The following is a 55,630-nucleotide window of genomic DNA, read 5'->3' on the forward strand; positions in this document are numbered from 1 at the left end:
AAAGCGAAACCTATGTCGTGCGGGTGATGCAAGGCGGCGCGGTGCTGCGCGAAGAGATGACCGGACAGGCCGAATGGACCTATGGCGCAGAAGCGCAGGCACTGGATGGGGTGAGCGGGGGCTTTACCTTGCAGGTGGCGCAGGTCTCGGCGCATTTCGGGGCGGGTGTGTTCGCGGCGCTGGACGTGCCGGGCTGAGGCTGGGCGGCGGCGCGGCCGATCAGCCGCGGGCGCAGTCCACGCAGCGCGTCGCCGCCGGGTCAAGCTCAAGGCGCCCCGGCGCGATGTCCTCGCCGCAGCTGTCGCAATAGCCGAACTCGCCCGCGTCGATGCGGGCGAGCGCGGCGCGCAGTCTTTTGCGCTCGGTCTGGCGCCGCGCATGGGTGGCCTTGGCCATCGCCTGATTTTGCAGCGCGTCCTGACGGCTGAGCCGCCCCACCGCCTGTTGGTCGAGCGTCACCGTGGCCTGACCAGAGCGGCCCAGCTGGTCCTCGCGATCCAGCGCATCGAGGCGGGTTTCGATCAATGCGCGGTAATGCGCGCCGGACGTGTCATTCATGCCCGTTATTCCTTCAATCACAGCTTTGCGTTTTGCTCGCTCTGCGGGTCTGCTATATTCAAGCACGGACTCAGGAGAATTCAAATGGCCGAAACCCGCGCGAAACTTGCCGAACTCGACCCGGTCTGGGGGCGTATCCGCACCGAGGCCGGAGAGGCGATCGACCATGAGCCGCTGCTGGGCGGGGTCATTCATTCGTCGATCCTGCACCACAAGACGCTGGAATCGGCGCTGGCCTACCGGATTTCGCTGAAGCTGGCCTCGAGCGAGATGCCCGAGCAGATCCTGCGGGAAATCTGCGATGTGGCCTATGCCGAGGACCGCAGCATTTCCATCGCCGCGCGCGCCGATATCGTCGCGGTCCATGACCGCGATCCGGCCTGCGACCGGTTCATCCAGCCGATGCTGTTCTTCAAGGGCTTTCAGGCCATTCAGGCTTATCGCGTGTCCCATTGGCTGTGGCGCGAGGGGCGGCGCGACATGGCGCGGTTTTTCCAGATGCGCGCATCGGAAGTGTTCGGAATCGACATTCACCCGGCGGCACGGATCGGCAAGGGGATCATGATCGACCACGCCCATTCCATCGTGATCGGCGAAACGGCGGTGGTGGGCGATAATGTGTCGATGCTGCATTCGGTCACCCTGGGCGGGACCGGCAAGGAAGAAGAGGACCGCCACCCCAAGATCGGCAACGGTGTTCTGATCGGCGCCGGGGCCAAGGTTCTGGGCAATATCCGGGTGGGAAACTGCTCGCGCATCGCGGCGGGTTCGGTGGTGCTGCAAGAGGTGCCGCCCTGCAAGACCGTGGCGGGCGTTCCGGCCAAGATCGTTGGCGAAGCGGGCTGCGATCAGCCCTCGGTCAGCATGGATCAGTTGTTGGGCACCAAAGGGTCAACGTCAGAGGACTGAAGCCGCAATGAAAAAGCCCCGCCGGGATGATCCCTGGCGGGGCTTTCGTGTCTGTCGGGATGCGGCAAGGCCCGCTTCAATCAGGCAAGCATCACCATCGGGTTTTCCAGGTTCTCGACGATATGCTGAAGCAATTCGGCCCCGAGCGCGCCGTCGATCACCCGGTGATCGACGCTGAGTGTCACCGACATCACCGTAGCCACGGACAATTCGTCATCCTTGCCGACGACTGGTTTCTTTACGCCGGCGCCGACCGCGAGGATTGCCCCATGAGGCGGGTTGATCACGGCGTCGAAATTGTCGATCCCGAACATGCCGAGATTGGAAACCGCGAAGGTGCCGCCCTGGTATTCACCCGGCGAGAGCTTGCGATCGCGCGCCCGCGCGGCAAGGTCTTTCATCTCGGTGGACAGGGCCGACAGCGATTTCGCGTCGGCGTCCTTGAGGACCGGGGTGAAGAGCCCGCCCTCGATGGCGACCGCCACGGCCACGTCCGACGGCGTGAGCTGCAACACGCGGTCCCCGGCCCAGACGGCATTGGCGGCGGGCACGGCCTGAAGCGCGAGGGCACAGGCCTTGATGATGAAATCGTTGACGCTGAGCTTCACGCCGCGCGATTCAAGCTGGGCGTTCAGCTCGCTGCGGAATTTCAGCAGCGCATCAAGGCGGATGTCGCGGCGCAGGTAGAAATGCGGCACGGTCTGCTTGGACTCGGTCAGGCGGGCGGCGATGGTCTTGCGCATCCCGTCCAGCTTGATTTCCTGATACTCGCGCCCCTCATACATGGCCGCGACCGCATCGGCGGAGGCACCGGCGGGCATCTGTGCGGCGGCTGCGGGCGCGCTGCCGGCGGGGGCCGCCTGATCCGCGTGGGCGGTGTCGGCGCGGGCAGGGGCGCTGGCGCCTTCCAGATCGGCCTTGACGATGCGCCCGCGCGGCCCTGAGCCTTCGACCTGCGTGAGGTCGATGCCCTTGTCGGCGGCGATGCGGCGCGCGAGGGGCGAGGCGAAGACGCGCTCGCCGCTGGAATCGCGGGGCGCGGCGGGTGCGGCGGTGGTTGAGTCCGCACCAGTGTCCGCGCCTGAGCCGGACCCTTTCGGGGCGGATGTGTCGGCCTGCTGCTCTGGGTCATCCTCGCCGCCCGAGGCCTTCGGGGCGGGCGATGCGCTGTCGATGTCGCTGGCGCTTTCGCCTTCTTCCAGCAGCACGGCGATGGGGGTGTTCACCTTCACGCCCTCGCTGCCCTCGGCGATCAGGATCTTGCCGATGGTGCCCTCGTCGACCGCTTCGAATTCCATCGTTGCCTTGTCGGTTTCGATCTCGGCCAGAAGGTCACCGGAATTGACGGTGTCGCCTTCCTTGACCAGCCATTTCGCCAGGGTGCCTTCTTCCATTGTCGGTGACAGGGCGGGCATCAGGATTTCGGTGGGCATCGCTCGTGTCTCCTTAACGGTAGGTCACAGCGCGCACGGCCTCGATCACCTCGTCGGTGGAGGTCAGCGCCAGCTTTTCGAGATTGGCGGCATAGGGCATTGGGACGTCCTTGCCGGTGCAGTTGATGACCGGCGCGTCGAGATGGTCGAAGGCGCGTTCCATCAGCACGGCGGAGATGTGGTTGCCGATCGAGGCGACGGGCCAGCCTTCTTCAACGGTGACGCAGCGGTTGGTCTTCATGACGCTGGCGATCACGCTGTCGTAATCCAGCGGGCGCAGGGTGCGCAGGTCGATCACTTCGGCCTCGATCCCGTCCTCGGCCAGCTTGTCGGCGGCTTCCATCGCGTAGGTCATGCCGATGCCGAAACTGACGATGGTGACATCGCCGCCCTCGCGCCAGATGCGGGCCTTGCCGAAGGGCACGGTGAAATCATCGAGCACCGGTACCTCGAAGCTTTTGCCATAGAGGATCTCGTTTTCGAGGAACACGACCGGGTTGGGGTCGCGGATGGCGCTTTTCAGAAGGCCCTTGGCGTCCGAAGCCGAGTAGGGCTGCACCACGCGAAGGCCGGGGATCTGCGCATACCATGCGGCGTAATCCTGGCTGTGCTGGGCGCCGACGCGGGCGGCCGCGCCGTTGGGGCCGCGGAACACGATGGGGCAGCCCATCTGTCCGCCGGACATGTAAAGTGTCTTGGCGGCGGAGTTGATGATCTGGTCGATCGCCTGCATGGCGAAGTTCCAGGTCATGAACTCGACGATCGGGCGCAAGCCGCCAAAGGCCGCGCCGACGCCGATACCGGCGAAACCGTGCTCGGTGATCGGCGTGTCGATCACGCGCTTGGCCCCGAATTCATCGAGCAGCCCCTGGGTGATCTTGTAGGCGCCTTCATATTCGGCGACCTCCTCACCCATCAGGAAGACGGTGGAATCGCTGCGCATTTCCTCGGCGATGGCGGCGTTGAGCGCCTCGCGCACGGTTTGCTTGCGGGTTTCGGTGCCTTCGGGCCAGTCGGGGCTGGTGTCGGGCCGGGGCGCGTCGGCGGTCTTGGGTTTCGCGGGCGCGCTGTCGGCCTTGGCGTCGCTGTCGCTCTTGTCGCCCGAGTCGTCATCCGATGCCTGCGGGGCAGGGGCGGGCGCATCGGTGTCGATGTCGTCGGCGCTTTCGCCCTCTTCCAGCAGCACGGCGATGGGGGTGTTCACCTTCACGCCCTCGCTGCCCTCGGCGATCAGGATCTTGCCGATGGTGCCTTCGTCCACCGCCTCGAATTCCATTGTCGCTTTATCGGTTTCGATCTCGGCGATGATGTCGCCGCTCGAGACGGTATCGCCTTCCTTGACCAGCCACCTGGCCAGCGTGCCTTCTTCCATCGTGGGGGAGAGGGCGGGCATGAGAATTTCGGTCGTCATGGTCGTCTACTCCTCCTCAGGCGTTCTGGGGCGCCACGTCGGCGTAAATATCTGTCCAGAGCTCGGCGGGGTCCGGCTCGGGGCTGTCCTTGGAGAATTCCGCGGCGTCGTTGACGATCGCCTTGATCTCCTTGTCGATCGCCTTGAGGTCCTCTTCGGTGGCATGTTTGCCCGAAAGAAGCAGGTCGCGCACATGTTCGATGGCGTCTTTCTCCTCGCGCATTTTCTGCACCTCTTCGCGGGTGCGATACTTGGCGGGGTCCGACATCGAGTGGCCGCGATAGCGATAGGTCTTGATTTCAAGGATATAGGGGCCTTTGCCCGACCGGCAGTGCGCGACGGCCTTGACGCCGGCCTCTTTCACGGCCAGCACATCCATCCCGTCCACCGCCTCGCCGGGGATGCCGAAGGCCTCGCCGCGGGTGTAGATATCGGGGGTTGAGGTGGAGCGTTTCTGCGAGGTGCCCATCGCATACTGGTTGTTCTCGATCACGAAGATCACGGGCAGTTCCCAGAGCGCGGCCATGTTGAAGGTTTCATAAACCTGGCCCTGGTTGGCCGCGCCATCGCCGAAATAGGTGTAGGTCACGCGCTCGTTTTCCAGATACTTGTCGGCAAAGGCCAGACCGGCACCCAGCGGCACATTGGCGCCGACGATGCCGTGGCCGCCGTAGAAGTGCTTTTCCTTGGAGAACATGTGCATCGAGCCGCCCTTGCCACGCGAATAGCCGCCCTCGCGGCCGGTCAATTCGGCCATGACGCCCTTGGGATCCATCCCGCAGGCCAGCATGTGGCCATGATCGCGATAGGTGGTAATGCGCTTGTCACCCTCTTCGGCGCTGGCTTCGAGCCCGACGACAACGGCCTCCTGCCCGATATAGAGGTGACAGAACCCACCGATCAGGCCCATGCCGTAAAGCTGGCCCGCCTTCTCCTCGAATCGGCGGATCAGCAACATGTCACGGTAATAGGATTTCAGCTCGTCGGCGGAAACGTTTGGTTTCCTTGCGCTTTTTCGAGTGGCCATCGTCTGCCGCCTCCTCCGTCTGAAAGATAGTTTAGCGTTAAACTAATTGATACAACAAAATGGCCCGCCTTGCGAGTGTGAATTTCGCGCATCCCAAGGCAGGCGCAGATGCGCGCGCAAGCGTTCGACAAGGGCGCCGCGCGATCATTCGGGATGAAGGATCCGAGGGTCGGTTAATCAGCGGATGACGATCTCGTCCGAACGCAGAAGGCCCAGAACGTCGCGCGCCTGCTGGTCCAGCAAGTCGATGTCGAGATACTTGTCGGACAGGCGCCGGGTCAGGTTCTCCATTCGTGCCACCTGCGAGGAGAGATCGTCAAGCTGCGCCTGAAGGGCGCGGGTCTCGGCCTTGACCTCGGCGGCGCGGAACAGGCCATAATCGCCCTGCACGGCGGCAAAGGTGAAATAGGCACCCAGCCCAAAGGCCACGAGCGAATATACGAACAGCCCCATCGGGGGGCGTTTGCGGATGGACATGACTTTGCTGCTCTGCCTAATTGGTCCGCCTCTGAAGGGCGGTCCTGAACACCATGCCACAGGTGATTCGCTTTGTGAATCCCCTTTTCAGTCCGGGGCCTCTGCGTGATAGGCTGATCCGGCAAGGAGACCGAGAATGCCACATCTGCCGCCGCGTGGCGATCTTGCCACGCATGACGTGACCAACCAGCCCGCGGCGCGCGGAGATATCGACCTTTGGGGCGGTGATCCGGCGCTCAGGGATCACGGCAAGGCGGCGGGGGCGCGGGCCGACCACCTCGAAAGCTATGGCGCCCTGATCGGATCGGCCGCGATGCAGGCGGCGGGGCGCGAGGCCAACCGCCATTCCCCAGAACCGGTCCTGTTCGACGCCGGCGGGCGGCGGCTGGACGAGGTGCGCTTTCATCCGGCCTATCACCGGTTGATGGAGGCCGGGATCGGTGCCGGATACGCCGCGATTCCATGGGAGGGCGGGGCGGATGGCCATGCCACCCACGCGGCGATGGTCTATCTGACCAGCCAGATCGAGCCGGGTGTCTGCTGTCCGATGACGATGACCTATGCCGCCGTGCCGGCGCTGCGCGCCGATGAGGCGCTGTTCGGCGAATGGGTGCCGAGGCTGACGGCACGCGCCTATGATGGCGCAGCATTGCCGCTGGCGCGCAAGCCGGGCGCGACGATGGGCATGGCGATGACCGAAAAGCAGGGTGGATCGGACCTGCGGACCAATGCCACCACCGCGCGTCGCAGCGGCGATGCCTATCGGCTGAACGGGCATAAATGGTTCTGCTCGGCGCCGATGTCGGACGGGTTCCTGACGCTGGCGCAGGCACCCGACGGGCTGACCTGTTTCCTGGTGCCGCGCTGGCTGGAGGAGGGGCGCAACGGCGTGCGTATCCAGCGGCTAAAGGACAAGCTGGGCAACCGGGCCAATGCTTCGGCGGAGATCGAATATGCCGATGCGCTGGCATGGCGTCTGGGCGACGAGGGCGCGGGGGTGCGAACGATCATCGAGATGGTGCATCACACGCGGCTCGATACGGCGATGGCGCCTGCCGGTCTGATGCGCGCGGCGCTGGATCATGCCGCATGGTGGGCGCAGCGCCGGAATGCGTTTCAGAAGCGGCTGATCGACCAGCCGCTGATGCGCGCCGTGCTGGCCGATCTGGCGCTGGACTGGGAGGGCGCGCTGGCGCTGGGGCTGCATGTGGCGCGCGCCTTTGACGGCACCGCAGAGCAGGAGCGCGACTTCGCGCGGCTGGCGGTGGCGCTGGCGAAATATCTTGGCAACAAGCTTTGTCCGGGGCTGGTCTATGAGGCGATGGAGGCGATGGGCGGCATGGGCTATGTGGAGGACACGCCGATGCCGCTGCTGTATCGCGAGGCGCCGCTGAATTCGATCTGGGAAGGATCGGGCAACGTGATCTGCCTCGATATCCTGCGCACGCTGCGCCGCGCGCCGCTGGCGGGCGAGGCGTTGAGTGCGGAACTCACGGTCGCAGCGGGGGTTGATCGCCGCTATGACGCGGCGCTCAAGGCGCATATGGAGCGATTCCCCCGGCTGCCAGAAGAGCGCGAGGCGCGCTGGTATGCCGAAAGCCTCGCCACGCTGCTGACCGCCTCGGTCCTGATCCGCAATGCGCCTCAGGCCGTGGCGGATGCTTACGTGGCCACAAGGCTGACCGGCGCGCGCGGGCGCAGCGCCGGGGCCATCGGCGCGGTGGATGAGGCCGCGATCCTGGCGCGGATCGGCGGTGCGCCCGCCTGAAAGGGATCAGGCGGGCAGGTGGATCGCAAAGCGGCTTCGGATCGCGGCATCGGTCATCGGGTCGAACCGGGCCACCGCGCGCTCGCCTAGGATGGCGTTCTTGCGCGCGATCGCCTTGTCCAGCAGGTCGGGCTGACCCGTTTCGACCCATTCCTTTGGCGAGCTGCGGTCGGCCAGCGCGGGATAGACATAGTCGCGCTGCATCAGGCGCAGCGTCTGGTCGCTGCCAAGGTAGTGCCCCGGCCCGCCAAGGCAGGTGGCGCGGATCACCTCGAGGCTGACACTGTCCTCGTCCACCTCGATGCCGCGCACGCAGCGCATGGCCTGACCGATCAGGTCATCCCCGAGGATCAGGGATTCATGGCAAAAGCCAAGCAGGGATGCATGCATCCCCGCGGCCTCATAAACGAGGTTCAGCCCCGAGAGTCCGGCCATCACGTTCGAGCACATCTGCTCCCATCCCGCCTGCATGTCGGGCAGCTTGGCATCGGCGAAACCCGCCGCCGCGCCGCCGGGCAGGTCGTAGAACGCGTGCATCTGCGCGCAACCGGCGCTGAGCAGCGCCTGTTCGCCCGAGCCACCCGACATCGCGCCGCTGCGCAGGTCCGACACGAAAGGCCATGTGCCGAAGATCGCCGGATGCCGCGGCGCGATGGCGTTCACATAGACCAGCCCGGCAAGGCATTCGGCGACCGATTGCACGATCGCCCCGGCGATCGAGGCCGGGGCGGTGGCGCCCGCCTGTCCGGCAGAGAGCAGCAGCACCGGCATGCCGCCCGCGATACAGGCCTCCATCACCTGACAGGATTCGGTGGCGAACTTCATCGGCGGCACGACGAAACAGTTGGAATTACTGACGAACGGGCGCGCGCGCCAGGCTTCCTCGCTGCCCGCGACCATATGCAGAAGCGCCAGCGCATCGGCGACGAAATCGGTTTCCGTGAAGCTGGTGCCTATATGCTTGGTTGTGCCCGCGCAGCAGGCATAAACGGTGTTGAGGTCCATCTCGCGGTTATCGGTCACGTCGCGCGCCACCATCGGGCGCTGCACGAAATGGATATTGTCGAGCCTGTCCGCGATGCGCGCGGCGTCATGCAGGTCTTGCAGGGTGGAGTCGCGGTAATGGCGGCTTTCGGGATCGACCAGATGCACCGCCGCACCGGCGGTGCCATAATGCACCCGCTGGCCCGACAGCGCGAGGTCATGGCGCGGATCGCGCCCGTGCAACGTGATCGCGCGGTTGGCACGCACCAGCATGTCTTCGACGAGTGCACGCGGGAAGCGCAGGCGTCCGTCATCCCCGAGGATCGCGCCCGCGCGCGTCATGTGGTCGATGCCGCTTGGTGGTGCGTCGGCAAGGCCGATTTGTTCCAGCGCATCGAGCGCCGCCTGGTGAATACGCGCCACCCCTTCGGGGCTGAGCGGGCGGTACTGGCCGCCGCCAAGGCCGGGGCGGATCGGGCGCAGCGTGTCTTCGAGCGGGGCGGAGCGGCGCGCATGACGGGCCGCGCGCCCGCCGGAGCGGCGAGAGGTCATTTCATTCATGTCGGATGTCCTGCTGATGCGAGGGGAGCGGGCTGGCGGGGCTCAGCCCTGCAGGGGCCGCCCCCGTGCCGCGCGTCCGCGCGCCGCGCCGATGGTCACGACCACCAGCTTGATCTTGCTGCTCGGCGTCATGGCCGGGCCCTCCTCCGTGGTAAGGAGGAGTGAAGCTGATTCTGCCGCGCGCGTCTGTCCCAATCGCGACCCGTGTCGCAAACAGGCCATGAAGCGGCGCAACGGAATCAGTCAGCCAGGCCCTGCGCCAGCGTAACGAGCCTGCCGACGGCCCCGGCAAGGCGCTCGTCATCGACCGTGAGGGCGACGCGGACATGGCCAGCCGCCGCCTGCCCGAAACTTTCGCCGGGCATCACGGCGACATGATGGGTGTCAAGCAGCCGGTTGGCGAAATCCTCGCCCGAAAGGCCGGTGGCGCGGATGTCGAGCATCACATACATCGCCCCGTCCGCCGGGATCGGGCGCACGGTGTTCTGCCCTTCGAGAAGGCGCAGCACGAGGTCGCGCCGCCGCCGGAAGGGCGCGGCGACCTCCGCCTCGAAGTCGGGGCCGCGATCCAGTGCGAAACAGGCCGCTTCCTGCACGAAACCGGCGACACCGTAGGTGGTGTGCGTGGCAAGGTTGCCCATATGCTCGATCGCTTCTTCGGGGCCGACGACCCAGCCGATCCGGCTGCCGGTCATGGCATGGGATTTCGAGAGCGAGCCGATCACCAGTGTCTGCGCCTCCATCCCCGGCAGGGTCCGCGGGCTGACATGCTGCCCGTGCCAGAGCTGGGTGTCATAGACCTCGTCCGAGATCAGCCAGAGCCCGTGATCCTGGCAAAGACGTGCAATGCTCATGAGCGTGTCGCGGCTGTAGTTCACGCCGGTCGGGTTGTTGGGCGAGTTGATCAGCAGGCTGGAGGCGCCCGCCGCATGGGGCGCGATATCGGCCGGGTCAGGCTGGAACATGCGTTCGGGCCGGGCCGGGATCGCCAGCGGGCGCGCGCCGACGCTGCGGATCGTGCCGGGATAGGTGGCATAATAGGGGTCGATATAGAGCGCGGTGTCGCCCTCGTCGCAGGCGGCGTGATGGGTGGCGAAAAGCCCCGCCTGACCGCCCGGCACCACGAGCACGTTATCGGGTGTCGTGGGCAGGCCGGTGCGTTCGCTGACGCGCCGTGCCACGCGTTCGCGCAGGTTCATCTTGCCGTTGAAGGCCGAATAGCCGGTATGGCCCGCCAGCGTCGCTGCGTGCATCGCGTCGAGAATGGAGCGGTCGGTGCCGATATCGTGCTCGCCGATGGTGAGATGGGTGATGTCGAGTCCTTCATCCGACAGGCGGTTGGCCCGGTAATAGACATCCCAGCCATCCGATCCGCCCTGGGTGATACCGGTGATCCTGCGTGACAGTTGCATGTGCCGCTCCTTGATGTCGGGTGTGCCGCCTTTTGGGGGTGATGGGTGGGTGAGGCGCCACATGGCCCGGGCGCCGCCACGCTGTCAAGCAGATCACCCCGGTCCGGCGCGCGCGCGCCCAACCCGCCGCGCTGCGGCCCACTTGCCAATCCGCGCCGCGCGGCGTAACGTCCCCGACATGACGACGAGCCGCTGCATCATCATCTGCTGCATTACCACCTGAGATATCTCGGGCGGGCCGTCATCTATTCCCTATCAAGACGTTAGTTGATAAGCCCGCCGCGGGATGCCTGCGCCTGCGAGGACTTTCATGACGACGATCAAGCTCTATAACACCAGGACCCGCGCCAAGGAGGTGCTGGAGCCGCTCGATCCGGGCAATGTGCGGATGTATGTCTGCGGGCCGACCGTCTATGACCGCGCCCATCTGGGCAATGCGCGCCCGGTGATCGTGTTTGATCTGCTCTACCGGTTGTTGCGTCATGTGCATGGCCCCGATCACGTGACCTATGTGCGCAACTTCACCGACGTGGATGACAAGATCAATGCCCGCGCCATCGAGAATGTGGGCAAGGGCGGCGACGTGAATGCCGAGATCGCACGTATCACCGCAGAGACGACGCAATGGTTCCTTGATGACATGGCCGCGCTGGGCGCGCTTGAGCCGGACGCGATGCCGCGCGCGACGCAATATATCCCGCAGATGATCGCCATGATCGAGGAGCTGATCGCCGGGGGGCATGCCTATGAAGCGGAGGGCCACGTGCTGTTCGCGGTCGAGAGCTTCAAGGATTACGGAAAGCTGTCGGGGCGGTCTGTCGATGACATGATCGCAGGCGCCCGCGTCGAGGTGGCGCCCTACAAGCGCAACCCGATGGATTTCGTGCTGTGGAAGCCCTCGAGCGATGATCTGCCGGGCTGGGACAGCCCATGGGGGCGGGGGCGGCCGGGCTGGCATATCGAATGCTCGGCGATGAGCCATGAATTGCTGGGCGAGAGTTTCGACATTCACGGCGGCGGCAATGACCTGATGTTCCCGCATCACGAGAACGAGATCGCCCAGAGCTGCTGCGCCCATCCCGAAGGCGATTTCGCGCGCATCTGGATGCATAACGAGATGCTTCAGGTCGAGGGAAAGAAGATGTCCAAGAGTCTTGGCAACTTCTTTACCGTGCATGATCTGCTGGAAGGCCATGACGATGCCCCGCCGGTGCCGGGTGAGGTGATCCGCTTCGTGTTCCTGTCGACCCATTACCGCAAGCCGATGGACTGGACGGCGCAAAAGGCGCGCGAGGGCGGCGCCACGTTACGCAAATGGTATGCGCAGGCGGCGCAGGGGCGGGACGATGCGGCGCCCTGCAAAGCGGTTGTCGATGCGCTTGCCGATGATCTGAACACCCCAAAGGCGATCACCTCGCTGCATCGGTTGTCACATGCGGATGACATCCCTGCCTTGCGGGCGAGCTTGCGGTTTCTCGGCCTGATGGGGGACAGCGTGCCGCGCTGGGCGGCTGCGCCCGAGGTCGATCTTTCCGAACATGAAAAGCGGCTTTTCGAGGCCCGCCAGATCGCGATGGAGAGCAAGGATTTCACCGAACTCGACCGGCTCAAGGCGGCGCTGGTCGCGGCCGGGGTCGAGGTGCGGATGAGCAAGGCCGGGGTGGAGCTGATCCCCGGTCCGGGGTTCGACCCCGCCCGACTCGAGGGTCTGTCATGAACATGTCGGGCGCGGGCATGGTTTGGCAATCTCCGGGTGAGGGGCCAGCCCCTCACACTCCCCGAGGTATTTTGCGCCAGATGAATGGGAGAGGGGCGGCATGACACGCGAACGTCTCTATCTTTACGACACGACTTTGCGCGATGGGCAGCAGACCCAGGGGGTGTCGTTCTCGACTCCCGAGAAACGTAAGATCGCCGAAACGCTGGATGCGCTGGGCGTGGATTACATCGAGGGCGGCTGGCCCGGCGCCAACCCCACTGACAGCGCGTTTTTCGAAGACGCGCCGCAGACGCGCGCGATGCTTACCGCTTTCGGCATGACCAAGCGGGCGGGGCGCTCGGCGCAGAATGACGAGGTTCTGGCGGCGGTGCTCAATGCCGGGACGCGGGCGGTGTGCCTGGTGGGCAAGACCTATGATTTCCACGTTGAGACGGCGCTGGGCATCACGCTGGAAGAGAACGTCACGAATATCGCGCAATCGGTCGCGCATGTTGTGGCCGAGGGGCGCGAGGGGCTGTTCGATGCGGAGCATTTCTTCGATGGCTGGAAGGCCAACCGCGCCTATGCGCTGGAGACGCTGCGCGCCGCCCATGAGGCGGGGGCGCGTTGGATCGTGCTGTGCGACACCAATGGCGGCACTTTGCCCGAGGAGATCGGGCGCATCACCGCCGAGGTGATCGCCGAGGGTATTCCCGGCGAGCGGTTGGGCATTCACACCCATAACGACACGGAAAACGCCGTGGCGGGCAGCCTTGCGGCGGTATCGGCGGGCGCGCGACAGGTGCAGGGCACGCTCAACGGGCTTGGCGAGCGTTGCGGCAATGCCAACCTGACCACGCTGATCGCGACGCTGTTGTTGAAGGAGCCCTATGCCAGTCGCTACAGTATCGGGGTGAGCCACGCGGCACTGAAGAAGCTGACACAGGCCAGCCGGATGCTTGACGAGATCCTGAACCGGGTGCCGATGAAGCAGGCGCCCTATGTGGGCGCCTCGGCCTTTGCGCACAAGGCGGGGCTGCATGCCAGCGCGATCCTCAAGGATCCCACGACATATGAGCATATCGACCCCGGCCTGGTGGGCAATGCACGCGTCATCCCGATGTCGAACCAGGCGGGCCAGTCGAACCTGCGCCGGCGTCTCGCCGAAGCCGGGATCACCGTGGACAAGGGCGATCCGGCGCTGGCGCGCATCCTCGAAGAAATCAAGCTGCGCGAGGATCGCGGCTATACCTATGACAGTGCGCAAGCCAGTTTCGAGCTGTTGGCGCGCCGCGAACTGGGGCAGCTGCCGCAATTCTTCGAGGTCAAGCGCTACAAGGTCACGGTCGAGCGGCGCAAGAACAAGTATGACCAGATGGTGTCGCTGTCCGAGGCGGTGGTCGTGGTCAAGGTGGATGGCGAGAAGAAGCTGTCGGTGTCGGAGTCGATGGACGGGCAGGGAAATGACCGTGGCCCGGTCAATGCGCTGGCCAAGGCGCTGGCCAAGGACCTGGGCAGTTACCAGCAGGCGATCGACGACATGCGGCTGGTGGATTTCAAGGTGCGTATCACCCAGGGCGGCACCGAGGCCGTGACCCGCGTCATCATCGACAGCGAGGACGGGCAGGGGCGGCGTTGGTCCACGGTGGGGGTGAGCGCCAACATAGTGGATGCCAGTTTCGAGGCGCTCCTCGATGCGATCACCTGGAAGCTGATGCGCGATGGTGGATCGACGGGGGGCGCGGCCTAGGTGCCGGGCATGGAGTTTGACGCCGATCTTGTGGCCTGTGCGCAGCTTGTGGAGCGGGGCGACCCGGACCGTTTCGCCGCCAGCATGGCTGCGCCAGTGGCGCCGCGCCGGGTGCTGTTCGCGTTCTATGCCTTCAACATCGAAGTGTCGCGCGCCCCTTGGGTCACCGAGGAGTCGATGATCGCCGAGATGCGGCTGCAATGGTGGCGCGATGCGCTGGAGGAAATCCGCAGCCGGGGTGTGGTGCGCCGTCACGAGGTGGTGACGCCGCTGGCGGATGTGCTGGATAGCGAGGGGGCGGCGTTGCTGGACCGGCTGGTCGCGGCGCGCCGCTGGGATATCTACCGTGACCCGTTCGAGGACATGGCGCATCTTCGCGCCTATATCGAAGATACCTCGTCCAACCTGATGCTGGCGATCGCCCGCGCACTGGGAAGGGTGCCCGAGGAGGCGCAAGCGCCGCTGCACGATGCCGGGCGCGCGCTTGGCATTGCCAACTGGCTGCGCGCGGTGCCTGCGCTGGAACAGGCGGGGCGCATCCCGCTGGTGGATGGCACGCCCGAGGGGGTGCGCGCGCTGGCGCAAGAGGGGCTTGAGGCCTTGAGCGCCGCGCGCGGCGCACGCGCGCAGGTGCCTGCCGCACTTGGCCCGGCGCTCTTGCCGCTCTGGCAGGTGGGGCCGGTGCTGAAGCGCGCGGCGAGCGATCCGCGTCGGGTGGCCGAGGGGCGGCTGGAACTGGCGCCGGTGCAGCGCCGCTTCGCCTTGATGGCGCGCGCGCTCACGGGGCGCTGGTAGTCTCCCGCGTCGGGGCGGCGGTTCAGGCGTCGTCGGGGCGCAGCATCAGCCAGATCAGCGCGCCGCCCGCCAGCGCCAGGAACGGCACCATCGCCAGATTGACCGAGATCCAGCCCGCCTGCGCGCCGTCTCCGGCGCAGTTCATGAGCCCCCCCGAGGCCAGCGAGGCCAGCGTCACGCCGCCGAACACCAGAAGGTCATTGAGCCCCTGCATCCGGCCGCGCTCATGGGCTTCATGTGCTCCGGCCAGCATCGTGGTGGCACCGATGAAGCCGAAATTCCAGCCGACACCCAGCAGGATGAGAGCGATGAAGAAATTCTCGAGCGAGACACCCTGAAGCGCCACGGCCCCGGCGCCCGCAAGGATCACGAGCCCCGCCGCAACCACCTTTTCGACGCCGAAACGCGCGATCAGGTGACCGGTAAAGAAGGACGGGGCAAACATGGCCAGCACATGGCCCGTGACGATGTCGGCTGCGTCACCTTCGGAGAGGCCGCAGCCGACCACCGCCAGCGGCGTCGAGGTCATGACAAGGTTCATCAGCGCATAGGAGACCATCGCGCAGATCACCGCGACAAGGATCCGCGGGGTCGTGATCAGCTCCCAGCGGCTGCGCCCCTTGGGGGCGTCATGCGCGGGAACGGGCGGCTTGGGAATGTCGAGGAACAGGAACAGGAACGCGCCAACGAGGTTCAGCGCGACCACGGCGAAATAGGTTCCCATGAACGGAATCACCATTGCCTGGCTGGTGACCTTGACCAGTTGCGGGCCGATGATCGCGCTCGCAAGGCCGCCCGCAAGGACATAGGAGATCGCCTTGGGGCGGAATTCATCGCTGGCGGTGTCAGCGGCGGCAAAGCGGTAGAACCCCTGCGCCGACATGTAGATACCGGTGATGAAGCTGCCGGCGAGAAACACCTCGAAGGACGCAATGTAAAGCCCGTAGGCGCCGATCGCCGCGCCTGTCGCACCTGCGCCCGCGCCCAGCATGAAGCCCGCCTTGCGCCCGGCGCGCTGCATGAACCAGGCCAGCGGGTTCGCCGCCAGCATCGAGCCCAGCACGATCAGCGAGATCGGCAGCGTCGCAAAGCAAATATTGCTGGCCAGCGTCTGACCGGCCAGCCCGCCGACCACGAACACCATCGCCATCTGCGCGCCAAGAAACGCCTGTGCCGCCGCAAGAACGATGACATTGCGTTTTGCGCGGCGGTCGCTGTGGATGAGGGCTGCATCGGTCATGCCGGCTCTGCTAGACCCAAACCGGACCGGGTGCAAGGCTCAGCCCGGACCCGAGGCGCGGTCGATTACATGGGCGAAGGACCCTTGCACGTTTCCGGCGACCAGCCCCATGTCGGGCAGCGCGGCGCCGCTGGCGTCACGGGCGGCGAAAAGCGCATCGCCCCGGGCGCTGAGGGTGGTCGCGTAGTGGAATTCGTGACCCGCAAGCTGCGCGCTGAACGGGCCGCGAAGTGGTTGCAGGTGGCGATAGCCAAGATGCATTCGGCGCGTGGCGAATGATGTCTCGAGCCGCAGCAGGCCGGCCATCGCGTGGCGGGCGCCATCAGCGTCGATCAACCCGTCACCCAGAACCATATAGCCGCCGCATTCGCCATAGATCGCAGTATGCCGCGCGGCTTCTCTGAGGCTCGACATGAACGTTTGCGCGGCGGCGATCCGCCCGCCATGAAGCTCTGGGTAGCCGCCGGGAAGATAGATGAAATCGGCCTGCGGGACGGGTGCGTCCGCCAGCGGCGAGAAGAACCGTAACTCGGCCCCCCCTGCGCGCCAGTCCTCAAGCAGGTGCGGATAGGAAAAGGCGAAGGCCGCATCACGCGCGACGGCGATCACCTGTCCCGGTGGGGCCATGCGCTGCGCTGTGCCTGCGCCCGCCAGCGGCGCGGCAAGCGACAGAAGCGCATCTTGCTTCAGCGTCGCTTCCAATGCGTCGGCGGCATGGTCGAGAAAACCTGCGAGATCGGCGCGTTCCTCGGCCTGCACCAGCCCCAGATGGCGCGAGGGCAAGGCAAGCCGCTTATCGCGCGGCAGGCTGGCCAGAACCGGCAGGCCCAGCGGCGCCAGCGCATCCTCGAGCATCAATGCATGGCGCGGCGAGCCGATGTTGTTGAGGATCACGCCGGCGATGCGTACCGATGGGTCATGCCCTGCAAAGCCCGCCACGAGCGGCGCGACCGATTGCGCCATGCGCCCCGCATCGACCACCAGCACCACCGGCAGATCGAGCGCCCGCGCGAGATCGGCGACCGCGCCGCGCCCGTCCGGGGGGGCGCCGTCAAATAGGCCCATTGCACCTTCGATCACCAAAAGCCCCGCGCCGGCGCCGGCCAGCGCGCGCAGTCGCGACGTGCTCATCGCCCAGGCATCGAGATTGCGGCAGGACGCGCCGGAGGCCGCCTCGTGAAAGCGGGGATCAATGAAGTCGGGGCCGGATTTGGCGCCGCGCACCGGCAATCCCTGACGCGCCAGCAGGCGCAACAGCGCCAGCGTGACGGTGGTCTTGCCGCTGCCCGATGCGGGGGCCGCAATGATCAGGCCGTTGTTCATGCCCGCTCGGCGGGGCGCCCCCGGCCCAGCGGGTCGAGGTCGCGCGGGGCCTCGCCCAACGCCATCGCCTGCCAGTCGAGCACCTGGCGCATCAGCACCGAGCGCCCGACGCAGAGGATTGCCGGGGGTTCGAGCCCGCTTTCCCTGATATCCGCAGGCATCCGTGACAGCGTGGTTTCAAGCACCGATTGATCGCCGGTGGTGGCCGAGCAGACGATGGCGCAGGGTTCGTCGGCAGGGCGACCGGCGGCAATGAGCGCATCGGCGATGCGTTCCACATGTTTCATGCCCATGTAGATCACGATCACCTGGCTGCCCTGGGCAATGGCGGCCCAGTTCAGCGACGAGGGCGTCTGCCCCGACTGGTCATAGCCGGTGACGAAGGTGACCGACTGGTTCACGTCCCGATGCGTCACCGGAATCCCGGCATATGCCAGCCCGCCGATCCCGGCGCTGATGCCCGGTATGATGCGGATCGGCACGCCGTGCTGCACCAAGGTCTGTGCCTCTTCGCCGCCGCGCCCGAAAACGAAGGGATCGCCACCCTTGAGGCGCAGCACGCGCTTGCCAGCGCGGGCAAGGTCGATGAGATGCAGGGAAATGTCGCGCTGCAACGCTGATGGCTTGCCCCCGCGCTTGCCGGCATAGACATGCTCGGCCTGCGGCGCCCAGTCGAGAATTGTCTTCTCGACCAGCGCGTCATAGATCACCACATCGGCCTGTCTCAGCGCATTGAGCCCATGCAGCGTCAGCAGCCCCGGATCGCCCGGGCCCGCACCACATAACCAGACCCAGCCGGGTTCAAGGATCGGCCAGTCGCGGCCGGGAAGGGTGATCGAGTCGCTCATGCCCTCCTGTATGCCCGGATCGCGTGGCGTGTGAAAGGCCGCAAACGACTTCAAGCACAGGTGCTTGCGACATCGGGGAGGGGCGAAAATTGTCGATTGGCGCGGCCGGAGCACGCGCCTATAGTCCGCCCGAGATGAGCCGCAAAGACCCCAAGCAACTGCGCCGTGGCTGGACCACGGGCGCATGCGCCACCGCCGCCACGCGCGCCGCGCTGATGATGCTGTGGGGCGAAGGGCAACCGCGCGCCGTGCGTATCGCGCTCCCCGGTGGCCAGACTCCGGAATTCGAGATCGCCCATGGCGATCAAGGCGCGGGCTGGGCCGAGGCGGGGGTTATCAAGGATGCAGGCGACGACCCGGATGTCACGCATGGCGCGATGATCGTGGCGCGCGTCGCACCGTCAGGCGGCGGCATCCATTTTCGCGCTGGCGAAGGCGTGGGCACCGTGACCATGGCGGGCCTGCCGATCCCGCCCGGAGACCCCGCCATCAACCCGGTCCCGCGCGAGATGATGCGCACGACCGTGCGCGACATGGCGGCGCGCCTCAGTGAGCGGGATGATATCGAGATCACCGTTTCGGTGCCGGGTGGACAGGCCTTGGCACAGCAGACATGGAACCCGCGCCTTGGCATCAAGGGCGGGCTGTCGATTCTTGGCACCACCGGAATAGTGCGCCCGTTTTCCTGCGCGGCCTGGATCGCATCGATCCATCGCGGCATCGACGTTGCGCGCGCGAGCGGCCTTGATCATGTGGCGGGCTGCACCGGCGCAACCAGTGAAAAGGCGGTTCAGGCGCTTTACGATCTGCCCGACGAGGCGATGCTGGACATGGGCGATTTCGCAGGTGGGTTGCTCAAGTACCTCGCCCGGCATCCGGTGAAGCGCATTACCATCGGCGGCGGCATCGCCAAGATGACCAAGCTGGCGCAGGGCGCGCGCGATCTGCATTCGGGGCGCAGCCAGGTGGATTTCGACCGGCTTGCCGACGCGCTCGGTACCGGCGAATTGCGTTACATGAATACCGCGTTGCAAGCCTATGAAATAGAGGGAGAAAGAATGGTGAGATGGGTGGCTGAAAATGCGCTTGCTGCGGTGCGTGCGATGCTGCCGGATGAAATCCGTGCCGATACAGCGGTGATCGACCGCGAGGGCCGGCTCGTGGCGCGGGCGGGCGCATGACGCTGCTGTTGCTTGCGGGTACCGGCGAAGCGGTGCTGATCGCGCGCCATCTGGCGGCGCGAGGGCAGGTTGCGGCGGTGGCTTCGCTGGCTGGGGTCACACGCGCGCCGCGTCCCGTTGGCCTGCCCACAAGGACCGGCGGTTTTGGCGGCGAGGCCGGGTTTCGCGCCTATCTGCAAGAGGCCGGGATCAGCGCCGTTCTGGATGCCACCCACCCCTTTGCGGACCGCATTTCGCATCGCAGCGCACGGGTCTGCCGGGAACTGGGTCTGCCCTATTGCCAGCTCCTGCGACCGCCCTGGACGCCTGGGCCGGGCGACCGCTGGACCATGATCACGCGCGAGGAAGAGGCCGCGCGCCATATCGCACCGGGCAGCACCGTCTTTCTGGCCACCGGGCGTCAGACCTTGACCCGCTTCGCGAACCTGGCGGAATGCCGCCTGATCTGTCGTCAGATCGACCCGCCTGATGGGCCGTTTCCCTTTCCGAATGGCGATTTTCTTGTGGGCAGCCCGCCGTTTTCCGTGGCCGACGAGATGGAGACCTTCACCCGGCTCGCCATCGACTGGCTTGTCGTCAAGGATGCCGGGGGCGAGGTGCCGCGCACCAAACTGGTGGCGGCGCGCGATCTGGGGGTCGGGGTCATCATGCTTGAGCGGCCCGCGCAGCCCGAGCGGGTGGAGCGGGTCGAGACCGTAGCGGGAGCGCTGGACTGGGTGGCAGGGCTGTGAGCGGGCGCATCATCGAAACCCTTGTCGATGTCGAGGAGGGCGCGGCCTATCTGAGCCATCGTTGCCCGCGTATGGCCCATGCTCATGAGCTGACCGCGCCGCTGCCGCTGCGCCGCCGGCCAGACGGGTTCGCGCAGCTTTTGAACGCGATCGTCAGCCAGCAGGTCAGCGTCGCCGCCGCCGATGCGATCTGGAGCCGGATGAAGGCCGCGCGGTTGACGGGCCCGCGCAAGATCATGTGGGCCAGCGATGACGCGCTGCGCGCCGCCGGGCTGAGCCGGCAGAAGATCCGCTATGCCCGCGCGCTGGCGAACGCACGGATCGACTATCGCGGCCTGCGCCATGCCCCGACCGACGAAGTCATCCGGCACTTGACCGAAGTGCCCGGGATCGGCGTCTGGACGGCGGAAATCTATGCGATGTTCAGCCTTGGGCGCGCGGATGTCTTTGCGCCGGGTGATCTGGCTTTGCAAGAAGGCGCGCGGCTGCTCTACGATCTGCCCGAACGCCCACGCGAACGGGCGCTGCGCGAGATGGCACGGGCCTGGGCGCCTTGGAGATCGGTTGCCGCGCGACTGCTGTGGGCCTACTACGCGCAAATGAAACAAAGGGAAGGGATCAGATGACACGCGTATTGCAAGCCGGCCGGAAGGAACCTCATTCCGGCACGACCCGCTCGATCGTGGTGTTCCTGCACGGCTATGGCGCGAATGGCGCGGACCTGTTGGGGCTGGCCGATGTGTTGGGAGAGCATCTGCCCGATACGCTGTTCGTCTCGCCCGATGCGCCCGAGACGATCCCGATGATGCCAAGCGGGCTGCAATGGTTCCCGATCCCTTGGATCGACGGTTCGAGCGAAGAGGAATCCGAACGCGGGTTGCTGGCGGCGGCGGATGATCTGGACGCCTTTCTCGATGCGCTGATGGTCGACGAGGACGTGCTGCCTGAACAGGTGGTCTTGTTCGGGTTCAGCCAAGGCACGATGATGGCGCTGCATGTGGCGCCGCGACGCGAAGATGAAGTGGCTGGTATTGTTGCATTTTCTGGCCGTTTGCTGCGTCCGGAACTGCTGGAGGACGAAGCCGTGAGCCGCCCGCCGGTGATCCTGATCCACGGCGATGCCGATGACGTAGTGCCGCCACAGTCGCTGCCCGAGGCCGCCGAGGCGCTGCAAGCGGCGGATTGGAAGGACGTGTATGCCCATGTCATGAAGGGCACGGCGCATGGTATCGCGCCCGACGGGTTGCAGGTGGCGCTGGCCTTCATGCGCGACAAGCTGGGGCTTTGAGGCGTCAGAACCAGAGGCGGGGTTCGGCGAATTCCAGAGAGTTGCCCGCCGGGTCGCGGAAATAGATCGAGTGGGCGCCGTTGGGCCAGTCGAAAGCGGCTTCGATGGGGTGGCCGGCGGCGGTCAGGCGCGCGCGCCAGGCATGAATATCCTCGCGACTGGCCGCAAAACACAGATGACCGGGGCCGTGCGCGCCATGCGCGGGCACCGGGAGCCTGTCGTCGGACGAACCTTTCGCCGTCGCATTCGGGTTGAATATCAACAAGATAGCCCCGCCAACCCGATAAAAGACATGACGTCCTTTGACGTGAATCACCTCCTTGAGCCCGAGCACGCCGCCATAGAAGGCGCGGGCGGCGGGAAGGTCCTCGACATAGAGGCCCGCTTCGAGGATGGCACCGGGAGAGGGTGCGAAGGGCAGGTCTGAATGGGTCATGGTGGGCAAGTTTGCGGGTCGGGGCGGCGGGCGTCAAGACCGCCGCAAGCCTGTGGATAAATGTCATGGCCGCGTTACGTAACCGGGTTAAGCCTGCGCTAGATATGCCGCATATGCAGGGCTTGTCTGGAAAGAAACACGAGATATAGTGATTTTCAATGAGGGGCGGGTTGGCCCGCTCCGGAACCGAGAACAGGGTGATCCGGGCGGGGAGATTTTCGCGAGATGGACGGTGATTTCAGGAGTGAATTCGTCAGGGAGCCGGCGGCGCTCAAGCAGCATCCCGCGCTGGTCCTGAATGCGGATTACAGGCCGTTATGTTACTACCCGTTATCGCTCTGGCCATGGCAGGAAGCGGTCAAGGCGGTTTACCTGGATCGTGTTGATATCGTTGCACAATATGACGAGGTGGTGCGCAGCCCCAGCATCGAGATCCGGATCCCGAGCGTGATCGTGCTGAAAGATTTCGTGAAGCCGCAGAAACGGGTGGCCTTCACGCGGTTCAACCTGTTTTTGCGCGATGAGTTCTGTTGCCAGTATTGCGGCGCGCGGGGTGATCTGACATTCGACCATGTGGTGCCACGGGCCGCGGGCGGGATCACCAGCTGGGAAAATGTGGTCGCCGCCTGTTCGCGCTGCAATTTACGCAAAGGTTCCAAGAGCTTGCACCGCGCGGGCATGAACCTCAAGAAGCCGCCGAGAATGCCTGGAGCCGAGCAGCTTCGCAATCTTGGGCGCAAGTTTCCGCCCAATCACCTGCATGAAAGCTGGGTGGATTTCCTTTACTGGGACGCCGAACTGGAGGCGTGACGCCCCGCCCGGTTCGGCGCGCCGAAATCGGTACGAAATGTCCGTTTTGTACGGCGCTTTTGTACCGAAAACGGCTGGTGGCGATTTGGTTTGGTACAGAACGCCTGTGAGGGGCGATTTGGGGGCGCTTTTTCTGGAATGAAACTGCGGTTGCCTTGCCGAGAACGCGGGCGCGCGGCGCCCGTCCGCCGGGTGGGCGCTGCGACGATCAAGGGGCGCGCCTTGAGTCGACTCATGGTTGACGAGGCCCACTCGCCAGTTGTTCCAATTGCCTTATGAAGCGCGAAGTGCGGCCTTGGCAGGTGCGAAGCGGTTTCATCCCAGAGTGGTGGCAGCGGTGAGCGCGGCGCATATTGTTCGCTGCAGGCAACGCGTATATCCCGGCTTCGGGAATAATAGTCAGTGAGGTAAGCGCATGTCTTCCGGAGATGAAATCGACGAGATCAAGGCTCGATTGCAAAAAGTCGAGAGGCAGGCGCGCAACGCTAAAGGCTGGCTGATTGTGCTCGGCATCGGTGTCTTGCTCTCGCTTTTCGGCGGCACGGCTTGGCGTATTTGGCAAGTAAGCACGGCCTGCGACACCATTGTCGCTCAGCATCCGGACCTCTCACATTCCGAGTGCATGAAACGCGTTCATGAAGCGTGAGCCAACGATCAGGAGACGATCCATCTGGATTAAGGAGCGCCGGTCTGGCGCACGCCTTGGCTTTAGCTCTGCGCCGAAGCGCATCATGCCGGGCCGCTATCAGAAGACTTCGATTGCCGCCTGCCAGTATTGAGCGAGTTGCCAGTAGGGCACGGGCTGGGAGAAGCCGCTCCAGTTCAGGGGATCGTTGACGAAGACCACGGGTTGACCGCTGGAGAAGTCCATGCCGCGGATCACCACGAAATGGCCGATTTGCGCGAAGGGCGAGTTCTTGACGAAGACAATTACCGCGACACCATTCTGGAGTTTCTGGAAAAGCGTCATCGGATTGGAAGGGAAGCTGATCTGCGAGTGGCTGGCCCCGAAATGCGCGATCAGCGCCTGAATCTGTTGCATGCTGCCGGGCACGTTGCATTGCGGGTTGCCATTGCAGCAGGTGTTGGGATGGGAATTATTGGCAATCGCCACCATTGCGCATTGTGCGGGCTTGTTGCCCGTCTTCCAGGCGATCACCTGCTGGGCGACTGTCGCCCAGCACCATTGGCTCATCTGCTGGGGAAAGTTGGGGATGCCCTGATCGATGAATTGCGCCTGCGCCTTTGGCGGGGATGCAATCATCAGGACGGCCAGAACCGCCAGGTAAATAAAGGGCCGCATCATGAACTCGTCTCCGCATATCCTGCTTAACACAACCATTGGTGGCATGAGGAGCATTGCGTGATCGCGCGACTCGATCAAGTCGTTTTCTAAGTATCCTGCGCCGCGATTGCGGCTTCATGGCGTCGCTGCTCTTTGCTATCAGGGCCGGAAAGCGGTGCGCTGCCGTGAGTGGAGACCTGTGGATGACGACCAATTCGCCCCCGCGCCTGAAGGACTGCCCGGACTGGCTTTATCTGTTGCGCGAGTTCGACATGCTTTATCGCTACGGGTCGGCCGGGGGCAGCCCGGCGATCAGGGCGCATCGCAAGGTCGTGCGCGATCGCCTGTCGGCGGCGATGGCGCGCAATCCCGAATTGATCGCGAGGGACAGCGAGCGAAAGCCGGTATCGGCGCATCTGCCGCGTGCGCTCGATCTGGGCGAGCGGGCGGCGATGCAGGGCATGGCGCGCGCGCTGCGCGAGGTGAAGGATACGCTGACCTGGGAATATGGTTACGAGCGGATTTCCAAATCACTGGCCCAGAAATACGCATATTGCGAGATCCTTGGCCCGCAAGGCCCGGTGCATTGCGAGAACCTGATCCTGGGGTTCGTGCTGTTTGCGCCCAACACCACCTATCCGCAGCACAGCCACAAGGAGATCGAGGAAAGCTATATCTCGATCTCGGGGGCGTGGTCGGAAAACAACGCGGCGGTGTTCGCGCCCGGATCGCTGATCCTGAACCGTTCGGGCGACGAGCACAGGATCACCACCGGCGATCATGATCCCTGCCTGCTGGCCTATGCATGGGCCGGTCCCGAAGCGCGGCTGGCGAACCCCGAGATGAAGCTGACGCGCGCGCGCAAGACCAGGCCGGCGGAGGGCTGAGGCCGGGCGCGCCCGTCAGCGCCGGATGCAGTAGCCCGCGCCGCGATAGAGCACGGGCGCGTTGCGCGGGCAGCCCCCGGCCGAGGCCTTGCGGCGGATTTCCATGACCGGCCCGGTCTTGCGGCCAAGCGCCTTGTCGGCGCAGGAATTGATCCAGGCGGCGTCATTGGCGCTGACATTGCGATAGGGCAGGATGCGCAGCGTCGTCTGCCCGCCCCAGGGGTATTCCACATAGCTGGCCTGAAAGCGCGGCCAGCCGCGCCGGCCCAGTTCGTCCTTGCAGGCGACGAGGGCGCTGCGCTGTTCGGTGACCGAGACATAGGGCGCCTGCCGTGACTGGCCGCCTGCATGGGCGGGGGCGTTGCCCTGGAGGGTCAGGACGAGGGCGGCGGCGGCCATCAGAAATCTTGCGGCATGGGACATGAATGAAACTCCTTCTCCGGACGACTTTGAAGTTCGGAACGGATGGCGCGGTCATGTCGGAGGGCACGGCATCCGGGGGACGTGAATCAGGCGCTTGACGCGTGGAAACAGGGAAACCGGGCAAACCGCGCCTGCGCCGCAAAATGCGCGGGGCAGGGCGGGAACACATGGTGCAAGGGGAAAGAGAAAAGGCGCCGCTGTCAAGCAGGGCGCCTTTACGTGCCGGACCTTCGGGTCGCGTTCAGCGGATCAGGAGCCGGACTTGGCGGCTGGCTGCTGCTGGGGTGCGCTGGCGCTGGAGCTGGCGCTGGCGCTGCTGCCGGAGGCGGCGGGTTGTTGGGCTGCCGCGGCTGGTTTCTGGGCGGCGCCCTTGGAATTCAGGGGGTCGTCCTGACGCTGCACCGAGCCTTCGAAATGGGCGCCGGATTCGATGGCGATGGTCTTGTGGATGATGTCGCCTTCGACCCGGGCGGTCGAGGTCAGGCGCACCTTGAGGCCACGCACGCGGCCGACGATGCGGCCATTGATCACCACGTCATCGGCGATGACTTCGCCCTTGATCGTGGCGCCTTCGCCGATGGTCAGAAGATGCGCGCGGATGTCGCCTTCGACGGTGCCTTCGACCTGGATGTCGCCGGTGGTCTTGAGATTGCCGGTGACATGGAGGTCCGAGGACAGGACCGATGCGGGGGGTTTGGCCTTGGGTGCGGATGCCTTGAATTCGGTGCCGCCCGAGTCGGAGCGGGCCGAGTCGCTGGCGCGCTCGGGGCTGGCGGGCTTGGCCGCGTCGTCAGCCTTGGGTGCGGGATCGTTGATTTTGCTCTTAGAAAACATCGTTAGCAGCCTTGATATATGTCATGGGGTTGACGGGTTTGCCGCCGACACGGACCTCGTAGTGTAGATGGGTGCCCGTGGAACGTCCAGTGTTGCCCATATCACCGATCTTGTCCCCGCGCGAGACCCTTTGGCCAACCTTCACGTGAAGTTTGGACAGGTGGGCATAGCGGGTTTCGATGCCGAACTCGTGGCGGATCTTGACCAGGTGGCCATAGCCCGAGAGCCAGCCTGCATGGGTGACGACACCATCGGCGGTGGAATGGATCGGCGTACCATGCGGTGCGGCGAAATCGGTGCCGTTATGCATCCGGCCCCAGCGCATGCCGAAACCCGATGTATAGCGGAATGAATTCTTGATCGGGATCGCGAAGGGCGCCTTTTGCGCGGCGATCCGGTAGAGGTTGAGCGTGTCCATCTGGTCGAGGATGCGATTGGCGCGCACGGTGTCGCCCGAAGGGTCCTGACCGCGGGTCGAGAAGCTGAGCGGGGTGAGCGGGCCGCCCTGACCGGAATAGCCGCTGCGCACCTTGTCCAGAAGCGTCTTGGGGTTCATCCCGGCGGCGCGGAACATCTTGTCGAGCGGTTCGACCGAGATCGTCATCGCCTCTTCGAGCTGGCTGAAGATCTGTTCGTTCTGGTCGCGCATCAGCTCGATCCGGAGCGCCATTTCATCGGCTTCCAGCAGGGCTTGCTGGGCATCGCTGCTGATCTGGTCGCGTTCGGTCGCGGTGTCGGCCAGCGCGGTGACGAGGAAATCAAGCGTGCCGTCGGCGGTGCCGTCTTCGCCATTGCCGAGCGTGCCGCCCTGATCGTCGAGCGTGCTGGCGAGTTCGAGCGCCTCGCCGCGGGCCTTCTCGCGTTCCTTGACGGCGCGGCGCAGGGTTTTCTGGATCACCTCGATTCCGGTTTCCAGTTCACGGCGGCGGGTTTCGGAGGCGAGCAGTTCACTTTGCATCGCCGAAATCTGCTGGAGCGCCGAGTTGAAGCGTTCCTGCGCGGCCAGGGCCTCGTCGGCGCGCATGTCGCGTTCATCGGACAGGGCGTTGAGGCGGTGTTCATAGGTGCGCTGATCGCGCTTGGCCTGTTCGCGGAAATTGCCCGAACCGATCGTGTCCATGAGCAGGATCGCGGTGGCGATGATCGCCCAGGCGACGATGGCGGATGCGCCGAAAAAAGCCAGAAGCTGAGAATGGGGGCGCAGCCGGATGAAGCGCGTATCAGTATCGGATTTGAGAAACACCCGGCGTTCCGGGAAATATTTCTCGAGCAGGGCATGAAGCCTGATGGCAAACCGTCTATGCAAGTCGTCCCGTCCCCTGTGACCCTTCCCAATCGTGGCACGCTTCGTAACGATTGGTCATCTTTCGTGACCAGGCGTGCTCGGAGGTGGCTTACCGAGTGGTTTTCGATGGGGCAAGGATTTTGGGCAACGACGGTCTGGAATTGAGCCGATTGTTGCCAGACCGGCGAAAAATCGCCGATCTGTAAGGGGTTGCCTAGCCTTTCGCAGGGGTTTGATCGGCCAGCGGCCAGTAGAAATCGGGTGGCAAACCGGCTTCGGCGCGCTTTTCCTCGTTGAACGGCGGTTTCAGCGGGCCGTGAAAATAGCGCCGCACAAGGTCGTGAAACACCTCCTTTGGATCAAGATCGTGACGACCGCACAGGAAATGAAACCATTTCGAGCCATAGGCGACGTGGTGGACCTCTTCGGCGTAGATGACCTGCATCGCCTCGACCGCGCGGGAATCCCCGGCCCTGGTGAAAATGTCGATCATGCCGGGCGTGACATCGAGCCCGCGCGCCTCGAGCACCATCGGCACCACGGCGAGCCGGCCCATCAGGTCGCTGGCGGTGTCCTCGGCGGCGCGCCACATGCCGGCATGAGCAGGCAGCGCGCCGTAATGGCTGTCATGCGCTTCAAGGCAGTCGCATATCAGGTTGAAATGCTTGGATTCCTCATCCGCCGATTTGACCCAGTCGTCATAGAACCCGACCGGCATCGGCACATGTCCGAACCGCGCGATGATGTCCCAGTGCAGATCGACGGCGTTGAGTTCGATATGCGCCACCGCATGAAGAATGGCGAGCCGCCCCTGCGGGCTGCCGGGGCGGCGGCGGGGCACGTCGCGCGGATCAAGAAGTTCGGGGCGGTCGGGGCGCGCGGGGCGCAGGGGCGGCTCGCCCCGGCCCACGGGAATGTCGCGCCCGGCGGCGCGCGCCGCAAACCAGGTTTCAGCGTGGCGGCGCGAGAGCGCGGTCTTTTCGCGCCCCGGCCCGGTCGAGAGCACCTCGACCGCCATTTGGGTCAGGGTTTGCGCGCTCACAGCGCGCGCACCGCTTCGAGCACCTCTTCGGCATGGCCGGGCACCTTGACCTTGCGCCAGGCGCGCGCGATGCGCCCTTCGCCGTCGATCAGGAAGGTGGAGCGCTCGATCCCCCAGAAGGTCTTGCCATACATGCTTTTCTGCTTCCAGACGCCGTATTGTTCGCAGATGTCTGAGTCCGCATCCGAGAGGAGCGGCACGCCGAGGTCGTGCTTGTCGCGGAATTTCTGATGTTTTTCAACGCTGTCCCTGGAAATGCCAAGCACCTGCGCGCCCGCTTCGCCGAAGGCGTCCTTGAGGGCGGTGAAGGCCAGCGCCTCCTTGGTGCAGCCCGAGGTGTCGTCGCGCGGGTAGAAGAACAGCACGACAGGCGCGGGGCGCAGCGCCGAAAGGGTGACGGAGCTGCCGCCATCGCGGGGCAGGGTGAAATCGGGGGCGATATTGCCGGGTTCGGGCATGGGCTTTCCTTGTTATGGGTTTGACTCGGGGTCATATTAGGGCAGGAGACGCCGGAATAAAGACATCAGGCAGGCGGCCGGTCAAACCGGGCCGAGCGAACAAGACGAATGAGCGAGTCCCAGGACATGAAGCCGCGCGGCGCGCGCGCCCGCAGGGTACTGCCCTGGGTGGTGTCGGCGCTGGTGGCGCTGGTCATCATGATGGCGGTGGCGGTGAGCCTGGCCGCGGGGCGCGAATTCGTCGCGCCCGAATGGCTGCGCGACAAGATCAGCCAGAAGATCAACGACGATCTGAGCGGCTTCTCGCTGCGGTTCGGCGAGGTGGCGCTGGTGGTCGAATCCGACTGGGTGCCAAGGCTGAGCCTGCATGACGTGACATTGCGCGATCCTTCCGGGGCGACGCTGGTCAGCCTGTCGCGGGCGCAGAGCCGGGTGGCGCTTGGGCCGCTTCTGAAGGGGGCGTTGCAACCGGCGGAGATCAACCTGTCGGGGGCGCGGGTGACATTGTGGCGCTCGAAGGATGGCGCGGTGGGGCTGAGCGTGGGCGATACCGCGCTGCCGCTGGAGGAGGCCGCCAATATGGGTGCGCTGGCGGCGCAGCTTGACGCGGTGCTGGAGCGGCCCCATTTCGCGGCGCTGCGCGAGGTGGAGGCCAGCAACCTGACGCTGCGCTATGAGGATGCGCGCGCCGACAGGGCCTGGAATGTCGATGACGGGCGCCTTGAGATGACGCGCGAGGGCGACCGGCTGACGCTTCGCGGCGATGTCGCGCTGCTGGGTGCGCGCGCCTATGCGACCACGCTGGCGATGAATTATACCCGCGAGATCGGCGAGACGGCGGCGGATTTCGGTGTCACCTTCGAGGACATGCCCGCGCGCGACATTGCCGGGCAATCCCCGGCGCTGACGTGGCTGGGGGCGCTGGATGCGCCGATATCGGGCTCGCTCCGGGCCTCGGTTGACGAGACCGGACGGTTGGGTCAGTTGAACGCGACCCTGCAGATCGCCGAGGGCGTGTTGCAGCCGACCGAGGCGACGGAGCCGGTGGCGTTTTCGCAGGCGCGGGTCTATTTCTCATACGATCCGGCGCAGCACGTCCTGCGGTTCGACGAGATATCGGTGGACAGCAAATGGGTTTCGGCGCTGGCCGAGGGGCGCGCCTATCTTGTGGGGATGGAATCGGGCTGGCCAAGCGAGTTGCTGGGCCAGTTTCAGTTTCGCCGCATCTCTGCCAATCCCGACGGCATGTATCCCGAGCCCATCGAGGTCGAGTCGGCGGTGATGGATATGCGCCTGAGGATCGACCCGTTCCTGTTGACGCTGGGCCAGCTGAGCCTGAGAGATGAGTCGAGCCGCCTTGTCATGAAGGGCGCGCTGGAGGCCGAGCCCGAGGGCTGGACGCTGGCATTGGATGCGACGCTGGATGCGCTTCAGCCTGATCGGCTGTTGACGCTCTGGCCCGAGGGGTTGGCCAAAGGGGCGCGCGCATGGATCGACAAGAACGTGACCCGCGCCGATCTGAGCAACCTGCAATTCGCTGCGCGGTTCCGGCCCGATCATGACCCGGATGTGTTCCTGGGTTTCGATTACGAGAATCTGGATACGGTCTTCATCAGGGACGTGCCGCCGATCGAGGCGGCGGCGGGGCATGCCTCGTTGATCGACAGCCGTTTCGTGATCACCACGGACCGGGGGCATGTGACGGCGGCGCAGGGCGGGCGGATCGACATTTCGGGCACCAGTTTCATGATCCCCGATGTCAATATCGACCGCGGCCCGGCCGGTGCGCGGCTGAAGACCGACAGCACGATCACGGCGGCCCTGTCGCTGCTGGATGAGGGGCCGTTCGGCTTCATGACCAAGGCGAACCTGCCGGTCACGCTGGCGGATGGGCGCGCGCAAATGTCGGGGCAGCTGGATTTCCTGCTCAAGAATGACCTGAGCCCCGACGAGGTGGCATTCAGCGTCAATGGGCGCCTGAGCGATCTGCGCAGCGAGACATTGGTGCCGGGCCGGGTGCTGGCGGCGTCGGGGCTGGATCTGCACGGCGACAATGCGGGGATCAGCGTCTCGGGTGAGGGGCGCATCGGCGGGGTGCCGGTGGAGGGGCAGTGGCGCACGGCGCTTGGCGAGGAGAGCGACGGCACCGGGCGGGTGACGGGTTCGGTCGAGCTGTCGGAGCGTTTCGCCGACGAGTTCCGGATCGGGCTGCCGCCGGGCAGCCTTTCCGGGGCGGGGCGGGCCAATATCGAGATCACCCTGCCGCCCGGAGAGCCGGGGCGTTTCGAGATGCGCTCGGACCTTTCGGGAGTCGGGCTGAGCGTGCCGCAGCTGAGCTGGGCACTGGGCACGCAGGCGACGGGGGATCTGCAGGTTGCGGGCACGCTGGGCGAGCCGCCCAAGATCGACTCGATCACGCTGGATGCCGCCGGGCTGGAGGCGCGCGGCGCGGTCACGCTGAACGATGACGGCACGCTGTCGCGGGCGGTGTTTTCGCGTGTGCGGCTGGGAACATGGCTGGATGCGCCGGTGGAATTGCAGGGGCGCGGCGCGGGGCGGGCGCCGCAGGTTCTGGTCTCGGGCGGGATGGTCGATCTGCGCCAGACATCGCTGGCGGGCGACGGGAGCGGCGGCGGCGGCGCGAACCGCGAGGGCGGGCCGGTATCGCTGGCGCTGGACCGGCTGATCATTTCGGACGGGATCGTGCTGAGGGATTTTCGCGCCGATCTGGACATGAGCGGCGGCGCGTCGGGGTCTTTCACCGGACAGGTGAATGGCGGCCCGCAGGTCACCGGCCGGGTCGCGCCCAAGGACGGGCGCAGCGCTTTTCAGATCCGCTCGCAGGATGCAGGCGCGGTGCTGGCGGCGGCGGGGATGCTCAGGCAGGCGCGCGACGGCGAGATGAACCTGGTGCTGGTGCCTGTCAGTGGCGCGGGGCGCTATGAAGGCTCGCTCGAGGTCAAGAACGTGCGCCTGACCGATGCCCCGGCGCTGGCGGCGCTGCTCAATACGGTGAGCGTGGTGGGCCTGCTGGATCAGCTGAGCGGCGAGGGTATCCATTTCAGCGAGGTGACATCGCGGTTCCTGCTGACGCCGAGGCGCGTGACGCTGATGTCGGGCAGCGCCGTTGGTGCGTCGATGGGCGTGTCGATGGAAGGCTATTACGACCTTGAAAGCACGATGATGGACATGCAGGGCGTGGTCTCGCCGTTTTACCTGGTGAATTCGGCTGGCGGCCTGTTTACACGGCGCGGCGAGGGGCTGGTGGGGATGACCTACACCATGCGCGGGCCGGTCGCGCAGCCAAGTGTCAGCGTCAATCCGTTGTCGGTGTTCACGCCGGGGATGTTTCGCAATCTGTTCCGCCGTCCGCCGCCGGGCGGCGGCGGTTCTGACGGGTTGGCGCCCGAGCGTCAGAGGCAGCAGAGAGGCGGGGGAGAAGCAGGACAGTGAAGCTGAGCGATTTCGATTTCGACCTGCCCGAGGAGCTGATCGCGACGCGCCCGGCGCGGCCGCGCAGTTCGGCGCGCCTGTTGGTGGCCGAGGGTGCGGCGATCCACGATGCCTGCGTGCGCGATCTGGGCGACTGGCTGCGCCCCGGCGACCGGCTGGTGCTGAACGATACGGCGGTGATCCCCGCCCGTCTGAGCGGTGCGCGGGTGCGCAGCGGTTCCGGGGGCGAGACCCGCGCGCGCATCGAGGTCACCTTGCTGGAGCCGGGACGCGAGGGGGATTGGGCGGCGCTGGTCAAACCCCTGAAGAAACTGCGCATCGGCGAGGTGGTGATGTTTGATGCCGGGCTGGAGGCGGAGCTGTTGGCCAAGGCGGAGGGGCAGGCAAGGCTGCGTTTCAACCTGGAGGGCGAGGCCTTCGACCGCGCGCTGGCAGAGGCCGGGGCGATGCCCTTGCCGCCCTATATCGCCGCGCGCCGGGCCGCTGACGAACAGGACAAGACCGATTACCAGACCGTCTGGGCGCGCGCGCCGGGCGCGGTCGCCGCCCCCACGGCGTCGCTGCATTTTGACGAGGCGCTGCTGGCGGATCTGCGCGCGCGCGGCATCGCCTTCAGCCATGTGACGCTGCATGTGGGCGCGGGTACATTCCTGCCGGTCAAGGTCGAGGACGTGACCACCCACCGGATGCATGCCGAATGGGGCGAGGTCAGCGAAAAGGCCGCCGCCGAGATCGCCGCCACGAAGGCGGCGGGCGGGCGGGTGATCCCGGTGGGCACGACGGCGCTGCGCCTGATCGAAAGTGCCGCGCGCGACAGCGGCCGGATCGCGCCCTGGAGGGGCGAGACCGATATTTTCATCTATCCCGGTTTCGATTTCCGCGTGACCGATGCGTTGATGACCAATTTTCACCTGCCGCGCTCGACCTTGTTGATGCTGGTCGCGGCGCTGATGGGGCAGGCGCGTATACGCGCGATCTATGATCATGCGCTTGGCGCGCGATACCGCTTCTTTTCCTATGGCGACGCGTCGCTGTTGATTCCGGGGTGAATTGCTGGCACGGCAGTTGTGAACGGGCCGAAAGGACAGGACGCGGGCGATGTTACAGGTGCTGAACGGCGCATGGGCGCTATTGCTGGGAATGATGCTGTTGCAGGTCGGCAATGGCATGCAGGGCACGCTTCTGGGTATCCGCGGCCAGATCGAGGGGTTCACGACCATCGAGATGTCGCTGGTCATGTCGGGCTATTTCGTGGGCTTCCTGTTCGGGTCGCGCATGGCGCCCGAGATGATCCGGCGCGTCGGCCATGTGCGGGTCTTTGCGGCGCTGGCCTCGATGATCTCGGCGGTGATGATCCTTTACCCGGCACTGACCCATCCCGTCGCCTGGGGCGCGGGGCGCATCCTGATCGGGTTCTGTTTCTCGGGCGTCTATGTCACGGCGGAAAGCTGGTTGAACAATTCGGCCACCAACGAGACGCGCGGCCAGTCGCTGTCGCTTTACATGATCGTGCAGATGGCGGGGATCGTGGCGGCGCAGTTCCTGTTGCTGGTGGCCGATCCGGGCGGGTTCATCCTGTTCATCATCCCGTCGGTTCTGGTGTCGCTGAGCTTTGCGCCGATCCTGCTGTCGATCAGCCCGACGCCGGCCTTCGGCTCGACCAAGCCGATGACATTGCGCGAGATCATGCGCATCTCGCCGCTGGGCTGTGTGGGCATGTTCCTGCTGGGCGGGGTCTTTGCCGCGCAGTTCGGCATGGCGGCGGTGTTCGGCGCCGAGGCGGGGCTGAACGTGGCGCAGATTTCCACCTTCGTCGCCACCTTCTATATCGGGGCGCTGGTGCTGCAATATCCCATTGGCTGGCTGTCGGACCGGATGGACCGGCGGGTGCTGATCTTTGCCGCGGCGCTTTTATGCGGCGTGGGCGCGGTGCTGGGCTTCGTGTTCAGCGGTTATTTCGTGATGCTGCTGGTGGTGGCCGCGATCATCGGTGGCACGTCGAACCCGCTTTATTCGCTGCTGATCGCCTACACGAATGACTTTCTGGACCATGACGACATGGCCGCCGCGTCGGGCGGCATGGTGTTCATCAACGGGCTCGGGGCGGTCGCGGGGCCGCTGGTCACGGGCTGGGCGATGGGGGCCATCGGGTCGCGCGGCTTTTTCGCGGTGATCGGCGTCTTGATGCTGGCGATGGCCGCATATGCCGCCTACCGGATGACGCAGCGCGCCGCGCCGTCGGTGGATGAAACCGAGAGCTATGCGCCGCTGGTGGCGTCCTCGTCACCTGTGGCGGTCGAGGCCGCACAGGAATACGCCATCGAGACCGCGCAGGAGGAGTCGGCCGGGTGATTGCGCTAACCTCACAGGGGTGTCGTGGCTGTAGCAATAAGTTACTGTCATTTCAGGTGAATGTGCGTTTAACATTTTTGTAACAGTCACTGGATGCATCTGGGGAAGACGAGGAGGGCTCCATGGTCGCGCCTGACGACATTTTAGGTTTCTGGCTGGACGAGGTCGGTCCGGCGGGTTGGTACGAGGTTTCGGACAAGCTGGATCAGACGATCCGCGACAGGTTCGAAGATGCATGGCGCAGCGCGCGTGAGGGCACCTATGCCTTGTGGCTGACCTATCCGGCCGGCACGCTGGCCTATATCATCCTGATGGATCAGTTTCCCCGCAACATGTTCCGCGAGAGCGGCGAGGCCTTTGCCAGCGATGGCGCGTCGCGCGCCGCCGCCAAGGCGGCGATCCACCGCAAATGGGATATGCGCATCGACGAACCGGCGCGCCAGTTCTTCTACCTGCCCTTGATGCATTCGGAAAACCTGTGCGACCAGGAGCATTGCGTGCGCCTGATCTGCGAGCGGATGCCCGAGACCGGCGCCAGCAACCTGCTGCATGCCCGCGCGCATCGCGATGTGATCCGCAAGTTCGGCCGCTTCCCATACCGCAACGCGGCGCTGGGGCGCAGCACCACCGCCAGCGAAAGCGAGTTCATGGCGCAGGGCGGTTACGGCGCCACGGTGAAGGCGTTGCAGGCCGCCAAGGCGGCGTGAGCGGGGAAATAATTTGTCGCCGCGTCAGGCATTTGGGCGCGCGCAGCGCAGGATTGCGCCGCGCGCAGCCGCTGCTGCGTTGTGATCGCGCCAGAGATAGTTTAATGTCAAACTAAATTCTGGAACGGAGTCGGCAATGGCGGCGAAAAGCTTTGACATGATCGTGATCGGTGCAGGGCCGGGTGGCTATGTGGCCGCAATCCGGGGCGCGCAACTGGGCCTCAAGGTGGCCGTGGTCGAGCGCGAGCACATGGGGGGTATCTGTCTGAACTGGGGCTGCATCCCGACCAAGGCGATGCTGCGCAGCTCGGAAGTGTTTCACCTGATGCACCGCGCCAAGGAGTTCGGCCTCAAGGCCGAGGGGCTGGGGTATGATCTGGAGGCGGTGGTCAAGCGCTCGCGCGCGATCGCCAAGCAGCTCAATTCCGGGGTCGGCCACCTGCTGAAGAAGAACAAGGTGACGGCGATCATGGGCGAGGCGAGCCTGCCCGCCAAGGGCCGTGTCAGCGTCAAGACCGACAAGGGCACCGAGGAGCTGGAGGCGAAACATATCGTGCTGGCCACCGGCGCGCGGGCGCGCGAATTGCCGGGGCTCGAGGCCGATGGCGAGCTGGTCTGGACCTACAAGCACGCGCTGGTGCCGCCGCATATGCCCAAGAAGCTGCTGGTCATCGGCTCGGGCGCGATCGGGATCGAATTCGCCAGTTTCTACAACACGCTGGGCGCCGAGACGACCGTGGTCGAGGTGATGGATCGCATCCTGCCGGTCGAGGATGCGGAGATCAGCGGCATGGCGAAGAAAGCCTTTCAGAAGCAGGGCATGACGATCATGGAGAAGGCCGCCGTCAAGAAGCTGGACCGCGCCAAGGGCAAGGTCACGGCGCATATCGAGAGCGGCGGCAAGACCGAAAAGCAGGATTTCGACGCGGTGATCTCGGCTGTCGGGATTGTCGGCAATACCGAGGGCCTGGGCCTTGAGGAACAGGGCGTGAAGGTCGAGCGCAGCCATGTGGTGACGGATCCGCTGTGCCGCACCGGGGTCGGGGGGATCTATGCCATCGGCGACCTTGCGGGCGCGCCCTGGCTGGCGCACAAGGCCAGCCATGAAGGCGTGATGGTGGCCGAGCTGATCGCGGGTGAAAAGCCGCATCCGGTCTCGCCCGACAGCATCGCGGGCTGCACCTATTGCCAGCCCCAGATCGCCAGCGTCGGGCTGACCGAGGCGCAGGCCAAGGAGAAGGGTCTTGATATCCGGGTCGGGCGCTTTCCATTCATCGGCAATGGCAAGGCCATCGCGCTTGGCGAGCCCGAGGGCATGATCAAGACGGTATTCGACGCCAGGACCGGCGAATTGCTGGGCGCGCATATGATCGGTGCCGAGGTGACGGAACTGATCCAGGGCTATGTGGTGGGCCGCCAGCTGGAGACCACCGAAGAGGATCTGATGCAGGCGGTGTTCCCGCATCCGACGTTGAGCGAAATGATGCATGAATCGGTGCTGGATGCCTTTGACCGGGTGATCCATATCTGAAGCCGGGCAGGATGGGGGCGCTGCCCCCGTCGCCGCGAGCGGCGACTCCCCCGAGGTATTTTCGGCCAGATGAAGCCGGGCAGGGCTTGCCGCGCGGCACGGCGCATGCAGAATGGCCGCTATCCGAATGTGAGGGGTGAGAGCCGGTGCCGAGTGTGAACAGGGTGGTGATGCAGCGCAGCTCGCGCCAGTGGCTGGAGGCGTTGCCGCTGGCCGAAATGGACGCGGCGGAGGTCTCGGGCAAGTTCGGGATGCGATTCACGTTCCGCAGCTACAATCGCTTCCGGTTTCCGAAATACGATATCTGCGAGGGGCCTTACCGGGGCAAGGATGGCGAGGTGGCGCGGTTCGATCTGGTGCTGGCCAACCAGGTCTGGGAGCATCTGGACCGCCCCTATGCGGCAACGCGCAACGTATTGGAGATGCTGCGGCCGGGGGGGTATTTCTGGGTCGCGGTGCCGTTCTACATCCCTTATCACGGCGATCCGGTCGATTGTTCGCGCTGGAGCGCGCGGGGTCTCAAGAACCTGCTGATCGAGGCGGGGTTCGAGGAAGACGCGATCCGCGCGCAGCAATGGGGCAATCGCAGCGCGGCCATGCGCAATTTCGAGACCCCCTGGCCGCCGCCCTATGAGCGCGGGCGCGACGTGCTGACCAACGAGCCCGACTTTCCGATCTGTTCCTGGGCGCTGGCGCAGAAGAAATAGGGGCGGCGTGTCGCGCGTTCACGTAATGTTCGCAAATTACCCTTGGAACCCGGCGCGTGCTCCTCTATCTGTTAACCACCGTTGACCGGGGGACGCCGATGGCCGAGCTGAAGCATATCGAGGTGCGTGGCGCGCGCGAGCACAACCTCAAATCCATAGATGTCGATATTCCGCGCAATAAGCTGGTGGTGATCACCGGGCTGAGCGGGTCGGGCAAGTCGAGCCTGGCGTTCGACACGATCTATGCAGAGGGGCAGCGGCGCTATGTCGAGAGCCTGAGCGCCTATGCGCGCCAGTTCCTCGACATGATGGAAAAGCCCGATGTGGATCATATCAGCGGGCTGAGCCCGGCGATTTCCATCGAGCAGAAGACCACCAGCAAGAACCCGCGTTCGACGGTCGGCACGGTCACCGAGATCTATGACTACCTGCGGCTCTTGTTCGCCCGCGTCGGCACGCCCTACAGCCCCGCCACCGGCCAGCCGATCGAGGCCCAGCAGGTGCAGGACATGGTCGACCGGATCATGACCATGGAAGAGGGCAGCCGCGCCTATCTGCTGGCGCCCATCGTGCGCGACCGCAAGGGCGAATACCGCAAGGAGATGCTGGAGCTGCGCAAGCAGGGGTTTCAGCGCGTCAAGGTGGACGGGACGTTTCATGACCTCGACGAGCCGCCCGTTCTGGACAAGAAGTTCCGCCACGATATCGACGTGGTGGTGGACCGGATCGTGGTGCGCGAGGGGTTGCAGACGCGGCTGGCGGACAGTCTGCGCACCTCGCTGGACCTGGCCGACGGGATCGCCGTGCTGGAGACCGCGCCGCGCGAGGGCGAGGGTGAGCCGGAGCGGCAGGTGTTCAGCGAGAATTTCGCCTGTCCGGTCAGTGGCTTCACCATTCCCGAGATCGAGCCGCGGCTGTTTTCCTTCAACGCGCCCTTCGGGGCCTGCCCCGATTGCGGGGGCCTCGGCGCCGAGCTTTATTTCGACGAGCGGCTGGTGGTACCGGATGCGACGCTGAAGGTGGGCGACGGGGCGATCGCGCCCTGGCGCAAGGGCAAGAGCCCTTATTTCGTGCAGACCATAGAGGCCATCGCCAAGCATTACGAATTCGACATGAATGCCCGCTGGAAGGACCTGCCGGCGCATGTGCAGCAGGTCTTTCTTTATGGGTCGGGCGAGGACGAGATCCCGTTCCGCTATGACGAGGGCGGACGGGTCTATCAGGTGACGCGCAGTTTCGAGGGGGTGATCCCCAACATGGAGCGGCGTTATCGCGAGACCGACAGCAACTGGGTGCGCGAGGAATTCGAGCGCTATCAGAACAACCGGGCCTGTGGCACCTGTGATGGCTACCGGCTGCGCGCGGAGGCGCTGGCGGTGAAGATCGCGGGGCTGCATATCGGGCAGGTGGTGCAGATGTCGATCCGCGAGGCGCATCAATGGTGCGCCGAAGTGCCCGAAAGCCTGAGCGCGCAGAAGAACGAGATCGCGCGCGCGATCCTCAAGGAGATCCGCGAGCGTCTGGGTTTTCTGAATAATGTGGGTCTGGATTACCTGACGCTGAGCCGCAATGCCGGCACCCTGTCGGGGGGCGAGAGCCAGCGAATCCGGCTGGCGAGCCAGATCGGCAGCGGGTTGACCGGGGTGCTTTACGTGCTGGATGAGCCGAGCATCGGCCTGCATCAGCGCGATAACGGGCGGCTGTTGCAGACGCTGCGCAACCTGCGCGATCAGGGCAATACGGTGATCGTGGTCGAGCATGACGAGGAGGCGATCCGCACCGCCGATTACGTCTATGATATCGGCCCCGGCGCAGGCGTGCATGGCGGGCAGGTTGTGAGCCATGGCACGCCCGAGCATATCGCGGGGGACCCGGCCTCGGTCACGGGGCAATACCTGTCGGGCCAGCGCGAGATCGCCATTCCGGCCGAGCGGCGCAAGGGCAATGGCAAATCCGTGAGCGTGGTCAAGGCGAGCGGCAACAACCTCAAGGATGTGACGGCGGAGTTCCCGCTTGGGCAGTTCGTCTGCGTGACCGGCGTGTCGGGCGGGGGCAAGTCCACGCTGACCATCGAGACGCTGTTCAAGACCGCGAGCATGCGCCTCAACGGGGCGCGTCAGACGCCTGCGCCCTGCGAGACGATCCGGGGGCTTGAGCATCTGGACAAGGTGATCGATATCGACCAGCGCCCGATCGGGCGCACGCCGCGTTCGAACCCCGCCACATATACCGGCGCCTTCACCCCGATCCGCGACTGGTTCGCCGGGCTGCCCGAGGCCAAGGCGCGGGGCTACAAGCCGGGGCGGTTCAGCTTCAACGTGAAGGGCGGGCGCTGCGAGGCGTGTCAGGGCGACGGGCTGATCAAGATCGAGATGCATTTCCTGCCCGATGTCTATGTCACCTGCGAGACCTGCAACGGCGCGCGCTATAACCGCGAGACGCTGGAGATTCAGTGGAAGGGTAAATCCATCGCCGATGTGCTCGACATGACGGTGGAGGACGCGCAGGAGTTCTTCAAGGCGGTGCCCAGTATCCGCGAGAAGATGGATGCGCTGGCGCGTGTCGGGCTTGGTTATATCAAGGTGGGCCAGCAGGCCACGACCCTTTCGGGGGGCGAGGCGCAGCGGGTGAAGCTGTCAAAGGAACTGGCCAAGCGGTCGACCGGGCGCACGCTTTACATACTGGACGAGCCGACGACGGGGCTGCATTTCGAGGATGTGAAGAAGCTGCTGGAGGTGCTGCACGAGCTGGTCGAGAGCGGCAATACGGTGGTGGTGATCGAACATAACCTGGATGTGATCAAGACCGCCGATCATCTGGTGGATATCGGCCCCGAAGGGGGCGATGGCGGCGGCGAGATCGTGGCCGTGGGCACGCCCGAAGAGGTGGCCGAGGTCGAGCGCAGCCATACCGGGCGCTACCTCAAGGAGATGCTGGCGGCGCGCAGGGTGGCGGCGGAATAGATGAGACGCGGGGGGCGGGGGCTTGCCCCGCCCCCCGATGGCCCGGTCAGTCGCGCGGGCAGGTCCTGATCCCGAGGATCGAATAGAGCGGGCAGGTGCTGAGCAGGCCGGTGGCCAGCGGCACGATGCCGATCAGGTAGAGCCAGCTGAATTGGCCCGACGGATTGAGGCCGAAGGCGACCAGCAGGGCGATACCCACAAGGATGCGCAGGGTGCGGTCGATGCCGCCGACGTTTTTCTTGAACATGGTGTCCTCTTTCACATGAGATCGTAGCGACATATCACATACGTTCGAAAATATGAATATGACATGGATCAAAACGTCGTGGATGCGGCGCGGCAGCGCCTGTCAGCGCGCCGCGATGTCAGCTGTAGCCGCGTTTCTCGAAGCGCGGCAGCATGGCCGAGAAATCGCGCCCCTGGCCGTCTTCCTCCTCGACGAATTTCGCATAGAGCTTCATCGCCGCTTCGCCGAGCGGGGTGTCGGCATCGGCGGAGGCGGCGGCCTCTTGCGCAAGGCGCAAATCCTTGAGCATGAGATCGGCGGCAAAGCCAGGCTTGTAGCCGTTGTCGGCGGGAGATTGGGGGCCGACACCGGGGGCGGGGCAATAGGTGGTCATCGACCATGACTGCCCCGAAGAGGTGGAGACCACGTCATACATGGCCTGGCGGTCGAGGCCCAGCTTGTCGGCAAGGGCGAAGGCCTCGCAGGTGACGATCATGGTGGCGCCGAGAATCATGTTGTTGCAGATCTTGGCGGCCTGCCCATTGCCCGAGGGGCCGCAATGCACGGCCTTCTGGCCCATGATGTCAAAGAGCGGGCGGGCTGTGTCGAACCCCGCCTGATCGCCGCCCACCATGAAAGTGAGCGTGCCCCCCTCGGCCCCGCCGACGCCGCCCGAAACGGGCGCGTCAAGCGCCGAAAGCCCGGCATCGTTGGCCTGCTGAGCGACCGCGCGGGCGCTGTCGACATCCACGGTTGAGCAATCGAGCAGCACCGCGCCCTTGTCCATCGCCGGGATCACCTCGGAGGCGACGGTGCGCAGGATCTGGCCGTTGGGCAGCATGGTGATGACCACCTCGGCGCCGCTTGCGGCCGCCTTGGCGCTGTCGGCGCTGGCGACGCCGTCGATGGTGACGCCAGCCGTATCGAAGCCCGTCACCTCGTGCCCCGCCTTGGCCAGGTTGGCCGCCATCGGCCCGCCCATATTGCCCAGTCCGATGAATCCTATCTTCATGGCTTATCCTCCGGTTGCGAATGTCAGCTCGTGTTCCCCGAGCGGCGCGAGCATGGTGTCTGCGGCGTCTGCGGGAAGCGTGTCGAGGGTGTGGCGCCAGCGTGGCTGGCGGTCGCGGTCGATGATCTGGGCGCGGATGCCTTCGAGGAAATCGCCCGATTCCATGGCGCGCGCGGTGAAGCGGTATTCCTGGGCGAGGGCCGCGCGTATCCCGGCGCTTTCGGCGCGCAGGCGTCGCAGCATTTCAACGGTGCAGGCCATGGAAAGGGGCGCATTGCGGGCGATCTTTTCAAGTGCCTGTTGCGCCAGTTCGCCCGACTGGCTGCGCAGCGCATCGAGAATGCCGGGCAGGGTGCCTGCGCCGAAGAGCATGTCGATATCCGCCTGCGCGGCGCGCAGCGGCCCTTGCGGGGGTGTTTCGCCCATCGGCGTCAGCGCCGCTTCGACATCGCCAGTGGTGCAGAGCGCCTCGACGAGGCCGGGCCAATGGGCGGCGGGGATATAGTGGTCGGCGAAACCGGCATGGATCGCGTCACCCGGTTCCATGCGCGCACCGGTCAGGCCGAGATATTCGCCCAGATGCCCCGGCGCACGGGCAAGCAGGAGCGAGCCGCCGACATCGGGCACCAGGCCGATGGAACATTCGGGCATGGCGATCTGGCTGCTCTCGCAGATGATGCGGTGGCTGCCATGACAGCCGATCCCGACCCCGCCGCCCATCGTGAACCCATGCAAGAACGAGATGTAAGGCTTTGGATACTCGACAATTTTGGCGTTCAGGCGATATTCGTCGCGCCAGAAGCGGCGGCCATATTCGAAATCTCCGGCGCGGCCGGTATCATAGAGTTTCTGAATGTCGCCGCCCGCGCAGAACGCCTTGTCGCCGGCGCCGCCGATGATCACCAGCGCCACCGCATCGTCATCGGCCCAGGCGTCGAGCGCGTTCTCGACGGCGAGGCACATGTCGTGGCCAAGCGCGTTGAGCGCCTTGGGGCGGGTCAGGGTGATCCGTCCCGCGCGGCCCTCGATGCGGATATGGATGTCGTCGCTCATTGCTCGGCCAGCAGTTGACGGGCCACGATCAGGCGCATGATCTCGTTCGTGCCTTCGAGGATTTCATGCACGCGCAGGTCGCGCACCAGTTTCTCGATTCCATAATCGGCGAGGTAGCCGTAGCCGCCATGCAGTTGCAAGCATTGATTGACCACATGGCTGCCGGTTTCGGTCACGAATTTCTTGGCCATCGCGCAGAACTTGGTGGCGTCGGGCGCGCCGGTGTCGAGCTTCCAGGCGGCCTGGCGCAGGAAGGTGCGGGCGGCCTGGAGTTCGATCTCGAGATCGGCAAGGCGGAACTGGAGCGCCTGGAAGTCGCTGATCGGGCGTCCGAAAGCCTTGCGCTCGGACATGTATTGCAGCGTCATGGTCAGCGCCTGCTGGGCGGCGCCCAGCGAACAGGCGGAAATGTTGAGCCGTCCGCCATCAAGCCCGGCCATCGCATAAGTGAAACCTTTACCCTCTTCGCCGACCAGATTGGCGGCGGGAATGTTGCAATTGTCAAACTGCACCTGGGCGGTGGGTTGGCTGCGCCAGCCCATTTTATCCTCGAGTCCGCCGAAGCTGAGGCCGGGGGTGCCGTCTTCGACATAGACGGTGGAGATGCCGCGCGGGCCGTCCTCGCCGGTGCGCACCATGACCACATAGGCATCGGAATATCCGCCGCCCGAGATGAACGCCTTGGTGCCATTCAAGCTGTAGCCCTCGTTGGAGCGGGTGGCGCGGGTCTTGAGGGCGGCGGCGTCCGAGCCCGAGCCGGGTTCGGTGAGGCAGTAGGAAAGCACCGTATCCATCGACAGGACACCGGGCATGACGCGGGTTTTCATCTCGTCGCTGGCGAAGGTGTCGATCATCTTGGCGCACATGTTGTGGATCGACAGGAATGCCGCGACCGAAGGGCAAGCCATTGACAGGGATTCAAAAACCAGCGTCGCATCAAGGCGGGAAAGGCCCGAGCCGCCGCCCTCTTCGGAGACATAGAGCCCGCCGAAGCCCAGTTCGGCGATCTGCGGCCAGAGCTGTTTGGGGATGGTGCCGTCGCGTTCCCAGTCGCGGGCGTGGGGTGCGATATTGTCCTGCCCGAAGGCATGGGCCATGTCGAAAATGGCGGTCTGTTCCTCGTTCAACGCGAAATCCATGCCGGGCCTCCTCCTCCCTGAGTGAATTGAACGTGTGTTTAATTACCAATTCTTGCAGCAGTTTTGCAAGGACGCGAGAGAATCGGGTGATTGGCCTTTGTTAACAGGGAAAATGTGCTTCGGCATCGGGGCGGCGTCACATCGGTATCGCGTCGGCATCATGCACCGCGCGCGGCCAGGTTAACAGGGCGCGCGGGCGGGCGCGTCAGAGATCGGCGTGGTATTCATCGATCAGGTGGCGCACGACGGCGCGCAGGGCGTGTTCGTGATCGTCCTCGGCCTGAATGGCATCATGATAGACCTGGCGCTGGCGCCCGGCGGAGCCGCCGCTGCGCAGGATGTCGCGGGCGTTTTCGATTTCGGCGCTGGATTCGAGGAAACGGGCGTCTTCCAGGAGAAGTTCGATCAGTTCCTCGATCAGATCCCCCATCGGCACGATTTCACCGAGGCCGAAATCTATGAGGCCCTCGCGCAGCCCGTAGCGCTGTGCGCGCCAGCGGTTTTCGCCAAGAAGGAAGTGATCATAGATGCGCCAGCGCTGATTGCGCACCGCCAGGCGCCAGAGCATCCGGGTCAGCGCCTGGGTGATCGCCGCCAGCGTCAGCGCGTGTTCCAGCCGGGGCTGCACATCGCAGATGCGCGATTCAAGGGTGGGGAACTGGTGCGAAGGGCGCAGATCCCACCATATCTTGGAGCTGTCCTCGATCACGCCGAGGTCCACCAATGCGGCCACAGAGCGCCGGAATTCCCCGTAGCTTTCCATGCGCGGCGGCAGGCCGGTGCGGGGCAGGTTGTCGAACACGGTCAGGCGGTAGGAATCGAGCCCGGTATCCTGCCCCTGCCAGAAGGGCGAGGAACAGGAGAGCGCCAGCAGATGCGGCAGGAAATAGCTGAGCTGGTTCATCAGGTCGACGCGCCGGTCGGGCGGGTCGATGCCCACATGCACATGCATCCCGCAGATAAGCATCCGCCGCACCACCCCGGCCAGATCGCCCGCCAGCATGTTGTAGCGCTCGCGGTCGGTGTGGGTCTGGTTGCGCCAGTCGGCGAAAGGGTGACAGGAGGCGGCGATCGGCACGAGGTTATGGCGCGCAGCACAGGCCGACACGGTGGCGCGCAGGCGTTTGAGGTCGTCACGCGCCTCGGCCACGTTGCGGCAGACACGGGTGCCGATCTCGATCTGGCAATTGAGGAATTCGGGGCTGACCTGATCCTCAAGCTCGGATTTGCAATCCTGCATCAGCGCCTCGGGCGCATCCGCCAGTGCGAGGCTGTCACGGTCGACGAGCAGGTATTCTTCCTCGATGCCGATGGTGAATTCGGGGTGGATGAGGGCCATGATACCTGCCGCAAAGGTTTTTCCAGACCTCGATCACAGCACGAGTGCGTCGCTTGTGGCAAGCGTTTGTCATCCCCCGAAACAGGAAACGGCCCCCGGAGGGGCCGTTTCAGACCGTGTCATGCTGCGTGAGCGTAAAGGCTCAGGCCGCTTGCTTGCGGCGACGCAGCGCGGCGAGGCCACCCAGACCCGTCAGCAGGAGAAGCCCGCCTGCGGGCAGCGGGATCGCTGCGATATTCGCTTTGATCATGACGGTCGATGTAAGACCCTCACCCAGCGACCACGTGCCACCGCTCAGCGAGCCGGGGCCGACTTCTTCCGCAAAGAAAGAGGTCAGCGTCAGGCCTGAACCAAGGTTCAGCGGAACGGCGAGACCGAAATCAAGAGCGCCGGTCGGGCTGGCCATGATGAGGTCGCCCGTCGGGTTGGTCGTGTTGTTGATATTGAAGGTCAGGGTCTCGGAACCGACCTGGCCCGTCGGGCTGGTGAAGTTCAGGCCGATATTGGCCACGGCCGTGAACAGATCAGGCGTGAGAAGGCTGCTTGAACTGGCATTATACCAAGTCAGGCTGCCGACCGTCACCTCATTGTTGCCCACGGAGGTCGACTTCGAGAATGCAACATCATTGATGGTCAGCGTGCTTTGGTCTGTTAAGGTTGTGCAACCTAGAATACCACAGGTTTCGCCCGGCCATGTCAGGGTCTTGCCATCGGCGCTGATGGCAGCGCCGTCGGTGGCGCCAATAAGTCCCGTGCTTCCGCCGGTCTCGGAAGTGAAAACCCCCGACGAAGAACCTGCCACGGTCGCGGCATGCGCACCCGTCGCCAAGCCTACTGACAGAAGGGCCGCTGTAATTGTTTTGATCATTCTAAAATGCTCCATTCGCTATGAACATGAAAAAATCACTCATCAAAGTTTGGGGGTGGTGGTGGTCAAACAAAGCCCTCCCAGCAACCCCGGCGCACTCACAATATGGTGTTCGTGCCACAATCGCGCCCGGTTTTCATCACAATTTTCCATGTCGGCCGCGGTGAATTGCGCCGCTCGGGGGCGTGTCGCGCGCGGACTTTGCCTATCGCTTTTTTATCCTGTCGTTGAGGAAGCTTAACGCAGCGCAAGTGGCAAAGGCCGATGCTGCGCCTGCAAAGAGATCGATGAAAAAACGGGATTTCGGGATGGGATCAGCACAGGTTTTGTTCCTCAAGCGGAGACAATCACCTGTTAGCGGGCAGAATTGGCCAAGCTTCAGGAATTGAAAGGCCGCGCGAAGACGGGGGACTCATGTGCCTGCGCGGGTAGTCAGCGCCCTGAGGTACGCCGCCTTTGCGACGAATCCGGTGTGGCGGGCGGTGCGGGCAAGCGTGCAGCGATGCGGCGGTTTGTTTCCGGCTGTCCAACAATCAACTTGAACCTGCGGTATTGCTGGCAAAACATTTGATAATGCAGGTATAAATCAGGGCATTTACATGGCAGAACATTGGCAGACCTGCCGCATTGCGATAGTGTCAGAGGCATAGTGATTGGTAAAAGGGTTTGGCGATTCTGCCGCGCCCGAACATGTTTTGACGCATTAATTTCAAGGAACGGTGTTATGAAGCACAGGCCAAAAAACACTGCTGTCCGCGCAACGATCGGCGCAGCGGTCCTGATCGTGTCGGGCGCCATGGCGCCGGCGGCGACCCAGTCTTTCAATTTCGGCAATCCGACCATTGGCGGCAACAGCCCAATGTCGCAGTTTTTCGCACCGACCCAGTTCCCCGGTTTGGGGGGCGCGTTCGCAGGGTTCGGTTTCTTCCCGGGCGGCGCGACCAGCAGCTATTTCTCGGGTGCGGGCATGTTCGGCGGCATGGGCGGTTTCGGCGCCTTCAATCAGTTTGGAACGAACACCGTCTTCGGGATGAACACACAGTCGGTGCAGAAGGCGAAGAAGAAGAACAAGAACAAAAAGAAGAAGAACAAGAACCGCAACAAGAACAAGGTCACGAGCAAGCCCGAGACCAAGCCCGAGACCAAGCCGAAGCTTGGGGAGTTCTGCCTGTCCGATTGCAAGAGGAGCAGGTTTTTCGAGGAACCCACCAAGGAGGAGCCGGTCATCGTCAGGGATGACACGGGCGACAATTACCAGCCGGGCGTGGTCCCGCTGCCTGCGGGTGGCCCTCTTCTGATTGGCGGTCTGGCTGCGCTGGCCTTGCTGCGGCGTCGCAGGAAAGCCTGAGCCGAACCGGCCGGAACAAGGAAAAAGGCGCCGTTTCCGGCGCCTTTTTTGGTGTCTGCAAGGGGCGTGGATCAGTCCATGGCCTTGAAGTTGAACTCGCCGCCTTCCTTGATCCCGCTGGGCCAGCGCGATGTGACCGTCTTGGTGCGGGTGTAGAACTTGAAGGCGTCGGGGCCGTGCTGGTTGAGGTCTCCGAACATGGATTTCTTCCAGCCGCCGAAGGTGTGATAGGCCAGCGGCACCGGGATCGGCACGTTGATGCCCACCATGCCGATATTGATCCGGTTGGCGAAATCGCGCGCGGCGTCGCCATCGCGGGTATAGATCGCCGTGCCGTTGCCGTATTCATGATCCATCGCCAGCGTGATCGCCTCTTCGTAGGACGCCGCGCGCACTGTGGTCAGCACCGGGCCGAAGATTTCCTGCGTGTAGATGTCCATGTCGGGCGTCACCTTGTCGAAGAGGTGCGGGCCGACAAAGAAGCCGTCCTCATAGCCCTGGAGCGAGAAATCGCGCCCGTCGACCACCAGTTCGGCGCCCTGATCGACACCCGACTGCACAAGGCCGAGGATCTTTTCCTTGGCGGCGGCGGTCACGACGGGGCCGTAATCCACGTCATCGCCGGCCGTGTAGGGGCCGACCTTGAGCTTCTCGATGCGCGGCACCAGCTTTTCGATCAAGCGGTCGGCGGTTTCGTCGCCCACCGGCACCGCGACCGAGATCGCCATGCAGCGTTCGCCCGCCGCGCCGTAACCGGCGCCGATCAGCGCGTCGGCGGCCTGATCGAGGTCGGCGTCGGGCATGATGATCATGTGGTTCTTCGCACCGCCGAAACATTGCACGCGCTTGCCGTTGGCACAGCCGCGCCCATAGATATATTCGGCGATCGGGGTCGAGCCGACAAAGCCGACCGACTGGATCACCGGATGATCGAGGATCGCGTCCACCGCTTCCTTGTCGCCATTGACGACCTGCAGCAGGCCCTTGGGCAGCCCGGCCTCTTCCATCAGTTCGGCCAGCATAAGGGGCACCGAGGGGTCGCGTTCGCTGGGCTTGAGGATGAAGGCGTTGCCGCAGGCGAGGGCGGGTGCGAACATCCACATCGGGATCATCGCCGGGAAGTTGAACGGCGTGATGCCGGCGCAGACGCCAAGCGCCTGTTTCATCGAATACATGTCGATGCCGGGGCCGGCGCCGTCGGTGAACTCACCCTTCAGCAATTGCGGTGCGCCGATGCAGTATTCCACCACCTCGAGGCCGCGCTGAACGTCGCCCTTGGCGTCGGGGAAGGTCTTGCCGTGCTCGGCGGACAGGGCCTCGGCCAGCTTGTCCATGTCGCGGTTGAGCAGGCGCACGAACTCCATCATCACGCGGGCGCGGCGCTGCGGGTTGGTGGCGGCCCATGCGGGCTGCGCCTCGGCGGCGATCTCGACCGCGCGGTTCAGCTCCTCGGCGGATGCGAGCGGGCATTGCGCCTGCACTTCGCCGGTGGCGGGGTTGAACACGTCGGATGTGCGCCCGGACGTGCCCTTTTGATGGGCGCCGCCGATATAATGCGTCAGGTCTTTCATGGAGAATCCTCCCTTTTACGTTTCGCGGACAGGGTAGCCTTGCAAATATCCTTGTAAAAGGGGCAATATTCCAAAAACGTCATGCAAAAACGCAAAGGCTGGCCGCGATGGATGCTCAATGGGACGATCTGCGGATATTTCTCGCCGTGGCGCGCGCCGAAAGCCTCTCCGGCGCGGGTCGGGTGCTCAGGATCGACCCGGCCACGGTGGGGCGGCGCATTGCCCGGCTGGAAACCGATCTCGGCGCGCCGCTTTTCGCGAAATCCCCCACCGGCTATGCGCTGAGCGATGCCGGGCAGCGCCTGATGGGCCATGCGGTGCGGGTCGAACAGGCGATCGAGGGCGTGGCCGAGGAAATGGCCGGACGCGCGGGCGGCATGACCGGGCAAATCCGCATCGGCGCGCCCGACGGCGCGGCGAATTTCGTGCTGCCACAGGTCTGCGCGCGCATCGGCGAGGCCAATCCCGATCTCGAGGTGCAGATCGTGGCGCTGCCGCGGGTCTTCAATCTGACCCGGCGCGAGGCCGACATGGTGGTCGCGGTGAGCCCGCCCACCGCCGGGCGGCTGAGCGTGCAACGCATCACCGATTACCGCCTGCACCTGGCGGCGTCGCGGCGCTACCTGCGCGCCCATCCCCCGATCACCTCGCTTGACGATTTCAAGGGGCACCGGATGGTGGGCTACATTCAGGACATGATTTTCGACAAGGAGCTCGATTACATGCGCGAGGCCGGGGTCGCGCGGGTGTCGCTGGCCTCGAATTCGGTCTCGGTGCAGGTCAACTGGGTGCGTCAGGGCGGCGGGATCGGGGTGCTGCATGATTTCTCGCTGCCTTTCGTGCGCGGGGTCGTGAAACTGTTGCCCGAGGCCTTCAGCCTGACGCGCAGTTTCTACCTTGTGCGCCATGCCGATGACCGGCGCCTTGAGCGGCTCAACCGTTTCGCCGCTGCGCTGGCCGATGGTGTGCGCAGCGAGGTGGCGCGGCTCGAGGCGCTGACTTGACAGGGCGGGGGTTATCGTCAACGCTGATCGCAAGGGCGTATCATGCGGAGGACCGGCCATGCTCGTTCAGCAAATCCTCAAGTCAAAGGGCGATGACGGCGTATTGACGATCAAACCGGGGACACTGGTCTCCGAAGCGGCGCAGATCCTTGCGGAGCGCCGGATCGGCGGCCTTGTCGTGTCGCGCGATGGTGAACATGCCGAAGGGATCCTGTCGGAACGCGACATCGTGCGTGCGCTGGCGGTGCGCGGCGCGGTCTGCCTGACCGAGAAGGTCGACGGGATGATGACCCGCAACCCGGTCTGCTGCTCACGTCATGACAGTTCCGATGCGGTCCTGTCGCGGATGACCGACGGGCGTTTCCGTCACATGCCCGTGGTCGAGGAGGGCAAGCTTGTCGGCATCGTCACAATCGGCGACGTGGTCAAGGCCCGCCTGCAGGAGCTGTCGATGGAAAAGGACGCGCTGGAAGGCATGATCATGGGCTACTAGGCCCGCGCCTTCATCTGGCCAAAAATACCTCGGGGGAGTCGCCGCTTGCGGCGACGGGGGCAGCGCCCCCATTGGGCGACATCATACCCAAGCGTCTTCGGCTTGCATTCCGCGGTGCAATATTGTTGCGTGACGCGCAAGCACAATACGGAGCCGCCCCATGCGCATCGCCCTTTACCCAGGCACGTTCGATCCGATCACCCTTGGACATCTCGACATCATCCGCCGCGCCTCCATGCTGGTGGACCGGCTGGTGATCGGGGTCGCGATCAACCGGGACAAGAGCCCGCTTTTCACGCTCGAGGAGCGGGTCGCGATGATCGAGGCGGAATGCGCCGAGCTGACCGATCAGACCGGGACCGAGATCGTCGCGCATCCCTTCGAGAACCTGCTCATTGATTGCGCCCATGACGTGGGGGCGCAGCTGATCGTGCGCGGGCTGCGCGCGGTGGCGGATTTCGAGTACGAGTTCCAGATGGTGGGCATGAACCGCGCGCTCGACAATACCGTCGAGACGGTCTTCCTGATGGCGGATGCCAGCCACCAGGCGATCGCCAGCAAGCTGGTCAAGGAAATCGCGCGTCTCGACGGGGATGTCAGCAAGTTCGTGACACCCCCGGTACGCGACAAGCTGCTGGCCAAATTCAAGTGATGCCTGACGCGCTCAGCGCCAGAAGGCCAGCCATTCGATGAGATCGGACAGTTTGCGCGCCAGAAAGATCGTCGCCGACCAGTCATAGGCCCAGAAATCCACCGCCAGCCCCGCAAGGATCAGGGCGCCAAGGGCGATTGCGATGGGGTTGGTCATGATCCGGGGCCTTGTCCGCTCAGCGATGCGCATCATAGATGCCAGAAGGCGGGGGGGCTGTCACGCGGGATATGCGCGCAGCCCTTGCCGGCTGCGGCCCATCCCGCGCAGCGATGCGATCACCCGAGCCGGGCCATCGCCACGGCCACATCAGCCATGCGGCACGAAAAGCCCCATTCATTGTCATACCATGCCAGCACCCGCACCAGCCGCCCGCCTGTGACCCGTGTCTGGTCGGGCGCGAAGATCGAGCTTTCCTCGGTATGGTTGAAGTCGATGCTGACCTTGGGTTCGGGATCATAGCCCAGAACGCCTTTCATCGGCCCGGCGGCGGCTTCGGCGACGATGGCGTTAACATCCTGGGCGGTGACGTCCCTTTTTGCCACGAAGGTCAGGTCCACCGCCGAGACATTCGGCGTGGGCACGCGGATCGCCGAGCCGTCGAGCCTGCCCTTGAGATCGGGCAGCACCTCGCCCAGGGCCTTGGCGGCGCCGGTGGAGGTGGGGATCATCGACATTGCGGCGGCGCGGGCGCGGTATAGATCCTTGTGGCGGCGGTCGAGCGTCGGCTGATCGCCGGTATAGGCGTGGATCGTGGTCATGATTCCCGAGTCGATGCCGATCGATTCATGCAGCACCTTGGCCAGCGGGGCCAGGCAGTTGGTGGTGCAGGAGCCGTTCGAGATCATCCGCTCGCCGGGCTGAAGATCGCCGTCATTGACGCCATAGACCACGGTGCGGTCCACGTTCTTGCCCGGCGCCGAGAGCAGCACCTTGCCGCCGCCGCGCTCCAGATGCGCCTTGGCCTTGTCGCCGTCATTGAACTGGCCGGTGCATTCCAGCACCACATCGACGCCCGACCAGTCGAGTTCGCCCATGTCGTAGGTCGAGAACATCTGCATCGGCCCGCGCCCCAGATCCATGGTGCCGTCGCCCAGGGTGATCTCGTTGGGGAAGCGGCCATGCACGCTGTCATATTTGATCAGGTGGGCGGCGGTCTCGAGCGGGCCGGTTGCGTTCACCTTGACGACCTTGATGTCGTCGCGCCCGCTGGCCGCGATATGGGCCAGGGTGCAGCGGCCGATGCGGCCGAAACCGTTGATGCCGACGGTGATGGTCATGGCAATGCTCCTGTGAATATGATTGAGCGCGATATAGACGGCGCAGCGCGCGCCTGAAAGGTCAAAATCGAGGGCGCGCGCGGATTCACCCCCGGAATGCGCGGGAAATTCAAGATGTTAGCGATAACTGTTATCGCAAACCAGACCGCGCTTGACGTGATGGCGCTAACGTCGCACCACTGGCGAGAGGTTGATCGGAGGGACGGGTATGAGCGGGTTGATGGCATTGCTGGACGATGTGGCGGGGATCGCCAAGCTGGCGGCGGCTTCGGTCGATGACGTTGCCGGGCAGGCGGCGAAGGCGGGCAGCAAGGCCGCGGGCGCGATGATCGACGACGCGGCGGTGACGCCGAAATACATGCAGGGCTTCGCCCCGGCCCGCGAATTGCCCATGGTCATGAAGATCGCGCGGGCCTCGATCTTCAACAAGCTGGTTTTCCTGTTGCCCGCAGGGCTGCTGTTGTCGTCCTTCGCACCCTGGCTGATCCCGCCGCTGTTGATCCTGGGCGGGGCCTATCTGTGTTTTGAAGGCGCCGAGAAGATCGCCCATGCGCTTGGCGCGGGCAAGCACCATGGCGGCCCGGATGGCAGCCATGCCGAGGGTGATGTCGCTCATCTGGAGGAAGCCAAGGTGGCGGGGGCGATCAAGACGGATTTCATCCTGTCTGCCGAAATCATGACCATCGCGCTGGCGGCGATCCCTGAAAGCAACATCTGGATGGAGGCGGCGACGCTGGCAGTGGTGGCGGTGGGGATCACGGTGCTGGTCTATGGCTCGGTGGCGCTGATCGTGAAGGCGGATGATGTGGGGATGTTCATGGCCGAGCGGGGGCGGTTCGGCGCGACCCGCGCGGTGGGGCGCGGGATTGTTCACGCGATGCCGGGATTCCTCAAGCTGCTGATGATCGTCGGCACGGCGGCGATGCTGTGGGTGGGGGGCTCGATCATCCTGCACGCGCTGGCGGAAATGGGTTACGCGGCGCCCTATGACTGGATTCACCATGTCGCGGCCGGGGCCGCGGAGGGCATGAATGAATGGCAGGGCTTGGTCGAATGGGGCGTGACCGCCGGGATCGACGGGCTGCTGGGGCTTGCGCTCGGCATGCTGCTGATCCCGATCGGCGTGAAGTTGGTCAAGCCGCTCTGGCTGCGGGTGATGCCGACCTGAGCGGGGGCTGCGCGCCTATTGGAGGATTGAGCGCAGGACCATGTCATTCCGTGCTAGGATGCGTCTGCCCCAATTTCAGGGGTTGGAGGACGTTTCATGAAAATCTCGGTCGTTCAATATGCGCCGGTTTATCTCGATCTCGAAAAATCCATGCTCAGGGCGGTCGAGATCGTCGCGGAATCCGCAGGGCAGGGCTGTGGTATGGTGGTTTTCCCTGAAACATGGTTGCCGGGTTACCCGACCTTCGTGTGGCGTTTGCCGCCGGGGGCGGGGATGGGCAAGACGCATGAGCTATACGCCCTGTCGCAGGCCAATTCGGTCGATCTGGGAAAGGGCGGGCTTGCGCCCTTGCAAGAGGCGGCGCGCGACAATGGCGTGGTCGTGGTGATCGGCTATCAGGAGATCGACTCCGGCGTCAGCGGCAGCACGCTGTTCAACAGTTGCGCGATCATCGACGCGGATGGCAGTCTGGCCAATAATCACCGCAAGCTGATGCCCACCAACCCCGAGCGGATGGTCTGGGGGTTTGGCGACGGTTCCGGGCTCAACGTGGTCGACACGGCGGTCGGGCGGGTCGGTGCGCTGATCTGCTGGGAAAACTACATGCCGCTGGCGCGCTATGCGCTTTATGCGCAGAATATCGACATCTACGTGGCCCCGACATGGGATAGCGGCGCGACCTGGCTGGCGACGATGCAGCATATCGCGCGCGAGGGCGGTTGCTGGGTCGTGGGCTGCGCGACGGCGCTGGAGGCCGGGGATATTCCCCCCGGTATCCCCTATCGCGACGAGCTGTTTCCCAACAAGGACGAGTGGGTCAATCCGGGCGACGCGGTGATCTACCAGCCGTTTGGCGGGGCGCTGGCGGGGCCGATGCACAAGGAAAAGGGCCTGCTGATCGCCGATATCGATGTTGCGGCCGCGCGCGCGTCGCGGCGCAAATTCGATGCGAGCGGGCATTATGCGCGCCCGGATGTGTTTTCATTGTCAGTGAACCGTGCGGTGCAGCGGCCAGTGACCTTCGGCTAGATCAGAACGCACCCATGGCGAGGCCCGCCGCGAGGGCCTGGCCGATCTCGCGACAGGTGGTCAGGTCCTGTTGCGGGATCGTCTTGGGAGCGAGGATCGCCTCGGGGGTCTGCGCATGGGTGCAGACGATCAGCGGCTCCTGCACGGGTTTGAGCCGCCAACCCTGCGCGATGCGGGCGATCTGGCGGGCGGCGTTCGCGCCATCGGACCCGGCGCAGACCATCTGGGCATAGGCGCGCCCCTCGATCAGGCCCAACACGGGGTAATAGCAGCGATCGAAGAAATCCTTCATCACGCCGGAGATGGCGGCAAGGTTTTCGGGCGCGCAGAAGAGATAGCCATCGGCCCCCAGCAGGTCATCCGGCCCGGCCTCGTCAGCGCTCAGAAGGCGGCTGTCGGCCTCGGCTCGCGCGGCGTCATGCGCCGCCTCTGCCATCTGGCGGCTGCCGCCGGTGCGCGAATGATAGACGATCAGAAGCTGTGCCATGCGCAAGACGGTAGCGCCGGGGCGCGCACAAGGAAAGAGGCGCGGGGCAGGCGGGAGGCGCGTGTGAGCGGCGCCTCACGCAGCGTCATTTTCAGAGCAGCGATTTCACCTTGTCGGCGACGGCTTCGGCGGTGATGCCGAATTTCTCGAACAGGGTCTCGGCCGGGGCAGAGGCGCCAAAGCTGTCCATGCCGACGAAACCGGCCTTCTGCTCGCGCCCGCCCTGGCCCAGAAGCCAGCGGTCCCAGCCCTGCCGCATCGCCGCTTCGACGCCGACGCGCACCGCGCCGCCGGGCAGCACGCGCTTGCGATAGGCGTCGTCCTGCGCTGCGAAAAGCTCCATGCAGGGCATCGAAACCACACGGGTGCCGATGCCTTCGGCCTCGAGCATGTCGC

At 64.9% G+C, this 55,630-nt stretch carries 54 protein-coding genes (2 of these 54 running past the window's edge); 26 read left to right on the forward strand and 28 right to left on the reverse strand.

Annotation, left to right across the window (positions count from 1 at the left end):
• Positions 1 to 197, forward strand: partial view of a baseplate multidomain protein megatron gene (locus N5A93_RS00555; RefSeq protein ID WP_268953109.1) — the final stretch only. Its footprint begins 3,907 nt before the window's first position; the window shows 197 of its 4,104 coding nt (coding positions 3,908-4,104); its start codon lies beyond the left edge, outside the window; the stop codon is at positions 195 to 197.
• A gap of 22 nt (positions 198 to 219) precedes the next feature.
• On the opposite strand, the gene N5A93_RS00560 is transcribed toward N5A93_RS00555, so the two are convergent.
• Complete coding sequence (locus tag N5A93_RS00560; protein WP_268953110.1) at positions 220 to 558, reverse strand: TraR/DksA family transcriptional regulator; 339 nt, start codon at positions 556 to 558, stop codon at positions 220 to 222.
• A gap of 84 nt (positions 559 to 642) precedes the next feature.
• Between N5A93_RS00560 and cysE the strand changes: the two genes are divergently transcribed.
• Positions 643 to 1,467: a serine O-acetyltransferase gene (cysE, locus tag N5A93_RS00565; RefSeq protein ID WP_268953111.1), complete on the forward strand. Its 825-nt coding sequence runs from the start codon at positions 643 to 645 to the stop codon at positions 1,465 to 1,467.
• Positions 1,468 to 1,547: 80 nt separating this feature from the next.
• Here cysE and N5A93_RS00570 read toward each other — a convergent pair whose 3' ends face one another.
• The 4 genes from N5A93_RS00570 to N5A93_RS00585 all read right to left on the reverse strand — a co-directional run bounded on the left by N5A93_RS00570 (position 1,548) and on the right by N5A93_RS00585 (position 5,815).
• Positions 1,548 to 2,900 carry a pyruvate dehydrogenase complex dihydrolipoamide acetyltransferase gene (locus N5A93_RS00570; protein ID WP_268953112.1) on the reverse strand — a complete coding sequence of 451 codons (1,353 nt, stop codon included), beginning with the start codon at positions 2,898 to 2,900 and terminating at the stop codon, positions 1,548 to 1,550.
• 13 nt (positions 2,901 to 2,913) lie between these two features.
• Positions 2,914 to 4,311, reverse strand: a complete 1,398-nt coding sequence (locus N5A93_RS00575) for a pyruvate dehydrogenase complex E1 component subunit beta (protein ID WP_268953113.1) — start codon at positions 4,309 to 4,311, stop codon at positions 2,914 to 2,916.
• A 16-nt stretch (positions 4,312 to 4,327) separates the two neighbouring features.
• Positions 4,328 to 5,338 (reverse strand): pyruvate dehydrogenase (acetyl-transferring) E1 component subunit alpha, encoded by a 1,011-nt coding sequence (gene pdhA, locus N5A93_RS00580; protein WP_268953114.1) that lies wholly within the window; start codon positions 5,336 to 5,338, stop codon positions 4,328 to 4,330.
• A gap of 177 nt (positions 5,339 to 5,515) precedes the next feature.
• A complete protein-coding gene (locus N5A93_RS00585; RefSeq protein WP_268953115.1) occupies positions 5,516 to 5,815 on the reverse strand; it encodes an FtsB family cell division protein in 300 nt (99 codons plus the stop codon).
• Positions 5,816 to 5,951: 136 nt separating this feature from the next.
• On the opposite strand from N5A93_RS00585, the gene N5A93_RS00590 reads away from it, so the two are divergent.
• Complete coding sequence (locus N5A93_RS00590) at positions 5,952 to 7,583, forward strand: acyl-CoA dehydrogenase family protein (RefSeq protein ID WP_268953116.1); 1,632 nt, start codon at positions 5,952 to 5,954, stop codon at positions 7,581 to 7,583.
• A gap of 6 nt (positions 7,584 to 7,589) precedes the next feature.
• On the opposite strand, the gene N5A93_RS00595 is transcribed toward N5A93_RS00590, so the two are convergent.
• On the reverse strand, positions 7,590 to 9,128 hold the full coding sequence (locus N5A93_RS00595) for a trimethylamine methyltransferase family protein (RefSeq protein WP_268953117.1): 1,539 nt from the start codon (positions 9,126 to 9,128) through the stop codon (positions 7,590 to 7,592).
• A 239-nt stretch (positions 9,129 to 9,367) separates the two neighbouring features.
• On the reverse strand, positions 9,368 to 10,540 hold the full coding sequence (locus N5A93_RS00600; protein ID WP_268953118.1) for a pyridoxal phosphate-dependent aminotransferase: 1,173 nt from the start codon (positions 10,538 to 10,540) through the stop codon (positions 9,368 to 9,370).
• A gap of 310 nt (positions 10,541 to 10,850) precedes the next feature.
• On the opposite strand from N5A93_RS00600, the gene cysS reads away from it, so the two are divergent.
• From cysS to N5A93_RS00615, 3 genes are all read left to right on the forward strand, one after another.
• Entirely contained in the window at positions 10,851 to 12,257 is a 1,407-nt protein-coding gene (cysS, locus tag N5A93_RS00605; RefSeq protein ID WP_268953119.1) for a cysteine--tRNA ligase, read from the forward strand.
• Between the two features lie 100 nt (positions 12,258 to 12,357).
• Positions 12,358 to 13,989 (forward strand): citramalate synthase, encoded by a 1,632-nt coding sequence (gene cimA, locus N5A93_RS00610; protein WP_268953120.1) that lies wholly within the window; start codon positions 12,358 to 12,360, stop codon positions 13,987 to 13,989.
• Positions 13,990 to 13,998: 9 nt separating this feature from the next.
• Complete coding sequence (locus N5A93_RS00615; RefSeq protein ID WP_268953121.1) at positions 13,999 to 14,784, forward strand: phytoene/squalene synthase family protein; 786 nt, start codon at positions 13,999 to 14,001, stop codon at positions 14,782 to 14,784.
• 22 nt (positions 14,785 to 14,806) lie between these two features.
• Here the strand turns inward: N5A93_RS00615 and N5A93_RS00620 are convergent, their stop codons facing one another.
• Genes N5A93_RS00620 through cobA form a run of 3 tightly spaced genes read right to left on the reverse strand, consistent with a single transcriptional unit; the run spans position 14,807 to position 18,195 of the window.
• A complete protein-coding gene (locus N5A93_RS00620) occupies positions 14,807 to 16,024 on the reverse strand; it encodes an MFS transporter (RefSeq protein WP_268953122.1) in 1,218 nt (405 codons plus the stop codon).
• 39 nt (positions 16,025 to 16,063) lie between these two features.
• Positions 16,064 to 17,347 (reverse strand): cobyrinic acid a,c-diamide synthase CobB, encoded by a 1,284-nt coding sequence (locus N5A93_RS00625; protein WP_268953123.1) that lies wholly within the window; start codon positions 17,345 to 17,347, stop codon positions 16,064 to 16,066.
• Positions 17,344 to 18,195 (reverse strand): uroporphyrinogen-III C-methyltransferase, encoded by an 852-nt coding sequence (gene cobA / locus N5A93_RS00630; RefSeq protein ID WP_268953124.1) that lies wholly within the window; start codon positions 18,193 to 18,195, stop codon positions 17,344 to 17,346. The genes N5A93_RS00625 and cobA overlap by 4 nt, the downstream gene beginning before the upstream one ends.
• Positions 18,196 to 18,329: 134 nt before the next feature.
• Here cobA and N5A93_RS00635 point away from each other — a divergent pair, with 134 nt between their 5' ends.
• Genes N5A93_RS00635 through N5A93_RS00650 form a run of 4 tightly spaced genes read left to right on the forward strand, consistent with a single transcriptional unit; the run spans position 18,330 to position 21,395 of the window.
• A complete protein-coding gene (locus N5A93_RS00635; protein WP_268953125.1) occupies positions 18,330 to 19,376 on the forward strand; it encodes a cobalt-precorrin-5B (C(1))-methyltransferase in 1,047 nt (348 codons plus the stop codon).
• On the forward strand, positions 19,373 to 20,107 hold the full coding sequence (locus tag N5A93_RS00640; protein WP_268953126.1) for a cobalt-precorrin-6A reductase: 735 nt from the start codon (positions 19,373 to 19,375) through the stop codon (positions 20,105 to 20,107). The genes N5A93_RS00635 and N5A93_RS00640 overlap by 4 nt, the downstream gene beginning before the upstream one ends.
• Positions 20,104 to 20,733 carry a DNA-3-methyladenine glycosylase family protein gene (locus tag N5A93_RS00645; RefSeq protein ID WP_268953127.1) on the forward strand — a complete coding sequence of 210 codons (630 nt, stop codon included), beginning with the start codon at positions 20,104 to 20,106 and terminating at the stop codon, positions 20,731 to 20,733. Before N5A93_RS00640 ends, N5A93_RS00645 begins: the two co-directional genes overlap by 4 nt.
• On the forward strand, positions 20,730 to 21,395 hold the full coding sequence (locus N5A93_RS00650) for an alpha/beta hydrolase (protein ID WP_268953128.1): 666 nt from the start codon (positions 20,730 to 20,732) through the stop codon (positions 21,393 to 21,395). The genes N5A93_RS00645 and N5A93_RS00650 overlap by 4 nt, the downstream gene beginning before the upstream one ends.
• A 4-nt stretch (positions 21,396 to 21,399) precedes the next feature.
• Here the strand turns inward: N5A93_RS00650 and N5A93_RS00655 are convergent, their stop codons facing one another.
• Complete coding sequence (locus N5A93_RS00655; RefSeq protein ID WP_268953129.1) at positions 21,400 to 21,831, reverse strand: VOC family protein; 432 nt, start codon at positions 21,829 to 21,831, stop codon at positions 21,400 to 21,402.
• Between the two features lie 225 nt (positions 21,832 to 22,056).
• Here N5A93_RS00655 and N5A93_RS00660 point away from each other — a divergent pair, with 225 nt between their 5' ends.
• Positions 22,057 to 22,641: an HNH endonuclease gene (locus tag N5A93_RS00660; RefSeq protein ID WP_268953130.1), complete on the forward strand. Its 585-nt coding sequence runs from the start codon at positions 22,057 to 22,059 to the stop codon at positions 22,639 to 22,641.
• 415 nt (positions 22,642 to 23,056) lie between these two features.
• Positions 23,057 to 23,287 (forward strand): hypothetical protein, encoded by a 231-nt coding sequence (locus N5A93_RS00665; protein ID WP_268953131.1) that lies wholly within the window; start codon positions 23,057 to 23,059, stop codon positions 23,285 to 23,287.
• Between the two features lie 99 nt (positions 23,288 to 23,386).
• Here N5A93_RS00665 and N5A93_RS00670 read toward each other — a convergent pair whose 3' ends face one another.
• Entirely contained in the window at positions 23,387 to 24,025 is a 639-nt protein-coding gene (locus tag N5A93_RS00670) for a C39 family peptidase (RefSeq protein WP_268953132.1), read from the reverse strand.
• Positions 24,026 to 24,129: 104 nt separating this feature from the next.
• Here N5A93_RS00670 and N5A93_RS00675 point away from each other — a divergent pair, with 104 nt between their 5' ends.
• Positions 24,130 to 24,813, forward strand: coding sequence for a dimethylsulfonioproprionate lyase family protein (locus tag N5A93_RS00675; RefSeq protein ID WP_268953133.1), 684 nt, complete (start codon positions 24,130 to 24,132; stop codon positions 24,811 to 24,813).
• 15 nt (positions 24,814 to 24,828) lie between these two features.
• Here the strand turns inward: N5A93_RS00675 and N5A93_RS00680 are convergent, their stop codons facing one another.
• The 5 genes from N5A93_RS00680 to N5A93_RS00700 form a co-directional block, all read right to left on the reverse strand.
• Positions 24,829 to 25,236: a hypothetical protein gene (locus tag N5A93_RS00680; RefSeq protein WP_268953134.1), complete on the reverse strand. Its 408-nt coding sequence runs from the start codon at positions 25,234 to 25,236 to the stop codon at positions 24,829 to 24,831.
• Between the two features lie 249 nt (positions 25,237 to 25,485).
• Positions 25,486 to 26,070: a bactofilin family protein gene (locus N5A93_RS00685; protein WP_268953135.1), complete on the reverse strand. Its 585-nt coding sequence runs from the start codon at positions 26,068 to 26,070 to the stop codon at positions 25,486 to 25,488.
• Positions 26,060 to 27,376 (reverse strand): M23 family metallopeptidase, encoded by a 1,317-nt coding sequence (locus N5A93_RS00690; protein WP_268953136.1) that lies wholly within the window; start codon positions 27,374 to 27,376, stop codon positions 26,060 to 26,062. Before N5A93_RS00690 ends, N5A93_RS00685 begins: the two co-directional genes overlap by 11 nt.
• A gap of 193 nt (positions 27,377 to 27,569) precedes the next feature.
• Complete coding sequence (locus tag N5A93_RS00695; RefSeq protein ID WP_268953486.1) at positions 27,570 to 28,373, reverse strand: ferritin-like domain-containing protein; 804 nt, start codon at positions 28,371 to 28,373, stop codon at positions 27,570 to 27,572.
• 20 nt (positions 28,374 to 28,393) lie between these two features.
• Positions 28,394 to 28,855, reverse strand: a complete 462-nt coding sequence (locus tag N5A93_RS00700; RefSeq protein ID WP_268953137.1) for a peroxiredoxin — start codon at positions 28,853 to 28,855, stop codon at positions 28,394 to 28,396.
• Between the two features lie 108 nt (positions 28,856 to 28,963).
• Between N5A93_RS00700 and N5A93_RS00705 the strand changes: the two genes are divergently transcribed.
• The 7 genes from N5A93_RS00705 to uvrA all read left to right on the forward strand — a co-directional run bounded on the left by N5A93_RS00705 (position 28,964) and on the right by uvrA (position 40,568).
• Positions 28,964 to 32,308 (forward strand): AsmA family protein, encoded by a 3,345-nt coding sequence (locus N5A93_RS00705; RefSeq protein WP_268953138.1) that lies wholly within the window; start codon positions 28,964 to 28,966, stop codon positions 32,306 to 32,308.
• Positions 32,305 to 33,357 (forward strand): tRNA preQ1(34) S-adenosylmethionine ribosyltransferase-isomerase QueA, encoded by a 1,053-nt coding sequence (queA, locus tag N5A93_RS00710; RefSeq protein WP_268953139.1) that lies wholly within the window; start codon positions 32,305 to 32,307, stop codon positions 33,355 to 33,357. The genes N5A93_RS00705 and queA overlap by 4 nt, the downstream gene beginning before the upstream one ends.
• A 49-nt stretch (positions 33,358 to 33,406) precedes the next feature.
• Entirely contained in the window at positions 33,407 to 34,660 is a 1,254-nt protein-coding gene (locus N5A93_RS00715) for an MFS transporter (protein ID WP_268953140.1), read from the forward strand.
• 122 nt (positions 34,661 to 34,782) lie between these two features.
• On the forward strand, positions 34,783 to 35,367 hold the full coding sequence (locus tag N5A93_RS00720; RefSeq protein WP_268953141.1) for a DUF924 family protein: 585 nt from the start codon (positions 34,783 to 34,785) through the stop codon (positions 35,365 to 35,367).
• Positions 35,368 to 35,503: 136 nt separating this feature from the next.
• Positions 35,504 to 36,898, forward strand: coding sequence for a dihydrolipoyl dehydrogenase (gene lpdA / locus N5A93_RS00725; protein ID WP_268953142.1), 1,395 nt, complete (start codon positions 35,504 to 35,506; stop codon positions 36,896 to 36,898).
• Between the two features lie 146 nt (positions 36,899 to 37,044).
• On the forward strand, positions 37,045 to 37,605 hold the full coding sequence (locus tag N5A93_RS00730) for a methyltransferase domain-containing protein (protein WP_268953143.1): 561 nt from the start codon (positions 37,045 to 37,047) through the stop codon (positions 37,603 to 37,605).
• A gap of 98 nt (positions 37,606 to 37,703) precedes the next feature.
• Entirely contained in the window at positions 37,704 to 40,568 is a 2,865-nt protein-coding gene (gene uvrA, locus N5A93_RS00735) for an excinuclease ABC subunit UvrA (RefSeq protein WP_268953144.1), read from the forward strand.
• Between the two features lie 46 nt (positions 40,569 to 40,614).
• Here the strand turns inward: uvrA and N5A93_RS00740 are convergent, their stop codons facing one another.
• From N5A93_RS00740 to N5A93_RS00765, 6 genes are all read right to left on the reverse strand, one after another.
• Positions 40,615 to 40,815 (reverse strand): YgaP family membrane protein, encoded by a 201-nt coding sequence (locus N5A93_RS00740; protein ID WP_268953145.1) that lies wholly within the window; start codon positions 40,813 to 40,815, stop codon positions 40,615 to 40,617.
• A 118-nt stretch (positions 40,816 to 40,933) separates the two neighbouring features.
• The gene (gene mmsB / locus N5A93_RS00745; RefSeq protein WP_268953146.1) at positions 40,934 to 41,806 is read right to left on the reverse strand and encodes a 3-hydroxyisobutyrate dehydrogenase; all 873 of its coding nucleotides are present in this window, start codon (positions 41,804 to 41,806) and stop codon (positions 40,934 to 40,936) included.
• A gap of 3 nt (positions 41,807 to 41,809) precedes the next feature.
• Entirely contained in the window at positions 41,810 to 42,859 is a 1,050-nt protein-coding gene (locus N5A93_RS00750; protein ID WP_268953147.1) for an enoyl-CoA hydratase/isomerase family protein, read from the reverse strand.
• Positions 42,856 to 43,998: an acyl-CoA dehydrogenase family protein gene (locus N5A93_RS00755; RefSeq protein WP_268953148.1), complete on the reverse strand. Its 1,143-nt coding sequence runs from the start codon at positions 43,996 to 43,998 to the stop codon at positions 42,856 to 42,858. Before N5A93_RS00755 ends, N5A93_RS00750 begins: the two co-directional genes overlap by 4 nt.
• Before the next feature lie 205 nt (positions 43,999 to 44,203).
• Positions 44,204 to 45,337: a carboxylate-amine ligase gene (locus N5A93_RS00760; protein ID WP_268953149.1), complete on the reverse strand. Its 1,134-nt coding sequence runs from the start codon at positions 45,335 to 45,337 to the stop codon at positions 44,204 to 44,206.
• A 142-nt stretch (positions 45,338 to 45,479) separates the two neighbouring features.
• On the reverse strand, positions 45,480 to 46,205 hold the full coding sequence (locus N5A93_RS00765) for a choice-of-anchor K domain-containing protein (RefSeq protein ID WP_268953150.1): 726 nt from the start codon (positions 46,203 to 46,205) through the stop codon (positions 45,480 to 45,482).
• A gap of 724 nt (positions 46,206 to 46,929) precedes the next feature.
• On the opposite strand from N5A93_RS00765, the gene N5A93_RS00770 reads away from it, so the two are divergent.
• Entirely contained in the window at positions 46,930 to 47,553 is a 624-nt protein-coding gene (locus N5A93_RS00770) for a VPLPA-CTERM sorting domain-containing protein (protein WP_268953151.1), read from the forward strand.
• A gap of 71 nt (positions 47,554 to 47,624) precedes the next feature.
• Here the strand turns inward: N5A93_RS00770 and N5A93_RS00775 are convergent, their stop codons facing one another.
• Positions 47,625 to 49,124 carry a CoA-acylating methylmalonate-semialdehyde dehydrogenase gene (locus N5A93_RS00775; RefSeq protein WP_268953152.1) on the reverse strand — a complete coding sequence of 500 codons (1,500 nt, stop codon included), beginning with the start codon at positions 49,122 to 49,124 and terminating at the stop codon, positions 47,625 to 47,627.
• 107 nt (positions 49,125 to 49,231) lie between these two features.
• On the opposite strand from N5A93_RS00775, the gene N5A93_RS00780 reads away from it, so the two are divergent.
• The 3 genes from N5A93_RS00780 to coaD all read left to right on the forward strand — a co-directional run bounded on the left by N5A93_RS00780 (position 49,232) and on the right by coaD (position 51,273).
• Positions 49,232 to 50,128, forward strand: coding sequence for a LysR family transcriptional regulator (locus N5A93_RS00780; RefSeq protein WP_268953153.1), 897 nt, complete (start codon positions 49,232 to 49,234; stop codon positions 50,126 to 50,128).
• A 58-nt stretch (positions 50,129 to 50,186) separates the two neighbouring features.
• The gene (locus N5A93_RS00785) at positions 50,187 to 50,621 is read left to right on the forward strand and encodes a CBS domain-containing protein (RefSeq protein ID WP_268953154.1); all 435 of its coding nucleotides are present in this window, start codon (positions 50,187 to 50,189) and stop codon (positions 50,619 to 50,621) included.
• Between the two features lie 160 nt (positions 50,622 to 50,781).
• Positions 50,782 to 51,273: a pantetheine-phosphate adenylyltransferase gene (coaD, locus tag N5A93_RS00790; RefSeq protein WP_268953155.1), complete on the forward strand. Its 492-nt coding sequence runs from the start codon at positions 50,782 to 50,784 to the stop codon at positions 51,271 to 51,273.
• A gap of 12 nt (positions 51,274 to 51,285) precedes the next feature.
• Here the strand turns inward: coaD and N5A93_RS00795 are convergent, their stop codons facing one another.
• A complete protein-coding gene (locus tag N5A93_RS00795; RefSeq protein WP_268953156.1) occupies positions 51,286 to 51,429 on the reverse strand; it encodes a hypothetical protein in 144 nt (47 codons plus the stop codon).
• 119 nt (positions 51,430 to 51,548) lie between these two features.
• A complete protein-coding gene (gene gap, locus N5A93_RS00800) occupies positions 51,549 to 52,550 on the reverse strand; it encodes a type I glyceraldehyde-3-phosphate dehydrogenase (RefSeq protein WP_268953157.1) in 1,002 nt (333 codons plus the stop codon).
• Positions 52,551 to 52,758: 208 nt separating this feature from the next.
• Between gap and N5A93_RS00805 the strand changes: the two genes are divergently transcribed.
• Positions 52,759 to 53,718 (forward strand): DUF808 domain-containing protein, encoded by a 960-nt coding sequence (locus tag N5A93_RS00805; protein ID WP_268953158.1) that lies wholly within the window; start codon positions 52,759 to 52,761, stop codon positions 53,716 to 53,718.
• Between the two features lie 96 nt (positions 53,719 to 53,814).
• Positions 53,815 to 54,747, forward strand: a complete 933-nt coding sequence (locus N5A93_RS00810) for a carbon-nitrogen hydrolase family protein (protein ID WP_268953159.1) — start codon at positions 53,815 to 53,817, stop codon at positions 54,745 to 54,747.
• Between the two features lies 1 nt (position 54,748).
• Here N5A93_RS00810 and N5A93_RS00815 read toward each other — a convergent pair whose 3' ends face one another.
• Both N5A93_RS00815 and tkt read right to left on the reverse strand, forming a co-directional pair.
• Positions 54,749 to 55,234: a flavodoxin family protein gene (locus N5A93_RS00815; RefSeq protein ID WP_268953160.1), complete on the reverse strand. Its 486-nt coding sequence runs from the start codon at positions 55,232 to 55,234 to the stop codon at positions 54,749 to 54,751.
• A gap of 91 nt (positions 55,235 to 55,325) precedes the next feature.
• Positions 55,326 to 55,630: the 3' end of a transketolase gene (gene tkt, locus N5A93_RS00820; protein ID WP_268953161.1), read on the reverse strand. It continues 1,711 nt past the right edge of the window; 305 of the gene's 2,016 nt are visible here — the last part of the coding sequence; its start codon lies off the right edge, out of view; it ends in the stop codon at positions 55,326 to 55,328.

The organism is Roseovarius salincola, from assembly GCF_026891095.1.
GTDB classification, from domain to species: domain Bacteria; phylum Pseudomonadota; class Alphaproteobacteria; order Rhodobacterales; family Rhodobacteraceae; genus Roseovarius; species Roseovarius salincola.

Bases quoted from the DNA above. Each gene is read 5' to 3' on its own strand.
- N5A93_RS00560 (WP_268953110.1), bottom strand. From the start codon at position 558: ATGAATGACACGTCCGGCGCGCATTACCGCGCATTGATCGAAACCCGC.
- cysE (WP_268953111.1), top strand. From the start codon at position 643: ATGGCCGAAACCCGCGCGAAACTTGCCGAACTCGACCCGGTCTGGGGG.
- N5A93_RS00570 (WP_268953112.1), bottom strand. From the start codon at position 2,900: ATGCCCACCGAAATCCTGATGCCCGCCCTGTCACCGACAATGGAAGAA.
- N5A93_RS00575 (WP_268953113.1), bottom strand. From the start codon at position 4,311: ATGACGACCGAAATTCTCATGCCCGCCCTCTCCCCCACGATGGAAGAA.
- pdhA (WP_268953114.1), bottom strand. From the start codon at position 5,338: ATGGCCACTCGAAAAAGCGCAAGGAAACCAAACGTTTCCGCCGACGAG.
- N5A93_RS00585 (WP_268953115.1), bottom strand. From the start codon at position 5,815: ATGTCCATCCGCAAACGCCCCCCGATGGGGCTGTTCGTATATTCGCTC.
- N5A93_RS00590 (WP_268953116.1), top strand. From the start codon at position 5,952: ATGCCACATCTGCCGCCGCGTGGCGATCTTGCCACGCATGACGTGACC.
- N5A93_RS00595 (WP_268953117.1), bottom strand. From the start codon at position 9,128: ATGAATGAAATGACCTCTCGCCGCTCCGGCGGGCGCGCGGCCCGTCAT.
- N5A93_RS00600 (WP_268953118.1), bottom strand. From the start codon at position 10,540: ATGCAACTGTCACGCAGGATCACCGGTATCACCCAGGGCGGATCGGAT.
- cysS (WP_268953119.1), top strand. From the start codon at position 10,851: ATGACGACGATCAAGCTCTATAACACCAGGACCCGCGCCAAGGAGGTG.
- cimA (WP_268953120.1), top strand. From the start codon at position 12,358: ATGACACGCGAACGTCTCTATCTTTACGACACGACTTTGCGCGATGGG.
- N5A93_RS00615 (WP_268953121.1), top strand. From the start codon at position 13,999: ATGGAGTTTGACGCCGATCTTGTGGCCTGTGCGCAGCTTGTGGAGCGG.
- N5A93_RS00620 (WP_268953122.1), bottom strand. From the start codon at position 16,024: ATGACCGATGCAGCCCTCATCCACAGCGACCGCCGCGCAAAACGCAAT.
- N5A93_RS00625 (WP_268953123.1), bottom strand. From the start codon at position 17,347: ATGAACAACGGCCTGATCATTGCGGCCCCCGCATCGGGCAGCGGCAAG.
- cobA (WP_268953124.1), bottom strand. From the start codon at position 18,195: ATGAGCGACTCGATCACCCTTCCCGGCCGCGACTGGCCGATCCTTGAA.
- N5A93_RS00635 (WP_268953125.1), top strand. From the start codon at position 18,330: ATGAGCCGCAAAGACCCCAAGCAACTGCGCCGTGGCTGGACCACGGGC.
- N5A93_RS00640 (WP_268953126.1), top strand. From the start codon at position 19,373: ATGACGCTGCTGTTGCTTGCGGGTACCGGCGAAGCGGTGCTGATCGCG.
- N5A93_RS00650 (WP_268953128.1), top strand. From the start codon at position 20,730: ATGACACGCGTATTGCAAGCCGGCCGGAAGGAACCTCATTCCGGCACG.
- N5A93_RS00655 (WP_268953129.1), bottom strand. From the start codon at position 21,831: ATGACCCATTCAGACCTGCCCTTCGCACCCTCTCCCGGTGCCATCCTC.
- N5A93_RS00660 (WP_268953130.1), top strand. From the start codon at position 22,057: ATGGACGGTGATTTCAGGAGTGAATTCGTCAGGGAGCCGGCGGCGCTC.
- N5A93_RS00665 (WP_268953131.1), top strand. From the start codon at position 23,057: ATGTCTTCCGGAGATGAAATCGACGAGATCAAGGCTCGATTGCAAAAA.
- N5A93_RS00675 (WP_268953133.1), top strand. From the start codon at position 24,130: ATGACGACCAATTCGCCCCCGCGCCTGAAGGACTGCCCGGACTGGCTT.
- N5A93_RS00680 (WP_268953134.1), bottom strand. From the start codon at position 25,236: ATGTCCCATGCCGCAAGATTTCTGATGGCCGCCGCCGCCCTCGTCCTG.
- N5A93_RS00685 (WP_268953135.1), bottom strand. From the start codon at position 26,070: ATGTTTTCTAAGAGCAAAATCAACGATCCCGCACCCAAGGCTGACGAC.
- N5A93_RS00695 (WP_268953486.1), bottom strand. From the start codon at position 28,373: ATGGCGGTCGAGGTGCTCTCGACCGGGCCGGGGCGCGAAAAGACCGCG.
- N5A93_RS00700 (WP_268953137.1), bottom strand. From the start codon at position 28,855: ATGCCCGAACCCGGCAATATCGCCCCCGATTTCACCCTGCCCCGCGAT.
- N5A93_RS00705 (WP_268953138.1), top strand. From the start codon at position 28,964: ATGAGCGAGTCCCAGGACATGAAGCCGCGCGGCGCGCGCGCCCGCAGG.
- N5A93_RS00715 (WP_268953140.1), top strand. From the start codon at position 33,407: ATGTTACAGGTGCTGAACGGCGCATGGGCGCTATTGCTGGGAATGATG.
- N5A93_RS00720 (WP_268953141.1), top strand. From the start codon at position 34,783: ATGGTCGCGCCTGACGACATTTTAGGTTTCTGGCTGGACGAGGTCGGT.
- lpdA (WP_268953142.1), top strand. From the start codon at position 35,504: ATGGCGGCGAAAAGCTTTGACATGATCGTGATCGGTGCAGGGCCGGGT.
- uvrA (WP_268953144.1), top strand. From the start codon at position 37,704: ATGGCCGAGCTGAAGCATATCGAGGTGCGTGGCGCGCGCGAGCACAAC.
- N5A93_RS00740 (WP_268953145.1), bottom strand. From the start codon at position 40,815: ATGTTCAAGAAAAACGTCGGCGGCATCGACCGCACCCTGCGCATCCTT.
- mmsB (WP_268953146.1), bottom strand. From the start codon at position 41,806: ATGAAGATAGGATTCATCGGACTGGGCAATATGGGCGGGCCGATGGCG.
- N5A93_RS00750 (WP_268953147.1), bottom strand. From the start codon at position 42,859: ATGAGCGACGACATCCATATCCGCATCGAGGGCCGCGCGGGACGGATC.
- N5A93_RS00755 (WP_268953148.1), bottom strand. From the start codon at position 43,998: ATGGATTTCGCGTTGAACGAGGAACAGACCGCCATTTTCGACATGGCC.
- N5A93_RS00760 (WP_268953149.1), bottom strand. From the start codon at position 45,337: ATGGCCCTCATCCACCCCGAATTCACCATCGGCATCGAGGAAGAATAC.
- N5A93_RS00765 (WP_268953150.1), bottom strand. From the start codon at position 46,205: ATGATCAAAACAATTACAGCGGCCCTTCTGTCAGTAGGCTTGGCGACG.
- N5A93_RS00770 (WP_268953151.1), top strand. From the start codon at position 46,930: ATGAAGCACAGGCCAAAAAACACTGCTGTCCGCGCAACGATCGGCGCA.
- N5A93_RS00775 (WP_268953152.1), bottom strand. From the start codon at position 49,124: ATGAAAGACCTGACGCATTATATCGGCGGCGCCCATCAAAAGGGCACG.
- N5A93_RS00780 (WP_268953153.1), top strand. From the start codon at position 49,232: ATGGATGCTCAATGGGACGATCTGCGGATATTTCTCGCCGTGGCGCGC.
- N5A93_RS00785 (WP_268953154.1), top strand. From the start codon at position 50,187: ATGCTCGTTCAGCAAATCCTCAAGTCAAAGGGCGATGACGGCGTATTG.
- coaD (WP_268953155.1), top strand. From the start codon at position 50,782: ATGCGCATCGCCCTTTACCCAGGCACGTTCGATCCGATCACCCTTGGA.
- N5A93_RS00795 (WP_268953156.1), bottom strand. From the start codon at position 51,429: ATGACCAACCCCATCGCAATCGCCCTTGGCGCCCTGATCCTTGCGGGG.
- gap (WP_268953157.1), bottom strand. From the start codon at position 52,550: ATGACCATCACCGTCGGCATCAACGGTTTCGGCCGCATCGGCCGCTGC.
- N5A93_RS00805 (WP_268953158.1), top strand. From the start codon at position 52,759: ATGAGCGGGTTGATGGCATTGCTGGACGATGTGGCGGGGATCGCCAAG.
- N5A93_RS00810 (WP_268953159.1), top strand. From the start codon at position 53,815: ATGAAAATCTCGGTCGTTCAATATGCGCCGGTTTATCTCGATCTCGAA.
- N5A93_RS00815 (WP_268953160.1), bottom strand. From the start codon at position 55,234: ATGGCACAGCTTCTGATCGTCTATCATTCGCGCACCGGCGGCAGCCGC.